The organism is Peribacillus sp. TH27 (assembly GCF_016650915.1).
Classification (GTDB): domain Bacteria; phylum Bacillota; class Bacilli; order Bacillales; family DSM-1321; genus Peribacillus; species Peribacillus butanolivorans.
This window is the reverse complement of sequence record NZ_JAEKEV010000002.1, coordinates 1845487-1903157: the sequence shown is the minus strand read 5'-3', so window position 1 is coordinate 1903157 and position 57671 is coordinate 1845487. Positions and strand designations below refer to the sequence as shown.

Below are 57671 nucleotides of genomic sequence, written 5' to 3'. Positions count from 1 at the left end.
TTCAATTGCTTTTGAATGGATTTCTCGATTCTTAATAAGATCTGAAAAAACTTCCTTTAAGTTGACTAAGCCGATAACATGGTCTTTATCACCTTCGACAACAGGGTACCTGGTGTATTTTTCTAGTTTAGCCACATCGACGAATTCTTGTACCGTTTCATCTTTTGAGATGGTAAGAATCTCCGTCCTTGGGACCATGATTTCTTTGGCAACACGGTCATCGAAATCAAAAATGTTACTTACATATTTAAATTCTGATTGGTTAATCTCTCCACTTTTATAGCTATCAGAGAGGATGAAACGCAATTCTTCCTCTGTATGGGCAATTTCACTTTCAGAAGCAGGCTTGAAGCCAAGCAATCCGACAACAAAACGAGAAGAATGATTTAATACCCAGATGAAAGGAAAGGCAATCTTATGGAAAAGAATCAATGGTTTGGCGATAGCCAAAGTCACTTGCTCAGCCTTTTGGATAGCAACGGTCTTTGGAGCCAATTCACCCACAACGACATTCAAAAATGTTATCAGTGAAAAGGAAATGACAAAAGCTAGAATGCTTGTGACTTCGCCTGGGAAATTCAAGGCCCCGAATAAAGGTCCTATCAATTTAAGGATGGTGTCCTGTCCAAGCCACCCTAACCCTAGAGCAGTCACGGTAATTCCAAGCTGTGTGGCTGATAGGTATTCATCAAGATCAGATGTAACCTTTTTGGCCGCAATGGCTTTTCTGTTGCCTTCTTCTATCAATTGATCAATTCTTGAGCTTCGCACCCTGATAATTGAAAATTCTGAAGCCACAAAAAAAGCAGTTACAGCGATTAAGATAATTACTATTATAAAACCTAAAATGTCCAAATAGTGTGGGACTTAATTGAATCGTTTGTTATGTCGAACGATTTAATTTTCCCAGTCACCTCCCAAAACCAATAATGAATGAAATGTTGTTATCTTATCAAATGTTAGATGAAAAATAAATATCGTTTTGTCTAGTATGAAAATTTATGATGTTTTTTATTTTCAATCTATAGGGTCATTCACCTCGATTAGTAGTGGAACCTAACTATTAGTATAAGTAACTATACTCGAATCAGTCAAAATTTTTACACTAATGGATCCATGGATATAACGGATATTATACTTTATTTTGTTTTTATTTGTATTGAGAAAGTCGTTAAGAAATCTGTTGAATGGCATGTTAAGGTTCCTTGATGTTTTAAAACAATCTCTTTACAAACGAATAGTCCTAATCCTGTACCCCTTTTTTTAGTTGTAATAAACGGTTCGAAAATATTTGGTTGAACCTCTTCAGGTATCTTAGGGCCATTGTTTGAAATATTTAAGGATAAAATACCGGATGGTGATTCTGAACCGGAAATGTATATGGATGGTGAAGGCATTCCCGCAACCACATCAAGAGCATTTAAAATGATATTTAGTAAAACCTGACGAAATTCCTCTTTAGAACCAGAAATCACGGTATCATCAGCGATATTACAAGTTATGGAAGCATTTACTTCCAAAATGCTAGGATATAAAAATTCAATCACTTCATTTACTAGCTGGGCAATAGAAAATAGATCCGGTTGTGATTCAAAAGTTTCTTTCTTAGAGATATTAAGAAACTGAGTAATCCGATAATTGAGCTGATCTAATTCTTTTGAAATAATATCTAGGTATTTTATCTCAGGCTGTTCTGCTTGTAATAATTGAATAAATCCCATGATGGAAGTAAGTGGATTTCTGAATTCGTGAACAAAGCTTGAGGTCATTTGGCCTAGGAGTGTCAAACGGTCCTTATGGTTAGGGCTTATAAACTGATAACGTGCTTCAAGCTCCTTCGTTTTCAATTCGGTAAAATAGGATAATGCATATTGAATGAGTTTATCGAAGTAAGCGTTAATTTGATGAATTAGATCGGATACTTCTTCTTTAGTTGCCTCAGAATTTAGAACGTGATCAATGATGATGGATCTACCGATAGCCGCAGTGGCACAGAAAATTTCCATATTTAGCTGCTTCTTAACTCGATCAGATGCAATTTTTTCTCCTACGACCTTCAGTACATCTCCTATGTCAGTATCTGATTTTCCAATCTGATCAATTAGCAGGTTAAAAATATTTTCTACTTCTCCTTTAAAATACCCTATATATCCATCCGGTAAATGCAACAGCTCATCATTCCATTTGGAAATGATACTGCCTTTTTGAGAAGATAAAAAGTGAATGGTCATTTCTCGATTAGATACCATTTTGCCCTCCATACTGTAGGAAAATGAATTTTCTTTGAGCTTAAGATTTATGGTTTAGAATAAAATTACAAAATATCAAAATAATTACATTGTGCTTTTATGATAACAGATTACCGTTCTTTAAACATGCATCAATTGGATAAATATTCGGCAATTAAGTAGGAAATCCCTTTTTTTGACACAGTTTTATTACTGTGAGTAGTGGATTATAAAGATAAAAAAGGCATCCGTAAAATTAATGACGGTTACCTTTTTTTGGGGAATGTATATGGTTCGATATGAACAATCACATGTTGAATATTATATTCTTTTAAAAGGTTTTCCTCGATTTTCACCGTAATATCGTGGCTTTGGATGACGGTCAAAAGTGGGTTTACATGAACGGTAGCTTCGAGTAGAATTTCACTACCATGCATACGAGCTTTAATTTCACTCATGTTTTTAACACCTTCTGTTAATAAAATGGTTTGTCCGATTTGTTGTAGTAGCTGCTCGTCAAAACCATCGGTTAAAGAGATAGAAGCATCACGGAAAATATCCCAAGCTGTTTTACAGATGATGATTCCAACTACTAATGCAGCTATTGCATCTAGCCAGAAAATCCCTATCTTAGTACCTAAAATTCCTATAGAAGCACCAATACTGACCAGAGCATCAGACCGATTATCCTGTGCAACTGCATAAATGGAGGCGCTGTTAATTTTTTTGCTTAATGCTAAGTTGTAACGATAAATCCCGTACATAAAAATTGCGGAGAATATAGCAACATAAGCAGTCAGCATATTGGGAACCGTCGTTGAATCTTGATAGAAGAAAGATTTTACAGCACTAAAAATAACCTGCAGGCCAACTGTAATCATAATGAAGGCAGCTACTAACGAGGCTACAGTTTCCGCTCGCAAATGACCATATGAATGATTATCATCAGGTGGTCGCTTAGATATTTTTAATCCAATCAATACGGCTATGGAAGCGATGATGTCGGTTGTGTTATTTAAACCATCTGCCCATAGTCCCTTAGAGTCTCCAAAATAACCAAATGACAATTTAAGAGCAGACAAGAATATGTAAGCGGCAATACTGATATAGGCGCCTTTTTCAGCTGAAATTGAATGTTTATCCATGTCTATTCTCTCCCCAGTGTAAATTAGCCTTAATAAAGATATCAAAACAAACCTTAGTGAGTCTATAGAAAAATTGTCGTATTAATCCATCTAACTTGGTTAATAGCAGATGTATTGAACAAATGTAAAGAAGTTGGTTTAAAGAAAGAATATAGCCATTGTTAGGGATGGAAAGTTATAATAGTATTTGCATTTTCTTGTCTGCTCATTAGATAGAAACTAGTAGTATATTTTAACCGAGGATTAAAAATTAAATACTTCCAGAAGGGGAGCCAAAAAGGCTGAGAGTGAACCTGTAGAGTTCGGACGTTTTTCGGTTCCACTGCGACAAACAGCCAGTGCCATTTATACTGGGACTTATATGCAATTAGTTTTATTTTATCGGTAGTTGTCGCGCTGATGCTTTATTCGGCAGCTTCGAAGGTATTATTGAAAAAAAGCCGGATTCTATATCGAATCCGGCTTTTTTTGACGAATATCCAAACAAAGCCGGCACAAGAATGAGCCGGCTCCTTTTTACTTTGCAATAAATACCGAACAGGGGGCGTTTTTGGCGATGGAACTACTTGTACTGCCAAGAAAGAATTTTTCCAGCCCGCTTTTTGCGCTATTACCGACAACGATGAGGTCAGCCGCAGTTCTTGCTGCATAGTCACATACGCTATCAGGCGCATGTCCTTCCAATATTTCGAATTTTCCCTCAACTCGACATTCACTTAGCAATCTAAGTGTATTACTTTCTGCGTTTTGAACACTATTTTGGACAACAGAATGGGTATCATTTGTCTCTTGATGATCCGTTTGTTCAACCTCCACAACGGGATGTGTTTGGACAGGGTCTACATAAAATCCTGCAGCTGGCACAAATCCCGGGGCGGATGCGTTTCCTATGATCCGCTGTTCAACTTTTTCATTTAGGACATGAACAACGGTCAGCTTAGCTTCAGGAAAGGCCTTTTTCAATGTTGCACCATATTCTACTGCCCGTTTACTGTCTTCATTTCCATTAAAAGCGACGACAATATGTTTCAAATCTTTCATTAATATCATCTCTCCCCATTTTTAATGTATTTAAAAGTGTTATACCCACTTTTAAATGGCTTCACGCCTATTGATTGTGTATATTGATCACAAACACATGTAAAGAAGAGTTAGTAAGCATACGCGTACAGGCTAGGGTGAATCTCCAGGCCCTTTCAGTTGAGTAGTCTGTTTTTTATAACTTTATAAATAAAAGGAGTAAGGAAGTGAATTTCAGGAGTAACCCGTTATAAGAAAAAAGAGAAGAGACCATTATGTCTCTGCCTTTTAGTCAAACGACGAGTTTTCTTTTATAAAAAGGGTAAAATATTTTTAATGAAGCATGTCTTAGATGGGAAAATGGGGGTTCAAATGAGAGGGTTAGTGAAAATAGGTCTGATTATTATATTGGCAATGGTAGTTTTTGGTGCCGGTTTACTATTTTATTTCAAGCAAGGTGCAGATATAAGTCTTCTACAAAATCATCTTCAGCAACCGACAGAGATCTATGATCTCGACGGAAATCTTGCCAGTACTATTACGGGCAATAAATCTGAAGGTGTTGCAATAGAGGAAATACCAGATCATATGAAACAAGCGGTTGTATCCATTGAGGATCATCGTTTTTATGAACATCATGGCATTGATTATCAAGGAATTTTGCGTGCCTTAGTTAAAAATGCGAAGGCAGGAAGTATTGTCGAAGGAGGGAGTACGCTTACCCAGCAGCTTGTGAAGATTACGATGCTGGAATCGGAACGAACTCTGAAACGGAAGGTAGAAGAGTTTTTTCTTGCTCAGGAAGTCGAAGATAAGTATACAAAAGATGAAATTCTAGAAATGTATTTGAATCAAGTCTATTTCGGGCATGGGGCATGGGGAATCAAAAAGGCCGCGAATATTTACTTTTCCAAGGAGGTCTCTGAATTGACCGTTGCCGAGGGGGCATTGCTTGCGGGTGTCATTAACCTTCCATCCAAACTTGATCCATACAAAAATTTAGACGGTGCAATGAAACGACGTGATTTAGTTCTTTCAAGAATGGCCGAACATGGGTATTTGACGGATGATGAAGAGGCTGCGGCGAAAAAAGATGAAGTGACTCTTCTTCAGGGTGAGCAAATGGCTGATCCATTAAAAGGAAAGTATCCTTATTTTGTCGACCATGTTCTGTCGGAGGCATCCAGTAGGTATGGAATAGAGCTCGAGGAGTTGCTTACAAAGGGCTACAAAATATACACAACACTAGATCAATCCATGCAGCAGGCCACAGAAACCGTTTATGCCAACGATGCCAATTTTCCAGTTGGGACTAGTACAGATGAATTGGTTCAAAGCGGGGCAATCCTCCTTGATCCGAAAACAGGAGGGATCAAGGCTTTAGTCGGCGGCAGAGGTAAACATCAATTCATGGGATATAACCGGGCAACCCAATTGACGAGATCTCCTGGCTCGGCCATTAAACCGCTTGTTGTTTACACGCCAGCAGTTGAGGAGGGTTATGATATCACCACTCCTTTAAAGGATGAAAAAATGAGTTTTGGGGAATATGAGCCAACAAATCTAAGTGGCATTTATAAAGGAGAAGTACCGATGTACGAAGCGATGATGAATTCATTAAACGTACCTACTGTATGGCTATTAAATGAGATTGGTATCGATAAGGGATTGGATTCACTTAAGCGGTTTGGGATTCCATATAAAAAAGGTGACCGAAATCTAACAATTGCTTTAGGGGGCATGGACAAAGGGGTCTCCCCGCTGCAAATGGCAGGAGCCTTTTCCACTTTCGCCAACGATGGAAAACGATTGGAGTCGCATGCCATTATAAAAATAGAAAATATCGAGGGAAAAGAGGTAGGGGCTTGGGAAGAAAAAGCCATCAATGTAACCTCTAAGGGCGTCGTCGACAAAATGAATACAATGCTGCTTGGTACAGTAGAATATGGCACAGCAAAAAATGCAGCTGTTTCCGGTTATGAAGTTGCAGGTAAAACAGGATCCACACAAGTTCCAATCGAAGGAATATCAGGGGTTAAAGATCAATGGTTTATCGGTTATACACCTTCGTTAGTCGGTGCTGTCTGGGCCGGGTATGATAAGACTGATGAAAAACATTATCTGACGACACATAGTAGTGAGGGGAGTGCGATTATTTTTCAAAAAATAATGTCGCAGGCTTTACGAAATCAGGCGTCACAATCTTTTAATACACAAGACATCGGGCCGCTTATAGCGGAACAACAGGCACTTATAGCGGAACAACAAGCAAAAAAAGAAGAGGTGCAAAGAAAGCAATATTGGATTGACAAAGGTAATCAGATTCGGGAAGGATTGAATAAATGGAAAGACTGGAAGGTCCCATGGTGAAAGTCCAAAGGGAGCATGGATTACATGCTCTTTTCTCGTTCATTCAGTCACAATAAAAGACTGTCAGATGTTTGACAGCCTTTCATCATTCTTTAAAAAATAAGATTAGCTATAAAGCCTATAACGACAATTGCGCCGATTACCATTAAAATGGTTCTCATTATATACACCCTCTTCTATACGTAGTTAGAATTTATTAAATGTTAACTGTTTGGTTCGATTGAAAACCGAGTTTATTTGAATCATTCTTTTTGCATATAGTCTGTACTTTTTCGAGCATAGCTTGTACATTCTCGCCTTCAAGTATGACTTTCATAGTTGCACACTCCTGAAGAATGAGTACAAAAGAGACAAATGTAGAGAGTTTCTTGGCTTCGACTAATTTATGGTTGCAGATAAAATAGATATTACCTTTAAATTCTTTTGTAACTTGATATAAGTTCATAATTTGACGCATGGATAATCGTTTATTTGTTTTAATGTCCGAGGAAATTACTTTATTCATGTTGTCTACTCCTTTTGTGTTTTTATACTTTTAGCAAGCATAATCAAAATGTCAGTTTAGCTACAATTTTTTTAAAAAAGAACAACTATCTTTGTCCTTTTATGTAATTGTTAGCGGGTTATGCTGTATATTTACCCGTGTCAATGAATTTAAAACCTATTAGAAAATTTCAACTTATGAAAGGGAGAAGGAACAATGCTTAAACTTATCAAAAATGGAGAGATTTATGGACCGGATTTTATGGGTCAAAAAGATATCCTATTGGTTGGAAAGCAAATTGGTTACATGGAGGATCAGATTGATGTACCTGTTGATTTTGTTGAAATGGAAGTGATTGATGCGGCTGGTAAAATTATTGTTCCAGGTTTTATTGATGCACATGTCCATATCATCGGTGGAGGAGGAGAAGGTGGCTTTAAAACAAGGACTCCTGAAATTCAGTTAACCGATGCAACATTAGCTGGTATAACGACATTAATTGGAGTCATCGGAACTGATGGAACGACAAGAACGATGCCAGGGTTGCTTGCTAAAGCGAGAGCTCTTGAAGAAGAAGGAATTAGCTGTTATGTTCAGACTGGTTCGTATCAAGTACCAGTCAAGACTCTTACAGGGAAAATTGAAGATGATTTAATTTTAGTGGATAAAATTATCGGGGTAGGCGAAATCGCTATTGCCGATCATCGTTCCTCGCAGCCGACTGCAGCGGAATTGGCGAAACTAGCATCACAGGCCCGTAATGGAGGACTTTTGTCCGGGAAAAGCGGTATCGTCAACATTCATGTAGGTGACAGCAAGAATCATGTACGGGTAATCGAAGAAGTCGTGGAGACAACTGAAATACCGATCACACAGTTTTACCCGACGCATATTAACCGCAATCAGCATTTATTCAATGCGGGGATAGAATTTGCAAAAAAAGGCGGCTATATTGATTTTACGACAAGTACCATCAAGAAGTTCCTAGAAGAAGGAGAAGTAAAGGCAAGTACAGCAATAAAACGAGCACTCGATGAAGGCGTTGATATTCGGCAGATCACCCTCACTTCAGATGGACAAGCGAGCCTGCCTGACTTTGATAGCAGCGGAAATCTGCGCGGTTTGAACATTGGTACGTGTATGTCCTTATATGATGCAGTAGTCGATGCGATTCTCGAGGACGGAGTCACAATAGCCGATGCAATCCGTGTTGTGACTGAAAATCCGGCAAATATTTTAAAGCTCGGTAATAAAGGGCGGCTCGAGGTAGCTAGAGACGCCGACTTAGTTATAGTTAAAAAAGAAACATTTGAAATTGATACAGTAATCGCAAGGGGACAAATTATGGTAAAAGAGGGAATAGCGGTCGTGAAAGGTACATTTGAAAAATAGGGATCACTCCCGTATCCTCGAAGCGGAAAAGGAAATAAAACTTTCTTTCTGTTCTGTTAGAAATGTTAAGGTAGGGCTCCTTAACATAATGAACTTTGATTTACGGTTGATATGTTCATCCACGGTCTTTAGCAAACTGGGCCACTCGATACTTCACTAAATGATGTTAGTTCTTACTTTGTTATCCCTCCTTATCTTAAAGTTGCCTTTGGCGGTGTGGCTGAACTGATTTATCAATCTCTTCGATCAATCAAGTTGAAAATAGTTTTATACAACTAAAGATATAAAAAATACCTCCAAAGTCCCGCAATTCTAACACGGTAAATTTCTTCATTATTGAAATCATTTGTTGCTTCGAGTTCAGATTCTCCTTCCCTAAAACTTACAGTATTGATTGGCCGGATTCTCAAATTAGATGCTCGCAAAAGGTAGGAAAGCGGTTAAGTAAAGAATGGAACAAGTTGTACTTGTTCCATTCTTTTTTTTTGTGCACCCGGTATGGATACAATTTATAGGGTACGCGCCCCCGAAACAATCGAAATTAATTCCATCAAGTTGAAGAAATTATAGTAGTTTGATTTGGATTTTTCCATTAATGTTACGAATTTTCAAAATGAAGGTGAAGTATACGATAACACATTCTAAATAAAGGTAATATACAAAAAATTCATTCTATTTAACATATTATTAAAACCCTTGATGTATTATCCTTTTATATAAGCAAATATAGTTTATGAAGAAGCATTTATTTAAAAACATAAAAGACCAAAGAAAATTTTTGGGCTGTTATTTCATGACTGTTCAAATCCTTGGTAAGTTTGCTAATCAAATCTATCTTAAGGGGAGAAATGAAATGGAAAAGACGGAAAACCCAATTTTGAAAGCGTATTCAAAAGAGAATTTACCGGAAATGTATCAGGTATTAGCTCCAAATGGAGAGATAATTGAATCAATTGATGGAAAAATTGATAAATCACTCATGCTTAAGATGTATGAAAGTATGCTATTGCTTAGGATGTTTGACCGTAAATCAGTTAATCTTCAGCGCCAAGGAAGAATGGGGACTTATGCACCCTTCGAGGGGCAGGAGGCATCCCAAATTGGCAGCGCTTTAGCATTATCGGCAGGGGATTGGATGTTTCCCACTTACCGTGATCATGCAGCGGCAATTATTCATGGACAGGAGATGTATCGTGTTTTTCTATACTGGATGGGGCACGTAGAGGGTTCAATCTGTCCGGAAGGAAAACGAACTATGCCTCCTTGTGTTCCTATTGCGACTCAAATGGTTCACGCGGTAGGTACGGCTTGGGCAAGTAAGCTTAAAGGAGAAGAGAATGTAAGCATTGCTTATTTTGGTGATGGTGCTACTTCTGAAGGGGATTTTCATGAGGCACTGAATTTTGCCGGTGTATATAAAACCCCAACAATCTTTTTCTGCCAAAATAATGGCTACGCTATCAGTGTGCCTTTTGAAAAGCAATCTGCTTCTAAGACTATATCTCAGCGTGCTGATGCGTATGATATCCATGGTGTTCGTGTAGATGGAAATGATATCTTTGCAGTTTGGCTGACTGTAAAGGAAGCAGTCGAAAGAGCGCTTAAAGGTGAAGGTCCTACTTTGATTGAAGCTATTACCTTTCGATATGGTGCCCATACTACTGCAGACAATCCAAACATATATCGTAATCAGGAGGATATTTCAACATTCTGGAGGGAAAATCGCGATCCGATTACACGTCTTAAAAAGTTGCTGATTAAAAAGGGATTCTGGAATGAGGAGCAGGAGGAAATGGTGTTAAAACAAATTAGCGAACAGATTGACACTCACCTCCAAAAAGCAGAAGAGTACCCTAAAGCCGATCCGCTCGATATGTTTAACCATGTTTATGCTGAAGAGTCATGGCACATAAATGAACAGCAGCAAGAATTGAAACAAGTCTTAAAGAGGGATGTGAAGAAGTAATGAGCCAACATTTAACTATGATTCAGGCTATTACAGAAGCAATGGACCAAAAGCTTGGTCAGGATGATCGCGTGATGATCTTAGGTCAGGATATTGGAGTAAACGGTGGAGTTTTCCGTTCAACGGAAGGCCTATTTGAGAAGTACGGAAAGGATCGAGTTGTAGATACACCATTAGCTGAGGCTGGAATCATTGGCTCTGCAATTGGTTTAGCTCTTAATGGAATGGTTCCCGTGGTAGAAATTCAATTTCTTGCATTTATTTATCCAGGATTCGAGCAGATTGTTTCCCATGCTGCCCGTATGAGGTACCGTACTCGGGGACAATTTGGGGTGCCCCTTGTTATCCGTACACCATATGGTGCTGGAATCAGAGGTCCTGAGCTTCACTCCGAAAGTGTCGAAACCTTCTTTGCCCACACTCCGGGTTTAAAGGTGGTTGCACCTAGTAATCCTTATGACGCAAAAGGACTACTCATTTCTGCCATCGAAGATCCTGATCCGGTAATCTTTTTGGAGCCGACTAAATTGTATCGAGCTTTTAAGGAAGAAGTTCCTAAAGAGATGTATCGAATACCAATTGGTCAAGCAAAAGTGGTTCAGGAGGGAAGCGACTTAACCATTTTTGCATGGGGAGCTATGTTAAGAGAAGCATTGAATGCCGCTAAAAAGATTGAAAATGAAAAAGGTTGGAAGTGTGAAGTAGTCGATCTTCGATCACTATACCCGTTAGATCGGGATACGATCGTAAAATCCATAAAAAAAACAGGTCGCGGATTAGTCGTTCATGAAGCTCATAAGTCATCCGGATTAGGTGCGGAGATTATCTCTATTATTAATGATGAAGCCCTTATTTACCTTAAAGCCCCTATTAAGCGTGTGACAGGATTTGATGTTCCAGTTCCGCAGTTTTCAGTAGAAGATCATTATCTACCTACTGTTGAACGTGTAAAACAAGGAATAATGGAAACGATTTCATTTTAATTAATGAATAAGGGAGAAGGAGGAACAAGCATGGTAGAATTTAAACTTCCTGATGTAGGTGAAGGGATGCATGAAGGAGAAATTATCAAGTGGCTCATTAAAGAAGGAGAATCAGTAACGCAGGACCAACCGATAGTAGAAGTACAAACGGATAAGGTCAATGCGGAATTGACTGCCCCAGCAACGGGCGTGGTCAAGAAAATACTCTTTACTGAAGGGGATATTGTAGAAGTAGGAACCACTATATTTACTATTCAAGAAGAGAACGATATTTCTGTTCCGGAAACATTTGTTATTGAAAAAGAGCCCCCGGTTATGCAACCTGCTGATGTAAAAGTAAATTCAGAGGATATAACAAGTAAACCACATCTTGAGGCAGCTCGTGTGTTGGCTACTCCATATGTACGTCAAATGGCTAGGGAAATGAAGGTTGATATCCAGCAGGTTAAAGGTTCTGGGCCTGCTGGACGAATAATAGAAAGTGATTTGCAACAGTTTATAGAAAATAATCAATTTAAACAGGCCAATGACAATAATAACAACGATAATAATATACTTCAAGATGCAGCTCCTATTGAAACTGTTCAGGAAAAAGTAATGGAAAAAGGGTTAGAAGAGCGGATTCTGCTTAAGGGTATTCGAAAAAAAATCGCTGAACATATGGTAAAGTCAGTTTCGACTATTCCACATGTAACCCATGTAGATGAATTAGAAATGGATAGAATAAAGGAATTAAAAGATCAATTAAAGACGTATTCAGACAACAAGGATATTAAATTGACTTTTTTACCATTCTTCGTTAAGGCTATTGTTATCGCACTAAAGGAGTTTAAAACATTAAATGCTTCAATTGATGAAAAGACAAATGAAATGGTATTGAAAAATTATTATCATATTGGGATTGCCACGAATACGAACGATGGTCTCATTGTTCCTGTTATTAAAAATGCAGATCAGAAAACAATTTTCCAGCTAGCTGATGAAATTAGACAAATGGCAATCCAAGCTCGAGAAGGGAAGTTGAGCTTAGAGCAGATTACTGGTAGTACATTTACCATTAGCAATGTTGGACCAATCGGTGGGTTGCATGCGACTCCAATCATTAACTATCCCGAAGCGGCAATTTTAGCGTTGCATAAAATGGAACCTCGCATGGTTGTTCGCGATTTGGAAGGTGTTATCCGCTTGATGATGAATATGTCGTTATCTTTCGATCATCGTTTAATTGATGGCGTAACAGCGGTACGTTTTACAAATCGGATTAAGGAACTACTGGAAAACCCAATTCTTTTAGTTGTGGAGATGAGATAAATGGTAGTAGGGGAAGTTGCTATAGAAACAGATGTTATCATTATAGGAGGAGGTCCGGGAGGATATGCTGCAGCTATTCGTCTCGGACAGTTAGGGAAATCAGTTGTTCTAATTGAAAAGGATAAGCTGGGTGGTGTTTGCCTCAATCGGGGATGCATACCTTCGAAGGCTCTAATACATACAGCTGATCAATTTCATAGGCTTAACGATTTTGAAAAAATGGGAATTCAACTACCTCAAGAGAAAACAGCAGTTGACTTAAATGTATGGCAGGATTGGAAAAAGGGCATCATTTCTCAGTTGAACCAAGGTATATCCCATTTATGTAAAGAAAATGGAGTAACGATGGTGAAAGGTCGAGCAACCTTTTTATCTGATGACCGCATCGGAGTAGAAACCGATGGTGATTTTGAAACCTATAAGTTTGAACATGCAATTATTGCGACAGGGTCTAGACCGTTTATTCCTTCGTTCCTTAATGTAGATGGAAGATATATTTTGGATTCGACAACATCGTTACAGCTAAAAGAAGTTCCACCTAGCTTGTCGATTATCGGCGGAGGCTATATCGGTATCGAAATGGGTATGGCTTTTGCAAAGTTAGGTACTCAAGTAACAATTATTGAGATGGCTAATCGTATTCTCCCTCAGGTTGCTGACAACTTGGTCAAGGAAGTAATCCGTAATGCTAAGAAGCTTGGGATAAATCTTAAAACATCTACAAGGGTAGAAAAAGCCATTGTGGAAGATGGACAAGTTCACCTTCATGTTTTTTCGGCAAAGCATGGGACAGAAGTGATTGTGAGCGAGAAGACCCTAGTAACAATTGGCAGGATTCCTAACACTCAAGAGATTGGCCTAAATCAGGCTGGCATTGCAGTAGACGAAAAAGACTATATAGCAGTAGACACGGAATGTCGTACTAATGTTCCACATATCTTTGCTATTGGTGACATCACACCTGGTCCAGCTCTTGCTCACCGAGCGTCTAAACAGGGAATAGTGGCAGCAGAAGTAATAGGAGGTTTGCCAAGTGCCATTGATTCCACTTTTGTTCCCTATGTAATCTTCTCAGATCCACAAATTGCAGGGGTGGGCTTCAGCCGTGAAGAAGCGGAACAACAGGGATATAGCGTTAAAACTGGAAAATTCCCATTCAGTGCCAACGGACGGGCGCTTGCAACGAATGAAACAGAGGGATTTGCAGAAGTGATCGTGGATGCTAAAAGCCACATTTTACTTGGAATGCATATGGTTGGCGCTGATGCATCTAACCTTATAGGTGAAGGAGTACTGGCCCTTGAATTGTCAGCTCGTGTAGAAGATATAGCTCTGAGCATGCATCCACATCCAACTTTGACTGAAGGTTGGATGGAAGCGGCGGAAGCAGTTTTGGGGCATGCAATCCACATTGTAAATAAGTAAGATAAATGGAGGAAATTAATTAATTAGGGGTTACTTATAACAATGTAATCCCTAATTAATAGTGTTCTAGTTAATAGATAAAAGATAGAGATAGAGATAGAGATAGAGTGAGTTTAATGAGCCCATCTTAACGTTAAAAGTAAATCTAGATCCGTATTAAGTTATTAGTTCAATGACCCTATTTCCATAATCAAACTGAAATACAGCATTTATCCAAGTGAAAATTATCAGCCTGAAGCTATCCTTCTTGTAATATTTACGGTAAACTTTAGCTTGCCGTCTTTTCATGTTTCCACTCCTTTGTCATAACGGTTGATAAGTATTAAACTTATCAAGTCGCCTTTCAATAGATGAAACAGAGTGATTAATTTTTTATTCAGAAAATTAACAGAATAAAGGAGGAATAAGTAATGGAATCAAATAATGGGTCTCTACAAAAGAAGTTGTTGCCGCGACATATTAGCATGATGGCAATGGGAGGAGCAATAGGTACTGGGATTTTTAAAGGAAGTTCTGAAACTATATCGTTAGCAGGACCAGGAGTTATCCTTACTTATATTTTTGCAGGATTATTACTTCTTGTGGTCATGGGAGCTATAGCAGAAATGGCAATCGTCTATCCAAATACAAATATGAAGGGTTTTGTTCAGAAAGCGTTTGGTAAACGTAGTTCCTTCATTATAGGCTGGATGTATTGTTTCATGTGGCTGTCCGTATGTGTTATTGAGGTAGTAGTGGCAGGAAGTTTCTTGCAATACTGGCTTCCATCTATTCCACTTTGGATATTAAGTTTAGGCTGTGCTGCCCTAATCATTGGAATTAACATGATGAATGTTAAAAATTATGGAGAATTTGAATTTTGGTTTGCTGGAATTAAAATTACAATGATTATAGTATTTATTCTCTTAGGAGCTAGTATTTTATTTGGAATTATCCCAAGCGGCGGAACTAATTATCTACAAAACTTTACAGAGCACGGTGGTTTTTTTCCTAATGGCTGGATGTCAATATTTTCAGCTTTGCTAATTGTTATGTTTTCTTACGGCGGTTCAGAATTAATAGGAGTAACAGTAACAGAAACAAAGGATGCAGAACGTATTTTACCTAAGGTTATAAAAAGCTATATTTGGAGAGTTATATTATTTTTCACCTTACCGATACTTGTAATATGCGGTTTAATTCCTTGGAACGAAATTAGCGACCAGTCAAGTCCGTTTGTACAGGTATTGTCAATGTCAGGCTTTCAGGGATCTGCCCACATAATGAACTTTATTTTAATTACAGCTGTCTTATCTGCAGCTAACTCTGGAATATATGGTTGTACACGGATGTTGCATTCTTTAGCTGCAGAGGGGGAAGCTCCAAAGTCTTTCTCTTATGTATCGAAAAATGGTGTTCCATTATATAGTTTACTACTAAGTGCCGTTGTTTTAATCGCGGGCTCCATGATTACCTACGTTGCACAGGACAAAGCATTTACCTTATTAATGGCGTTTCCGGGTTTTGTGGTATCACTTGTATGGATCAGTATTTGTTTAGCGCAGCTAAAACTTCGCAATTCATATCCTAAAGCTCCGAGCTTTAAATTGTGGGGCTTCCCGTACGTAACATTGTTTACAGTAATTACATTAAGCATCATTTGTGTCATGTTTGTGTTTAGTGAACAGAATCGGGTCAGTATCATTGCTTGTCTTATTGTATTGGTAGGATTAATCGCGATTTCAATCGTTAAATTTAAAAGTGTGGATGAACAGGAAGCAATTATAAAGGAAAAGAGAATGGTTAAATAAATCCACGTAAAAGATACGACATGGGCAAAGGGCGTCTATGTCGTATCTTTTATGCTTATCAATCCTTGATTATTTTGCAACTATATTTCGATCTGTCATGTACTAAGCGTTTTATTGATTACATTTTGTAAGGATTTTATGAACCTCTCATTTTCAAGTGGAGTACCGATGGTCACGCGGATAGTATTTTCATAGCCAAGTAAATGACCAGATCGGATGATGACCCCTTGTTTTAATAGCTCCTCAAAGACGTACCTGCCAGGATGATTTAGTTTGACCATTATAAAGTTGGCATGAGAAGGAAAGAATGTTAAACCCATCTCGCTTAGTTCGTTTTCTAAATATCTTCTTCCTTCCTCATTCTTACGAGTACATTGTGCTACAAATGCAGGGTCGTCCAGAGAAGCGAAGGCTGCTGCCTGTGCTAAGCGATTGGTATTAAATGGTTCTTTCACTTTAATTAGCTCTTGTACGATGGAAACGTCCATTAAACCGTATCCGATCCTTAATGCAGCCAATCCATATATCTTTGAAAAAGTACGTAAAATGACTAGATTTGAATGGGTATTTAGAAGTGGCAAGGTTTCTAAAAAGTCTTCATCCTCAACATATTCATAGTATGCTTCATCAACGATTAGTATAATATGTTTCGGCACCTTCTCGATAAAAGATCTTAACTTTTCTTTTTGAACGATCGTTCCTGTTGGATTATTGGGATTACAAACAAAAATCATTCTTGTTTTTTCAGTAATGGCCTCATACATACCCTGTAGGTCATGTACGCCATTAATAAGAGGTATCTTTACAGGTGTGCCACCGTCAATCAATACATTCGTTTCATATCGTGGAAATGTAACGTCAGCCATAATGACTTCATCATTATGTTGAATGTAGGTTCGTGTTAACAAACGTATAACTTCATCAGATCCATTACCTAAGATAATATTATCTTGTTTGATATTTAATTTCCTTGCTAACTTTTCAGCTAATGACGGTGCCATTCCTTCAGGATAAAATGAGGTTTGCTCCATTTCGATAAGCATGGACTCTTTTGCTAGAGGTGAGCAACCATATGGATTCTCATTGGATGCCAATTTAACGATACTTTCAAGTCCTAGTTCGCGTTGTACTTCTTCAATTGGTTTACCGGAAACATATGCGCTTAGGTTTTCAATGTTTTTTCGAACAGGAATTTTTGTGAAAGTCAATGCAAGTTCCTCCCTTTGATAAATTCTGAATTTTCTTTTTCTATTAATGATTTTAATGATAGAATAATAACTGTTAAATTTACATACAAAAAAGAATGTATTTTCTGCTTTCCATACACCATTTTAAAGAAATATAAGCTTATATTCCTTCATTATGAAAGGCGGTTGCTTCATGGATGAAATAGATGTCAGTTTACTAGAACTTTTACAATTAAATGGTCGTATCACGATTAGTGAATTATCAAAGAAATTGGCTCTTAGTCGACCTAGTATTTCTGAACGTATGTATCGCTTACAAGAAAAGGGGATTATAGAAGGGTTTAGTGCCAGAGTTTCACCACCGGCAATAGGAAGAGGAGTACTTGTGTTTATTCAAGTAAGTGAACTTAAAGTTTCTGTTCCTGATTTTGAGCAATTAGTCAAAGATGATTTAGACATTATTGAGTGTCATCGCGTAACAGGAACAGTAGGATATTTTTTAAAAGCCGCTTTAGCTGATATGGACAGCATGAGAATTCTTATAGATCGATTAATACCCTATGGACATTTAAATACTTCTATAGTTTTAACATCCCCAGTACCTTCTCGCTCCATTCTTCCAAAGATTAATCAGTTAGAAGATCAAGGTGCAAAATTCTAGATTGAATATAATCTTCAAAGCTATTAGATACTAAAACTATTTCAGGTCAAACAGTACTTATATTAAATGGTCCAGTTGAACAGTTGAACATACTGATGGTTGAGAACAATAACGTTTTGGAATTCAACTGTTTAGTATGAATCTTTTACAGAAAGGAACAAGGCAAATGCCTGTTCCTTTTTAACATTATTTTAAATCCATCAAAGCCCCGAAATATTGCTGTGCAGTTGTAAAACAAATGAAAGCTAATAGTTCCGATATCTCTTCATCGCTTAATGTTTCCTTTAACACATCAATGAATGTTTGCTCCGTTTTCTCGCGTTTTAGGAGAAATACCTCTGCAAAAGCTACTGCATAGCTTTCTTTAATATCGTCTGGTTTCAATGGACGACCTTTTGCTTGACAGTATGCACATCCGTTACCATATGCAAGAACCCTTCTGACATTTTCCTTTAATTCCTTTGAAAGTTTCCCGTCTGTAGATATACACTCTGAAAGGTCCGACCATTTAAGTAAAATATCCTCCGAATGAAATAGTCGTTGAAACGGACTGGACCCAATAGCTGAATGTTTAATTCTTGTCATGAACATCTCCCCTTTGAGATAATCTTATAATAAAAATCCAGGTAAATTAATTGCATTTGTAAAGTATTTAAGAGTAATAATATATAGATGAAAGAAAAAGAAAGGGAATACTAATTATATGAAAATTGATAAAAAAGACCGTAGCATTCTTGATGAATTAACGATAAATAGTCGGGTTTCTATGAGGGAACTGGCAAAGAAAGTGAATTTATCTGCCCCTACTGTTACAGAACGGGTTCGGCAGATGGAGTCTTACGGAATTATAAAAGGGTATGTTGCCGAGATTGAACATAAAAAGATTGGTTTTCCGATTGAATGTATCGTAGAAGCTACAGTGAAAAATGGGGAGTATGACCGATTCAAGAGCTATATTGCCAAACTTCCGAATGTTGATTTTTGTTTTCGAATTGCCGGACAGGCTTGTTATATGTTGAAAATACATAGTGAAAGTCTCCCAAAAGTGGAAGAGTTCATCAATCAGATAATCCCTTATGCTACAACAGTGACACATGTGATTCTTTCCGAGGTAGAGCGGACTCAGTAATAAGAATATTTTTATCGTTAACGAATTCATTCACTTAAACGACATATAAGTATAAATGTTATGGCTAAGAGAGTGGAGTGAGTCCGTACCACAGTTTAAGTGAGAGACACATAACAATAATCAAGCCAATTAATTTGAAGCATTATACGGTTTTTCTTATGCAACTATAGGGGCAGGATAGTTTAAGAAGGAATCCAATTAAGTTTCGTTGAATTAAATACCAATCATATTAACATACCGAGGTGTAACTGGTGGGCAGGAACAAATATGAAGGCAGTTGGATAGAATCAAATTTTATTGAAATTGATTGGATGTTAAGTAAGGAAAACTTAGTTAAACTGTTAAAGAGTGTCGTAAATCGAACAGGTCAATTTACTCATCAACAAATTTGTAATTGGTGTGATAAACATTATACAGATGAGACTGAACTAGATGACGAAAAGTTATACGACGTATTAGAGGATATTTCTGCACAGTGGGATTTATATTTAACAAACACTTACTCACTAAAAGAACTACAACATATGGATTTTTCTAAAGTAAAACTTCCCATCGAATGGTTTGAGAGGTGGTTAGGGGAATTATCTTAACAGATTTTTAATTGGAAGTTTGTGAAGAGTTGTACTTAAAGTAACGGGTGCTTTACTTCAATAAGGAAGGTTGCTTCGGCAGCCTTTTTCTTATTGAACTAAAGGGGCAGAATAGTTGAACAATAATTAATATAAAAGAAATTCTGTCTAGAGGAATACTCTTTAACTGATGCGAATCTATTGTAAGGTAAGCAATAATAAATTCAATCTAGGATTAAATTGGAGGGAATAGAAAATGGATGTAAAGACACTTTTGTTACAACAATGGGCAAGCTGCTTAGATGAAGAAGACTGGTTTCCACCACTTGAAAAAGTGCTAGAGGACATCACTTTTGAACAGGCAATTTGGAAACCAGCTGATGGGGCAATGAATTCCATTTGGGAATTAGTTTGTCATTTACTTTTCTTTGAAAAGAGATATCTGATGCGATTTCTTGGTGAAACAGCGAATGAACCACAGGCAGAAAATAATGACTCTACATTTCGATTACCAACTGAGACGTTAGAAAATTGGAAGGAAACAAAACAAGAATACTTTTATGTTCATCGTGAACTTGGAAAAATACTAGCAAAATCAGAACATGAAGATTTGTATAGACAGATTCCAGGAGATAATTCATTAGTGCTTGAACTGAAGAGTTTAGCAATGCACGACGCATATCATATTGGGCAAATTGTATTCCTTAGTAAAATGCAAGGTGCTTGGGCAGCGAAACGCAGCTTTTAAAAAAGCCTCATTAGCTTTACAGTTATTCCATTATGGGGGCTTTAATGGAATAAGAACGGGAACGTCCAAATCGGACGTTCCCATATTTTATACCTGAAAAACAACAATACTATTTAACAAAGCCTAAGATAAAAAAAGTTTGTGAAGATTTTCACTTAAACTAACAGGTGCGTTAGTTCTATAAGGGGTCCCGCCAACATTTTAACGAAAATATACGCTAAGCCTCCAACGATTACCGGCTTGGCGTTTTTTATTACTCTAAGGGGTCTGCCACATGCCCATCAAGCTAAGGGCAAATCATTACCCCAAAAGAGAAAAAAACGCTATCCTTTCTGTAATATCATCTTACATATGAATTATTTTTAATTAAATTTAAGAAACTTTCATTTTATTTATAAATGGTTTAATCCTATAATTAGGAATAAGAATATAAGTTTATTTTCAAAAATTACAGTCGTAAGTTGGAGGAGATTTCATGACGGATTTCGCTATACGCCTTGCCACCCCCGAGAACCGCAAAGAGATTTTCAACGTTCACCGTCATTCAGTCCGCAACCTCTGCTCAGAGCAATACACGGAAGAGCAGATCAACATGTGGCTGGATGGGAGGGACCCGGACATGTACCTCCCTGCGATAGAACGCGGGGAGCTTTGGGTCGCAGTGTCGGACAGGACAATCCTTGGTTTCGTCGAAGTGGAGGGTAACGAGGTAACCAAACTCTTTGTCTCCGGAGCGGCAGCGGGTTCAGGAGTCGGTAAAGCCTTGATGGTGAAGGTCATCGGGCACATTCGAAAGAATGGGAAGACACGGATCTACTTAGAAGCCACAACCACGGCACGGGATTTCTATCGCAAATTGGGCTTTGTTGAGACGGGAACAGGCACTTTCTCGCAAGGCGGAGCGGCGGTTTCGTTGGAAATCGTCAAGATGGAACTGGTCTGAATCCGGTGCCGGGCCGACGGTGCAACGAGAATTGCACTCACCAATGACAGTATAAGTAGAAAACCACCAATAGGGTCGCTCTTTAGTAGAATAGCCTCTCGGCATTCGCCGAGGCAGGTGGGGCAAGGATTTCCCTGCACCACCAAAATTGTAATCCTCCCACTTTCGTAGGGGGATTTTTTATTCTACCGCCACCCGAACTGGAAAAAGATTGACTTAGGGCTAGTGATAGCAATAATAGGGGTCCAGACAGCATTTTGGCAAAATTGTACTTTAAGGATATAAATGTTGATATAAAAGGGGTGTTCCATTAACGTTCGTTTATGGTACTGATGCATTTAAACTCAATCCAGGCTAAATATTAGTACCAAAAGGTGTTCCAAAATCAAAGTATCAGTTACACCCTTTATGAAACTATCTTAACGTACGTAAATCACCTATTTTCCACTTTGAAAATTTCTTAGCGTACAAAATTTCCAAAATGTTGGCGGTACCCCTAATAGGGGGTAGCATCAGGAAAATGCGTATTTACAACGATAAGCATTCTGATACAAGTCATATGGACATTATGAACTCTATTTTGTAGGTTTAAGGCAACTTTTTCTTATTGAACTATCGGGGCAGGTTAGCTCAAGAAGGACAAGATAAAGAAGAATAACTTTTGCTATACAGAAAATGAAAAATAGAATACATTTATTCGTATGGTAAATTTCTTGATGAATAATTAATAGGAGGAGATTAATTGGAAATTAGCTTTCCCCATGCTAAATTAAATTCTTTGCCGAATATAAACTTATCTCTGAATGAAATTACGGAAATCAACCTTTTCGATAATAATTTTAGAGGGATTCCAGAAGAAATATATATAATGAACAATTTAAAAGTGTTAAATATCTCTGCTAATGAGCTTGAAAAAATCTCTGCTAATATAAAAAATTTGAATGAACTTAGAATGATGGACTTAGGACATAATCAGATTGAAATAATTCCATCAGATATAGAATACCTTGTGAATTTGGAGGATTATTTATATCTTCACAATAATAAACTCCAAACAGTCCCCCCGAAATTAAAAGCCTTAAAAAATTAAAATATTTAAATCTAAGCGATAATAAATTGAGTGAATTACCAAGAGAAATTGGTGAATTAACCAACCTGATAGAGTTACGCTTAATGAATAACAAACTTAATAAGATACCTAAGAGCTTTAGCATGTTAAACAATATTAGAGAGCTGCATTTTAAAAATAATCAACTCACTACTCTCCCAGAAATATTTGAAAATTTGACGTTATTACGGGTTTTGGATTTGGAAGAAAATCAATTAAAACAAGTCCCGAATTCACTCAATCAATGTGAAAAGTTAAGACGATTGAATTTGAGAAATAATCAATTGACAACGTTACCCTATGGAATCGGAAAGCTAGTAAATTTATTAGAATTAGATTTAAGGGGTAATCAATTGATTGAATTGCCGGATTCTTTAATGGAAATTGAGGGATTAGAACGTTTAGATTTAAGATGGAATCCTAACTTGAAAATACCGAAATGGTTAGAAAAAGTAGAAGAAAAAGGTTGTATAGTTTATTTATAAGCTAGCTTTCAATAACATATTCAACTCATTGATAATAAATTATGAGGAGTCGGATTGTGGTTGTTACTAACGGGTGCTTTACTTCAATAAGGGAGTTGCTTTGGCAGCTCTTTTTCTTATGGGGCTAAAAGGGCAGGTTAGCTGAAGAAGGTATTAACTGTTTCGATATATAATAATGTATTTAAGTATCTAAATGATAAGGAGAGTTTTACATGGAATTTTTACCGATTGAAGTAGAAAAGCATCGTAAATATGTCATTCCTTTTCGCAGAGATTCCTTTATTGTTAGTTTTGGAACAGATAAAGACTTCGGAACCGAGGAGGATTACCTTACCTGGCTCGAAAATCAAATTGCAAAATATTCAGAAGGTTTTGTAATAGTAGTAGAAAACGGCATACCAATTGGTCAACTGGAGCTTACAATACGGCAGTACGAAGGGAAGGAGATTGGTTATGTAAATCTATATTACCTAATTCCTGAAAAACGTGGGGCTAGTTTAGGTAGGAATTTACATGAGTATGCTTTAAAGTTTTTTCAAAACAAGGGAGTAACTGAGTATCATCTTCGTGTTTCACCAAATAATCTTCAAGCAGTATCGTTTTATCATAAAAATGGATTAAATGTGCTGAAATCCGAATTAGATGGAAAAGTAGTTAGAATGAAAGGGATAGTAGCATTATTAAGTTAACGTGTTTTTACTTAACCCAAGAGCTGATGAACAGCTCCTTTTCTTATTATTGAACTATCGGGGCAGGTTAGTTGAATAAGATATTTATGGACTTAAAACAAATTGAAATAACTGTATTAAGTTTAAAGAAAGTATATAATGTAACAATATTGTATAGAAAGTGAGTGATTTAATATGATAGTCAGCTCTTTACCTACATCTAATAAACTTGAGGTGCGGAAGTTTTAATACTTCAATTAAAATTCTTCCGCATATAATATCGGAGGAAATGAAATGTTTAGTTATTATGGTGCATTAAGTACGGAAGTGTATGATTTTACCAAACCAGTGGGGTATTCAATCGACGGTGATATTGAATATTATCTTGAAAGATTAAAAGGGACTAAAGGGAAGATACTTGAAGCTGCTGTCGGATCAGGCCGATTCTTAATTCCCTTACTTGAAAATGGATTTATTGTTGATGGCATTGACTATTCAACTGAAATGTTAGATTCTTGTCGAAAACGATGCAGAGAAAGAGACTTAAATCCGAAGCTATATGAAGGTAACTTATGTAGTTTTTCTTTGGAATCAAAATATGAAGCTGTCGTTATACCTACAGGCTCCTTTTGCTTGATTGAAAATTTAATGGATGCAAAAGATGCTCTGAAATGCTTTTATAATCATCTAATGCCAGGAGGACGTGTAATAGTTGATTTGGAATTACCAAGCAATTGGCGTACAGGAGAAATTACTACTGCAACCTTTCCTCTTTCTAACGAAGAAGGCATTTCATTAGAAAGCAAGTCAATTGAAATCAACTGGGTTGACCAATATACTTTATCTTATTTAAAATACGAGAAATGGAGAAAAGGTAAGCTGGTAGACACAGAATTACAGAAGTTTGCAATGAGATGGTACGGAATCGAAGAATTCAAACTTATATTAGAAAGCGTTGGTTTTTCTGATATTACTTGTTCTGCTGATTATACTTACAAAAAGCAACCATCAAAAGATAGCCAACTCATTACATTTGAAGCTGTACGAAAATAATATAATCGCACATTTATGAAACTGGATGTTTGCAAAATAACTGAGCGTTATTTTTCGCTCAGTTCTTTTATTTTATATAAAAAACATTTTTAACTAAACCTGCTAATAGTTTGTGAATAATTACACTTAAACTAACGGGTGCGTTAGCTGAAGATCGGAGCTGTCTTTAAGGCTGACTTTTTCTTTATTCGAAGAAGGATTTCCACTTGCTCACGAACAAATATTAGAAAAAGCATTTAAAGGTGATACTGAAGAATTAATATAAGGATCTTACATATAGTAAAATGTGGCATTGCATAAAGTGCAACGTTTATAAGATATCCCTAAGAAAATATTTATGATGTTGAATTGAACCATCAGGTGATACTGGAATTTTAGAGGACATTAAAAGTTAACATCAAATTCCTAGAGAAAACAAATTAATGCTATTGTATATCTGCTTTTTGTCGCTTGGTGCACGTATTTCGTAGTGGCACCGCCCAACTTTTCTCGAATTTTTAATTCTTTAGGTTCTTACTGTGGCGTAATAAATGAGCTACCATTCTTTGCACTTTTCTGGTTGACTGGTTCAACTTCGTTAGCCTTTATTGAAGGCGACGTTCATTCTCCGGTTGGGTGGATGGCTTTTGGAATAACAATTTTGGCAGTGGGAGCACTCTTAGTGATTATCCATCGGGGATTACAAACTTCTCCTGTAGTCAGTCAAGCCATGGATGATAGTCTGGAGAAAAAGTGGCGTACTACTATTAATCCTAAGATTGAGCGCCGATTACACAAGAAATTTAGTTCCACAGCTTTACTCGGTCCATTCTTTAAAAGACGATACGATATAGAGAGGATTGCAAACATCAACTACGGTAATGCAGGTATGAGAAATAAACTAGATGTTTATCGCCATCGTTCTCATCCGACGGACTGCCCCACGTTGGTGCATTTGCACGGTGGAGGATTTGTAGGCGGTAAAAAGAACAGCCAATCTCTCCCTCTTATTTACCAGCTCGCGAGCAAGGGGTGGGTGTGCATCAGTGCGAACTACCGCTTAAGTCCTGACGTAAAATTTCCCGACCACTTGATTGACATTAAGAAAGTGATTGCTTGGGTACGCGAGCACGGGTCCGAGTACGGAGCTGACCCTACGACGATATTTTTAGCTGGTAATTCGGCTGGGGCTCATTTGACTGCTATGGCTGCACTAACTCCAAATTCCCCTACATTCCAGCCGGGTTTTGAGTGTGTGGACACGTCGGTAATTGCCGCCATTTGTCTATACGGCTATTACGGTTATATCGATACAAAACCTGGATTATTCTCATCTCCTATGGCTTACAGTGGAAAAGAAGCACCGCCATTCTTCGTGGCGCATGGTGATCAGGACAGGTTAGTGCCCGTGGAAAATGCCCGACGCTTCGCGGAGCACCTGCGTGATTCCTCATCTAATCCGGTTGTTTATGTCGAACTTCCTGGTGCTGAGCACAATTTTGATTTGTATCACTCCATACGTACCGAAGCAGTCGTGCATGGCATTGAAGCCTTTACCGCTTGGGTTCGGGCCGATAACAAACATAATTCAAATAAAATCTTTTAGGAGTCTGATCACCTATTAGAGACAAGACCAGACTAATAGTGGTTGTTGCAGGGAACGCCTAAGTGTTTTGTTTTCACAACTTAGGAGAATTGTAAAATTAGAGCTGAATACTAATCTTCAGAGGCCATGAATTATCTGTTATTATCAGACAGTTTTTTGATATTTTCCCTTTTATGTCGTAGTTTGGTCAACTCTATAAGAAAGCCACTAATTTGGTGGCTTTTTGTTGCAAAAAAACAGGATGGTAAAGTTAAAAATTACAAAAAAAGTATGATGATGTAAGAATAAAAGGGGGAATTATTTTGTTGGGGAATAAAGTTAAAAAATCAAATGAGAATTTAATCATTGAATGTGGTGTGAGGTTGGAGGTGATTACTTGAGGAAATGGTTTCTTTTTATTAGCCTATTTTTTGTTTTATTCTTTTTATCAGCTTGTTCATCAAATCCTTCTCTGGAACTAGTAGATGCGAATGTTGATATTGTTAAAGATAAAAGTTTAGTTGGTTCAATTGGGATAACTGAAGGAGAAAGAAAGGGGGATGAGCTGATACCAACAGCTTTATTTTATGAATTTACCATTAAAAATACAGGTAATAAAACAGTAGGTAGTATTGGAGAAGCTGATAAAGGAATTGAACTTAAGATTGAGCCCAAAGACAAATTAAAATCGGTGTCAGAAGATGTAATAGGCTTCAATATTTATAATCCTGAAGATTATAACGAGAGTGGTGTAGGGTTCGGTCAATCTTTTCTATCAGTTCTTAAGTCTGACGAAAAGGGTAAGTATACTTTTAACTACGATTTAGGTGTAAGCGAAGAAAATTCCCAGGTTCCACTACTTGTACCTTCAAAAGAAAAATTAGATGAACTTAAAGAGTGTGCATTTAATGCTTTTTTAGTTGTAACAATAGGAAATCAAGAAATAGCAAGATTTGACTTGAATAAACTTAAAAACTAACTTTCATTTTAAATTTATTTGTTGAACTAACAGGTGCGTTAGCTGAAGATCGGGAGCTGTCTTTAAGGCAGCTTTTTCTTTATGCAACTAAAGGGGCAGGTTAATTGAATAAACAGGAATTGTTTTACGGGTTATAGAAAGTCATATCAGGGAGGAATATATAGATGTCAAACCATGAAAACGAAGAAATGCTAACAGGAGGGAATGTTTCTAATGTTTATCGTTCGGGAAATACTGTGCGACGAGAATTAAAGACAGATAGTCCCAAAATTCATAAGCTATTAAAGCATTTGGAGAACAAAGGTTTCAGTTATGCACCAAAGTTGTTAGGTATTGATGAAAAAGGAAGAGAGATATTATCATATATTGAAGGAGAAGCTGGTAATTATCCTTTAAAAGAATACATGTGGTCTGAGGATGTATTAATAGAAATAGCGAAAATGCTCCGTCTTTATCATGATTCTGTCAGTGATTTTTCATTTGATGATAGCTGGCAATCGATAGATAACACCCCCCAACAATTTGAGGTACTATGCCATAATGATTTTGCAATATACAACATTATTTTTAATCATAAAAGACCAATAGGTATTATTGATTTTGATGTTGCTGGACCTGGTCCAAGACTTTGGGACATAGCTTATACTCTTTATAATTGCGTCCCCTTAAGTAGATTTTATCTTTCTGAAACAGGTGAGAAAGTTTATTATAATTTATTACAGCATGCTAACCGTATAAAACAAAGAGTTAGAATGTTTTTTGAATCTTACGGTGAGGGAATAGAAGAAGATTATTTGGAAATGGTATTGCTACGATTAGAAGGGTTATGTAAAACAATTACAAGAAAAGCCAGTGAAGGTGACATTGCTTTTCAAAAGATGATAGATGAAGGGCATCTTGAACATTATCAAAACGATATTAAATTCATTCGAGAGCATGGAAAAGAGTGGATTTAAGGGCAGGCCTTTGTTGAACTACCATGAAAATTAAACACTAATAATAAGAAAAAAGACCATATTAAATAAAACGCAAGCTTCAATTTTTTTGAAAAAAGCAGCGCCCTATTAGATCTCCTAATAAATCGGTGGTTAGGATGCCTCTGATATATTTACGGTATATCCTAAGTTTTCTAACCTTCGGACCGAATTTCGTACAATGGAAGCTTGCTTTTGCTTATCAAAATAATCTTCGCCTAAGTCTACATACATTTCTTTCCTTGTTAAAAGATAATAAGAAATTCTTAACATGGCGTGGGCAACGACAATTCCAGCTCGTTTTCTTCCTTTTCGCGCAGCTGTCCGTCTGTATAGAGCGCCAAGATAGTTTTTGGAGGCTCCAACTGAGTGAGCAGCCTCAGTTAAAGCAGATTTTAAATATTTATTTCCCTTTTTGCCTCTGGTTGATTTCCTTTTTCCTGCACTTTCATTGTGTCCTGGTACGAGGGCGGCCCATGAACATAATCTGGCTGCACTTTCGAACTGTTTTTCAACGTCCGTTCCGATTTCAGCTAGAATTTGTTCTGCCATTCGAGTGGCAATCCCAGGTATTGAATCCAGTCGTTCTATGTTTTCTTGATACACACTAACTCTTTGGGCAACCTCTTGATCGAGGTTTTTAATCTGTTCAGTCAGAAAATCAATATGAGTTAGAATCGTTTTAAGCATCATGCGTTGATGAGGATTCACATACCCATTCAGGGCAAGGATTAAATCATCTTTTTTCTTCTTCATCGAACGTCGCGCAAGGTTTGCTAGTTTCTCAGGATCATCCTCACCAAATGCGATCGCATGAAGCATGTCCTTTGATGAAACACCCATAATATCCGATACGACAGAGCCTAATTTGATATTTGCACCTTCAAGCACCTTTTGAATTCGATTATGCTGTCTGGCTCGTTCTTCAATAATACTTCTACGATACCGAACAAGCTCACGCAATTCTCGTTGATTTCGATCAGGGATAAAGCTTGCCTTCAATAAACCATGACGAAGAAGTTGAGCGATCCACTCAGCATCCTTGACATCTGTTTTTCGACCAGGGACTGCTTTCATATGTTGTGCGTTAACAACTAAAAACTCCATTTCTTCAGCCTCAATTAAGTTCACGATAGGCTTCCAAAACACACCTGTGCTCTCCATAGCGACATGAGTGCAACCATGTGATTTAATCCAATCCATCAGTTGAATTAAAAACACCGTTTTTGTAGAAAATGTTTGAATCTCCTTTCCTTCGGGGGTCATAATGCAGGCGGTAATGTTATCTTTATGTACATCCATTCCGCATACTCGTTCAATGATTACTTCCATTGAAACCATCCTTTCTATGGCAAAAAATTAGAGGCTGGTGCAAAAACCAGAATAGGATTAATCTACCATGAGTGCTTCCCGTAAGGGAGCGACAGTCTGTGATGCACCGAGGTCGTTGGAGTCAGACTAACGGATGGGCTCTAATGGCACCATAGTTCATCGACCTTCCTCACCCAGCCATAGAATCAGTATGGACGGTTTTCCACCATTTTCATTCTCTGTGGTGCAGCGCTGGTTGTGCGCTGCATGGTTGGCTAACGGGTGCGTTAGCTGAAGATCGGAGCTGTCTTAAGGCAGCTTTTTCTTTATGCAACTAACAGGGCAGGATAGTTCAAGAAGGTATTAGTAAATCTTTTGACGAAAATATAAAGAGCTTAGTAAGAAGTGCTTAAATACTATCTGATATTTAATAAAAAACAGGAAAAAACTAACTGCTAATAACTTTAGGGGGAAAAATATTGAAACAAACATTACTGATAATCGATGCTCAACAGGAATTAATAGAAGGTAATAAAGAAGAACAAGGAGTCTTTGAGAAAGAAAAAATCGTTAATAACATTAATACTGTAATTGAAAAAGCGATAAATGAAAGTATCTCCGTTGTTTTTATAAGAGATTTAGATGTTTCAAATGGAGAAGGACCTGGATTCCAGATACACAGGGATATTAGAGTACCATCAACTGCTATTATATTTGATAAAGCTGCCACAAATTCGTTTTATGGCACTCCATTACACGAACATTTAAGTAAAAACAATGTAGACCATATTGTAATAATGGGATGTAAGACGGAACATTGTATTGATACAGCTGTCAGAACAGCAACAATCAATCATTTTGATGTAACATTAGTTGGTGATGGACATTCTACTTCTGATTCCAAAAACTTATCTGCAAAACAAATAATCCTTCATCATAATGAAACCCTTCACGGTCACTATAATGTAGACAATTTTTCACTTGTTAGAAATACTAATGAAGAATTGTTTAAACCTGTTCACAATAATTACCGATAATAATCATCTTCAACTAAAGGGTGCTTTACTTCATTATCAGGAGCTGATCAGCGGCTCCTTTTCTTATGCAACTATAGGGGCAGGTTAGTCGAATTATATGTTATGATGGAAAAAATGGCTTTTTTTAGGGGGGTTAAAATGGTTACATGCTATTTGAAATATGTTATTGACCCATATAAATTAAATGAGTTCGAGGAATACGGTAAGATGTGGATTCGATTAGTTAATAAATTTGGCGGTACACATCAGGGTTATTTTCTTCCACATGAGGGTGCTAATAATATTGCTTATGCATTATTCACTTTCCCAAGTTTAGCAGCATATGAAGAGTACCGAGTAAAAATGGCATTGGATGCAGAATGTCAAGAAGCATATAATTTTGCAGAAGAGACTAAATGTATTTTAAGTTATGAGAGAAGCTTTATGCGTCCTATATTCGAATGAACATACATTAAAGTTGAAAAATAATCTATACATACCTTGTTAAGCTAACAGGTGCTTTACTTCAATAAGGGAGGTTGCTGCGGCAACCTTTTTCTTACGGAACTAACGGGGCAGGTTTAATTAATAAGAAAGATATTTTACTATGTCTATTAAATTTATATAAAATTTTTAGTATATTTCAAATGGAAGGGGAATATTTATGAAAACTATTGGTCTTATTGGTGGAATGAGTTGGGAGTCATCGTTAGAATATTATCGTATTATTAACGAAGAAGTGAAAACCAAATTGGGAGGATTGCATTCAGCCAAGTGCATTTTATATAGCGTAGATTTTGAAGAGATCGAACGCTATCAAGCTGAAGGCGATTGGGAAAATTCTGGTAAACTATTAGGGGATGTTGCTCAGTCTTTGGAAAAGGCTGGTGCAGAAATTATTGTAATTTGTACAAATACGATGCATAAAGTGATTAGATATATTGAAGAAAAAGTTAGCATACCTATTTTACACATTGCTGATTCAACAGCAAATCAAATTCAAAAGTCCGAAATAAGTACGGTTGGTTTACTTGGTACTAAATATACGATGGAGCAAGACTTTTATAAAACACGAATAGAGTTTAATGGTATTAAGGTTTTGATACCAAATGATGAGGATAGAAAAGTTATAAATAAAGTAATTTATGAAGAGTTATGTTTAGGGAAAATTCAACAATCATCAAGGGATTATTACAAAAAGGTTATCAAGAGTTTAGTTGATGATGGAGCTGAAGGAATAATATTAGGTTGCACAGAAATTGGATTATTAGTAAAACCTGAGGATTCAGAAGTGCCATTATTTGATACAACAGAAATACATGCTATTGAATCTGTTAATATGGCATTAGAAAAATAATTTGATTAGACACTGTACTTCAATTCTAGGTAAATCTCTTTTTCCTTATTCATCTAACAGGTGCTTTACTTCAATACCAGGAGCTGAAAAGCAGCTCCTTTTCTTATGGAACAAACGGGTCAGGTTAGTTGAAGAAGAAAAGTGTTAATAATTTATTTTTCTATAATGGTTCAAACTACTATCATGCAACCATACAGTTGCTTATACTCGATATATGAATTGGGACAAAGACTCTATATTCAAAGCACTTGGAGACTCGACTCGACGGCTAATATTAGACGAACTTTCTGAACGTAACGAGCAGACGTTGTATGAACTTACGGTACGTCTTATTACGAAGCACGACCTTTCCATTACGCGACAGGCGATAGCTAAACATCTTTCTGTACTGGAAGATGCAGGGCTCGTAAAATCAAAAAGAGAGGGAAAATATCGAGTAGTTATATTTAACAACGAACCACTTAAAAATTTGCTAAAAGGATGGATAGAGTAAGTTATTTTAAAAACTTCTGACGAATGTAGGGGTTTTTCTGCTTGGAGCCATTGTTTGCAGAGCACTAACGTGGTAAATATCAAAGGAGGCAAAACATTATGAAAATCATTGTTACCAGTATATTCGTACAAGACCAAGACAGGGCACTGGAATTTTATTCAGAAAAGCTGGGATTTGTAAAAAAGCATGACGTTCCCATGGGGAAATTCAGGTGGATTACGCTTGTTTCTCCCGATGATCATGACGGTACCGAGCTTTTACTCGAACCGGATGAGCATCCTGCCGCAAAGGAGTATCAAAAGAAGATATTTGCCGAAGGCATCCCAGCAACAATGTTTGGCGTTGCAGATATTCATAAAGAGTACAAACGATTATTGGAAAACGGCGTGAAGTTTACTATGGAGCCGACAAAAATGGGCGAAGTCACAATAGCTGTCTTCGACGATACATGCGGCAACCTTATTCAGATATTACAGAAGTAACTTTATGTAGAAATAGATGTAACCTAGTTCTAAACGGCTTTATTGTTATGTTTTAAGTTGGGTGAAGTGTTTTTATCAATAATTAAACAACTTTATGTTAACCCTGTCCTAATTTTAGGACGGGGTTATACATGTTTAAGGTTTAATGATAAATGACATTGTTGTAATTCTCCAATAGATATGTAATATTGTGAATAAGTTCAATTAAACTAACGAAGAGCGATTCTTTAATAAGGATCGCTTTTCTTATTGAACAAACGGGGCAGGATAGTTCAAGAGTGCATATTGATTTGTTCAACAATTGGTCCATATTCTTGAATAACTAATTGTGGAAATAATGGCAATTTGAGATGATTGTTATTAAGTTAAGGCAGTTTAATAACATCAGTAACTTTATTCAGAAATAAATGCTGTAAATAATGAAAATATAAAAAAACTTGGCGGGAGAAACAATATCTAAATGATTAAAGGGAGGAAGAAATTATGTCCAATAACGTAAGACCAAGAAGAATAATTTTAGATTTAGCAATTACTTTAGATGGTTTTATTGAAGGGGAAAATGGGGAAGTTGATTGGTGCATCATGGACTCTGAGATGGGGTTTATTAATTTCTTAAATCAAATTGATACTATTTTATATGGAAGAAAAAGCTACGATTTATGGGGACAATTTACTCCAGAAATTGAAGATATTGATACTGAAAAAGAAATTTGGGAATTAGTTCATAGTAAGGAAAAATATGTGTTTTCCAGAACGCAAAAAGGGACTGATAATAAAGCAATATTCATAAATGATAATATTCTTAAAGAAGTAAATAAATTAAAGAATAAGCCTGGTAAAGACATCTGGTTATATGGTGGAGCAAGTCTTATTACAACTTTTATCAATTTAGGGCTTGTTGATGAATTTAGATTATCTGTTCACCCTGTTATTTTGGGAGAAGGAAAACCGTTGTTTATTGATATAAAACAGAGGTTGAATTTAAAAATGGTTAATACAAGAACGTTCTCCTCTGGCGTTGTGCAACTAATCTATCATTTGAATGGGAATTAATAATATTGCACATTCCAAAGATAAAATACAATATAGGTAATACTCGATAGTAATTGTCACTACTTCAACAATCGGGCGCGATTCTTGAATAAGGTTCGCTTTTCTTATAGAACTAACAGGTGCTTTATTTCAATAAGGAAGGTTGCTGAGGCAGCCTTTTTCTTATGGCACTAACGGGGCAGGATAATTCATTAAGGAATGGTATAATGAAGGAAATTAACGAGGTGCAAAAATGCTTTTAAACGACTTTGTGAATGAGAATTTCCCAAACTTAGAACTTAGACCACCCTTGTTTTATAGTTGGAAAATCGGTATCCGTTTTGAGTTAGGTGTGGACTATGATAGTGAATATGCTTATGAAAATAGCCCATATCTACATCGAGTATATAAAAGGGCTATCACTTTATTTAAGTTCTTGCATTCTCATAACGATGATATTTATATCGTAGTTGACGTAAACGATTATGCAGATGGTTTTAAACATAAATCAAAAACTTTTTCGCGTTATATTAAAGAGAAATCGGTCCTATATGGGTTAAACCAAAAAACAATTCCTTATATTTTTCCTGACGATGATGAAGAAGGAAAATATAAAACTCATAGATTTACTTTAAAATGTAAAACTTCTGACTTCAAATACATTCCAATGTTAAAAGCAATCTGCAATCAGGATATGGGTATAAGACCAAGTATTTATAATAGCGTCTATTTTATAAACATCAACAGGAAAACTATATTTCACGTTTATGATGACAGGGGTTGTGATTTATTGGCAACCACGTCTGAAACAATAAGAGAGGTTTATGACAAATACAACGATTGGATATTAGATTACGACAGAAATGAAATAGACGAGATATTCAAATAAAGGATGTCTTCTTGTTGAACTTACGGGTGCTTTAGCTGAAAATCGGTGCTATTGGTAATTATATATGCTTACGATGCTGTTTAAGGAGTGAGATAAAATATTAAATTTACCAAACTTTTCAGAAGTGAAGATATTAAAACTATCTGTACATGCATTGTTACTAGGTGTTTTATTAACTTTAGTTAGTTTAATTGTTAATGATGTTATTTCAATTGTTTTTCATGAAAGAATTACATTGAATTTATTTTTTATTAATTTAATTATGTTTTTTTGGGTTTTGTGGGCAATGCAAAATACAAAATATCAAAAATAATGAACTTGAGTTTAGTTAAATAAAGTGTTTTTTATTCAGCTAACGGGTGCTTTAGCTTAGGATCGGAGCTGTCTTTAAAAGGCAGCTTTTTCTTTATGCAACTATCGGGGCAGGTTTGTTCAATAAAGCAGTGTATTGAAGCAAAGTGTTAAAATATATATTAGAAAATTAAGAGGTGGTATGGTGTGAAGAGAGTAGATGTTGTATATGCGTTAATTTATGACGAAATAACAGAAAAAGTATTAATGGTTAATAATCAGCATTCAACTTGGTCACTACCGGGTGGGGCAGTTGAAATAGGAGAAACCTTAGAACAAGCTGTTATTCGGGAAACAAGAGAAGAAACAGGTTTAGTAATTGAAGTAGGAAGTATTATTGCGGTTAATGAGGTATTTTTTTCAAAGCAGGGACATCACGGTTTAATGATTACATTTGGAACAAAAGTTATTGACGGAGAAATTACAATTGAAGACAAGAATGAAATTGCTGAGATTAAATGGGTGGACATAAATACTGCTAATAACTTAATGCCATACCATAGAGAAGGAGTAGAAAGATTACTAAAATCCTCGTCACCTTACACTTTTCAGGGTGAATGTTAATAAACAAATTTATAACATAGAATCTTATTCAACTAAAGGTGCGTTAGCTGAAGATCAGAGCTGTCTTTAAGGCAGCTTTTCTTTATGCAACTATCAGGGCAGATTAATTGAAGAAACCGACCAATAAAGGTCGGCTTTTTTCATACTATTTTAGCAGCAACCTCCGTAACCGCCCCCGTAACCATAGCCACCGCCGCCGTATCCACCAACAAAGCTAGCTCCAACAATGATTAAAAGTATAAACAAAACGACTATAAAGGCGAAACCTCCACCAAATCCAAAACCGTCGTCACACCTTGATTCACAACCTGACATACAGACATCTCCTTATTTGTTTTTAAGGAGGAAATTAATTAAATGGGTTATATCACCTTATGCTCTAATCAGGAAAATGACACAAGTTTATTGGATAAAATGTTGGGGGTACCTCTTATTGAATGTAAGCCGCACGGCATATAAACTGTGAGTCACTTTTTCTTGAAAGACAAAACTTAGGTTTTTTTTATCGAAGTGGTTTTATTGCAAATGTGCTTAGCTATTGCTTGTGCTATGGTGGTAACGTCAATAAAGGTAATTGGTATCCTAACTTTTTACGGAGTAATGATATACCTATTAATTAGGACGGGAAAACAAGAAGAATACCCTTTTATAGGGTCTTTTTTAGTTCTTTTCTTTATGGGCTATAGGACAAGATAGAAGGACCATATATAGGACGTAAATAAAATACCCTTTTTCCGTACCTCCTAATACTCGCACCTTCATATGACCCACCCTAGGGCCTGCACAACTGCACTACGCGTAACGGCATACGGCATACAGCAAGACTACTTATCATAGGAGGTATGGACAAGGGTTAAGATATGATATGGTCACATACTCCAATCAGTGCACCTATCTCCACAAAGATATTGACCATCACATACCATCGCACTCAATCCACGTACAATGTAGGAGACGACTTTACGTATAATGAGAAAAAATGAAAAAATTCAATGAAATCAAGGGTTTAAATGTACGATAATATCTAAAATCATACTTTCAATAATATCCTCAAAAACGCCCTTGTTCCACTAACATGGCAGGAGAGAAGTTGATCCGGCATTATCAAAGCTGTTTCAGCGTGGTTTTATTGCCGTTGCGGAGTTTATTTCTGGATCTAGTTAAATACCCAAGAATTCACACGAAGCCTAACATATTATTTATTATTGTGTTTATAAAATAGAGGAGGAATTATGTTGTACACAGAATTACAATACCAATGGAATCAACCTCAACAAATAGAAAATGATGAAAGAATTATATTTGGAGGATTTGGCCCCGGCATGGGAATGGGAATGGGCCCTGGAATGGGAATGGGCCCTGGAATGGGAATGGGCCCTGGAATGGGAATGGGCCCTGGAATGGGATTTGGCCCTGGGATGGGATTCGGCCCTGGGATGGGATTCGGCCCTGGAATGGGATTCGGCCCTGGAATGGGATTCGGCCCTGGAATGGGATTCGGCCCTGGAATGGGATTCGGCCCTGGAATGGGATTCGGCCCTGGAACGGGATTTGGCCCTGGAATGGGAATGGGCCCCGGCATGGGATTTGGTCCTGGAATGGGATTTTGAGGATTTGGTTTCCCGGCATGGGTATGGGTATTGAGAAAGTCAGTTAACCTTAAATTAACGAATTATATCTAGATGATGTTGTCCAAAAGAAAACTTTTGGGTAGCGTTTATGCTTTAATTTTTTTATCTAGCTTATTAAGCTAACGAGTGGCGTTGGTTCAAGAAGAAGACCAACTCAAAGAGAAATATGGTTTAGCGTTTCTTTTTATGATTGTAATTCGAGTGGAAAATAACGAAAAACCCGCAATGTATTTACAGAAAAACATTATAGATTTTGCTAGTTTAATTCAAGCAGAAATCCATTTTGATTTATATATATTTAGTTAAAAGTGAGCATTTATGATTTTTCAGCAAAAGCGTATTAATGGTTAGGAAGTTTCTTTAGGGCAATTTAAAGGTGAGGGACCTTATTATCAATGATATTGAGAAACTTCTATACCTGTAAATTGAAAATAATATTTAACGCTTGGATTTTATTCCAGGCGTTTTATTGTTCATTAAATAGCTGTGTAGTGAAAGAAGGATTTAAGCGGAATGTCCTATAGCCAGTTTAAATAGTATAAGCAAATAGAATAATGGGTAGAGGTAATACAAATGAACAATTATTTGTATTACAAAAGATGGGGTGTCGTTATGGAGGAAAATAAAAAACTGAAATCCGAGCTAGGCAGTAGGGCAGTAGATGTTATTGAAAATGTAGCAGGAACATTTCCTGGGTATCGGCGCGCGCATGCAAAGGGGAATGGCTATGAGGGGGTTTTTACCCCTAACGGAAAAGCGGCTCCAATAACGGTGGCAGCGCACCTTCAGAATGAAGCAGTGCCGGTAACTATTCGTTTTTCAAACAGCTCCCCAATCCCCAGTCATCCTGATGCACTTTCACCTGTAAAGGGAATGGCTGTCAAGTTTCAATTGCCGGACGGAGAGGTAACAGATCTTATCACTGTGACCATTCCGCTATTTTTTGCGAAAACACCGGAAGCGTTTGTTGATATTGTCAACTTTTTCAAATCTGCAAAAGATGGTTTTCCAAACCTAAAAGAGCTTGCAACAATATTTATAAAATACCCAGAATGCAAAGCGAGTCTTCAAATGCTAAAAGAAATGCGGTCACCTGCCAGTTTTTCAACGTGTCAGTACTATTCTATTCATGCATTCTATTTCATTAACGCGGATGGAAGACGTCAGGCCATCAAGTATCAGTGGGAACCAGATGCCGGTCTGAGTATGCTGGCAAAAAAGGAAGTAGCCATGCTTTCGTCAGATTATTTGAATGGAGATATGGAAGAGAGGCTCCAACAAGGTCCAATAGGCTTTAAATTGAACATCCAATTAGGAGGAGAAAATGATCCAACTGATGATCCAACCGTAGTTTGGTCGGAAGATAAACAGGTAATCACGGTCGGGCATTTATCCATTACAAAAAAATTGGATTCTCTTGCAGATAATTTACTGTTTGATCCAACTAATATCACCGCTGGAATTGAGTGCTCGGAAGATCCGATCTTACATTTTCGCCATAGAGTATATGCCGTTTCATATGATCGTCGCAAACATAACCAATGAATGAATTCATGAAAAAGAGAAAATCCTTACTAATGGGATTTTCTCTTTTTTCGTGAGTCTACATTTTCCCTGATCTAAAAATAGTATAGAGCATTAGTAAGAACATCAGGGTTGCAACGACAAACCCGATTTCAATAACTGGTATTTTCCAAAGAAGAAGAGTTTCCCCTCCTATTGCTGAGCCGATAATGAGGCCGACCATGATTATGCTAAAGGCGAGCAAGATAATACTGAAAGACAACCGGTTCGAGATTTGATCAAGTTTATGTAAAAATACCTGAAGCTCGGGGATATTGATATCTAATCGCAATTTTCCTTTTTTAATAATACCGGTTACTTCTCTAATATCCTTCGGAAGTTCGGCCATGGCTTCTGCAGTCTCGACAAATTGATTCCAAGTGTTCTTGGCGATGTTCTTTGGATTATAGCGTTCTTTTAACAACCTCTCTCCAAAAGGTTCAGCAGCCTTCATAATACTGAAATGAGGATCTAATTCCTCGATAATGGCTTCCATGGTAAGCAGAGCCTTACCTAGCATCGTGAATTCGGGAGGGATTTGGACATGGTGCTGATTAGCAACTGTAAACAGGTCATTGACCGCTCCGCCTAAGCTAATCTGACTCAATGGGATGTCATAATATTTAATTCGCAATTCATCAATATCATATCTTAACGCAATCATATCGGTTTCGTCTGTAAGAAGGCCCATATCGGAGAGTGTCTTAATCAGTCCATTGGTACTTCCCCGTTTTAGATTGATGACAAGTGATGCGAACTGAAATTTCATCTCATCCTCCAAACGCCCTACCATACCGAAATCCATGAGTGCGACGATATTCCCCGGCAATATGACGATATTGCCAGGATGAGGATCGCCGTGATAAAAACCATCAATTAAAATTTGTTGAAGCATGGAATTCGCTAATCTTTCCGCTATTTTTCGACGATCATAGCCTTCATCATCAAGCTGCTTATAATGATTGATCTTAATGCCTTGAATAAAGTCCATGGTTAAGACTCTTTTTGTTGAAAATTCCCAATGAATCCTTGGTATCTTAATCCCTTGATTATTCATGAATTGTTTGGCTATTTTTTCCCCGTTTCGCCCCTCGGAGTTATAATCGAGTTCTGCCCGCAGTGATTTAGCGAATTCATCAATCATTTTTCTGATTTGGTATCGTCTCCCCCAAGAAATGCGTGCTTCCATCAGTCTTGCTAAATCATCGAGAATTTCCAAATCCGTTTCCACTGTCGGCAGAATATCAGGCCGCTGAACTTTGATTGCTACCACTTCCTGTGATGGAAGCTGTGCAACATGAACCTGCCCAATCGAAGCAGTTGCAAGAGGGAGTTCATGAAATTCGAGAAAAAGGTTCTCTAAAGAATCACCCAATTCATCTTCAACAATCTTTCTTACCTTATCAAATGGAAAAGGTGTGACTTGGTCCTGCAATTTTTCAAGTTCACGGACAATTTCTTCCGGAACGAAATCACGCCTTGTACTTGCAATCTGACCAAGCTTTATGAATGTAGGACCCAAGCTTTGTAAAATCGTATGCAACCGCTCCCCAATTGAACGAAGGTTCAGGTTTTCATCGGGTTGTAGCTTCGAAGCGGATTTACTTTCAGATAATCCCAAACGGTATATGAAATAACCAAAGCCATTTTTCAAAAAGGCATTAATGATCTCCTGGTAACGTTGTGCGTGTTTCAGTCGCTTGCCAAACATTCAAGTTCCTCCAGATCACGGTTGTATGTTTTGGTTTTTTTGCTCTAAAATTACTATCCGACGTTCTAATTCCCGAACTTCTTCTTTGGTTGCCAGATTCAAACCATTAAGTGCTTGATTGACCTTAGCTTTGACGGACTCATCCAGTTGTTTTTGGGCTTGTTCACCTTTTTCAACCCATTGTTTCATAAGAACTTTAGAGTCTTCTTTACTGATATCCCCTTTTTTCACAAGAGAGTCAACTGCTTTTTCAATTTGTTCTTTTGTAGCAGCGGCAGCACCTAAGCCTAAGGAAAACACATTTTTTAATAAGTCCATTTTTACATTCCTCCAATATAAGATTTTTTACACTGTAAGAAAGATAATAGTGGGTGCTCTTCACCCTAGTTAAACCATGATGTTTCTATTATCATACATCATTAAGGACTACTACTAAAATATAATGGGTCTTATTGATTGTTGATTGTTGATAATAAAGTAAAAAATATGACAAATATTTTAGCGATGTGTTTGAAGAGAAGCTGTTTGGATATTATGATAGGAAAAAAGTTTGTAGCGAAAGAGAGGGAAATATAATGAGTTTTACCAAAAAAACAGTGATTATAACAGGTGCTTCTAATGGAATAGGGAAAGGCGTCGCAAAAGAATACGCAGAAAATGGTGCTTCGGTCGTTCTGGCAGATTTGGACGAGCAGGAGGGTGTACGGTTTGTAGAGGAACTCAAAAAGAAAGGGCATGAAGCGTTATTCGTAAAAACGGATGTTCGGAAGGAGGCTGACATCCTTCATTTGATGGACGTTACTCGAAAAACATACGAGACAGTTGATATATTAATTAATAATGCAGGGAAAGTTTTATTCAAATCTCTATATGATCTGACGATTGAGGAATGGGACGATATGATGAATACGAATTTGCGAAGCGCTTTTCTTTGTTCCCGGGCGGCAGCAACATATATGCGAGATAATGAAATGGGAGGGGCAATCATCAATTTGGCATCAACAAGAGCAATTATGTCAGAGCCGGATTCGGAATCCTATGCCGCAACAAAAGGTGGAATCGTTGCTCTGACTCATGCACTCGCCGCTTCGTTCAGCAAAGAGAATATTACGGTTAATTCGATTTCACCGGGGTGGATTGAAACGGGGGATTATGAAGCGCTAAGTGATAAGGATCATAAACAGCATTTTTCCAATCGTGTTGGCAAACCAGAAGATATTGGAAGGGCCTGTCTCTATTTGACAGCATCAGAAAATGATTTCGTTACCGGTGTTAACCTTATTGTCGATGGCGGGATGACAAGAAAAATGATATACGAGGAATAACCCTATTTTCTTCGATAGAGATATTGCAGTTCAGTTCCGAGCTCCCGGTTGAGAAGCTGTTTCATTTCTTCAAGCTCTTTAGTGCCAATAAGGTAATCTGCAGCTGTCCATTGAATGGTATAAAGAAAATAGTAATCTCTTATTTTTCGGAAAATAACAGGAGAGTTCGGAAATTAATCGAAAATCGCTTTGATATTATAGCGTCTCATGTAGACCCACTTAACAAGTTACATCTAGCTATCCATCCTTTTCAAAGACCGACCTATGACTGTCAAAGTGGCAGCCATAGGTCCAGTTCTTATTTATCGTTGAATAAATTGAATAAACCTTTCGCTATACTGCCTTCGTCAGAAGATCCGCCATTTTGCGGCATAGCAGCAAATACACGGCTGGCAAGACGGCTGAACGGCAATGATTGTACCCAGACGGTCCCTGGTCCTTTTAGAGTTGCGAAAAATAAACCTTCGCCTCCAAATAAAGCCGTTTTTACTCCTTTTACGAACTCGATATTATAATCCACGCCGCTAGTCATAGCCACTAAACAGCCTGTATCAACACGTAAAACCTCACCTGCAGCCAATTCCTTTTTATGGATCGTGCCACCAGCATGAACGAAGGTCATTCCGTCGCCTTCAAGTTTTTGCATGATGAAGCCTTCACCGCCAAAAAAGCCTGTTCCTATTTTTCTTTGAAACTCAATTCCGACAGATACACCTTTGGCTGCTGCTAAGAAAGCATCCTTTTGACAAATGATTTTTCCGCCGAGCTCACTCAAATCCATGGGAATGATTTTACCTGGATACGGTGAAGCAAAGGAAACGCGTTTTTTATCATACCCTTCGTTTGTAAAAGCGGTCATGAAAAGACTTTCTCCGGTAAGAAGTCTTTTACCAGCACCAAAAAGCTTCCCCATCATTCCGCTATCACTACTTGATGACCCATCACCAAAGATAGTTTCCATCTTGATTTGATCTTCCATCATCATCAAACTTCCTGCTTCGGCGATTACTGTTTCTTGAGGATCTAATTCCACTTCTACAAACTGCATATCATCACCATGTAATTTGAAGTCTATTTCATGATTGTTCATTTACTATTCCTCCAATCTTAACTATTTTTATTGTAAAAGATATTCTATAAATCTGCCAATATTTTTCAATCTATAGCTGGGACTTTTCTATATCTTTTATTTTCAGGGATATATCGAGTAAAATGAAAATATTAAAACAGCATGACACTGAAGATGAAATAGATCTTTTTGTGTAGGAGGAGACAACGATGGAGACGTATATATTATCATTGGACCAAGGAACAACAAGCTCTCGGGCCATTTTATTTAATAAAAAAGGTGAAGTTTTGCATATTGCCCAAAAGGAATTCACCCAATATTTCCCGAATCCTGGATGGGTAGAGCATAATGCCAATGAAATTTGGGGTTCTATTTTATCAGTCATCGCTTCCTGTCTATCGGAAATGAATGTAAAGCCGGAACAGATTGCGGGAATCGGTATAACGAATCAACGGGAAACGACGGTGGTTTGGGATAAGGAAACAGGACAGCCTGTTTATCATGCAATCGTTTGGCAATCCCGACAGACCAACGAAATCTGCGAGCAATTGAAGAAGGATGGTCACAGTGATTTATTTTTACAGAAAACGGGTTTGTTGATTGATGCTTATTTTTCCGGGACAAAGGTGAAATGGATTCTCGATCATGTAGACGGTGCTCGGGAAAAGGCAGAAGCCGGGGACTTATTGTTTGGCACGATTGATACGTGGCTGATATGGAAGCTTTCAGGTGGCAAAGCCCATGTAACCGATTATTCGAATGCTTCGAGAACGCTGATGTATAACATTCATGATTTGAAGTGGGACGAAGAGATTCTCGAAATTTTACAGGTGCCTCATTCAATGCTGCCGGAAGTTCGGCCTTCTTCAGAGGTCTATGCGAAAACTGTCACACATCATTTCTTTGGACATGAAATTCCGATTGCTGGAGCAGCAGGAGATCAGCAGGCCGCATTGTTCGGCCAAGAATGCTTTGAAAAAGGAATGGCTAAGAATACATACGGCACCGGGTGCTTTATGCTGATGAATACAGGAGAACAGGCAGTGAAATCTGAACATGGTCTGTTGACTACGATTGCATGGGGCCTTAACGGGAAAGTCGAGTATGCATTAGAAGGCAGTATTTTTGTCGCAGGTTCAGCAATACAGTGGCTTAGGGACGGATTGGAGATCTTGCAAGAATCGAAAGATAGTGAAATGTATGCAAAGCGGGTTACCTCAGCGGATGGGGTCTATGTAGTCCCTGCGTTTGTTGGACTTGGTACTCCTTATTGGGATAGTGATGTCCGAGGAGCGGTTTTCGGGTTAACAAGGGGGACTTCGAAGGAGCATTTCGTCCGGGCAACATTGGAAGCATTAGCCTACCAGACAAAAGATGTCCTTAGCGCCATGGAGGTCGATTCAGGGATTAACTTAAAGGCATTGAGGGTTGATGGCGGTGTTGTCAAAAACGACTTCTTGATGGGATTTCAAAGCGGACTCTTAAATGTACCTGTCGAAAGACCGGTCATTAGTGAGACAACAGCGTTAGGGGCAGCGTACTTAGCTGGACTCGCAGTCGGTTATTGGGGCAGTCAAGAGGAGATTTCTAAGCAATGGGCCGTCGATAAAACATTTGAGCCTGACATGGAAGAAGCGGTACGAAAGGATTTATATAATGGCTGGAAAAAGGCAGTTCAGGCCGCAAGGGTTTTTAAATAGAATATATAAGGGTATTAATAGATAGAGATAAGATATAGAAAGTCAAACCTATGAAAAGGGGTGGTTTTGTGATAGTTCAAGATTTCATGATCAGAGAAGTATATGTGGCCCGTCCGGATTTTACATTAAAGGAAATTTTGCGAATTTTAATAGAAAATAAAGTTGGCGGGGTCCCGGTTGTTGATGAACAGGATAAGCTTTTAGGGATGGTAACAGATGGGGATATCTTACGTTATTTGGCACCTGCAGAGGATGCGATAATGGGATATTTTACGTACATTACGATTCTTCCAGGTGAAAAACTGGATGAAAAGGTCACATCTAAGATGAATGACAAAGTATCGCAGATCATTAAAAATAAGAAAATCACAAAGCTATCCCCAAAAGATCCGTTGGATGAATTAATAAAGGTCCTTTCTAAGCATCATTTCAAGAAAATACCCGTTGTAGACGAAAATAATAAGGTTATCGGCATTATCAGTAGAGGAGATGCACTGCGGGCTCTTTATAAGGAATTCGTTCAAAATTTAGAGTAATAGATTGATGCATATAGGAGAGGCCTGCTCTAAATGGAGCAGGCCTCTTTGTGTACTGTATCTCTAATTAATAAATAAGGAAAATATCACGGAGTATTCTCAATTTCCTTGTCTTTATCAGATTCACCTTTTAATCTTTTTTCCTTTAACTTAAAATAGGCGTCCATTACGTCTCGGCCGATTCGTTTGTTAATATCGTCAGAAGGTTTGCCTTGATATACCCATGGCACGACGACAGAGAATGCCACTTCTGGATTATTGTGAGGTGCATACCCTGCAAGTGTTAGATTGATAGTATCGACTGGTTTACTATATTGATTTCTTCGCGGTCCATCATAAAAGGCTTGAGCAGTACCCGTTTTGGCAGCCGCACGGTAGGATTTACCGCCGAAATATTTATATGCCGTCCCGCCTGGCTCCTGGGCAACCTGCCTGAAACCTTCCTGGACACGCTGAATCCAAACATCCTTACCGCCTAATTCGTTCAGCACTTTGGGGCTCATCGATTTAAAGACGCTGCCCAACTGATTGTGTTCTTCGGAAGGGTTCCGGATTTCCTTGACCATCCGCGGCTCCAGCCTTTTTCCGCCATTTGCAATCGTTGATGCGTATTGTGCCAACTGCATCGGTGTATATGTATCATACTGCCCGATCGATAAATCCAGGAGCAACCCATCTTTTGACATGTCAACGCCTTTAAACCCGACCGATTCATTCGGCAGATCGATGCCGGTACGGACACCCAATCCAAATTGGGCATAATGGTTGCGCATGATCGCATAAGCTTCCCGGTTGATTCCGAGCGGTCGATTGGGAATATAATGCCCGCCGGCAATTTTGATTGCTGTCATGAACATAAATACATTCGACGATTTTTTTAACGCGGTGACATCCGTTACATAACCCAAATCGCTATAAGACCCTTTTGGTTTAGCCCTTGCTAACTGTAGTTTTCGGTCAAAAAAAGCTGACCCCGGTGAAATGGCTCCCGTTTGAAAACCTGTGTAGACCGTAGCCCCTTTAACAGATGATCCCATCGTATAGGAGGTCGTAATGTTTCCAAGGGCAAAATCGTTCATTTCAATTAAACCGGTTTTACTATTACGTCCGTATTGTTTACCGGCCATCGTAAGTACTTCGCCTGTGTTCGGGTCCATTAAAACAACGAAGGCACGGTCTAATAGGTAGGTATTTCCTCTAGCTTTCGTTCGGCGTAATTCTCTTTCAATGATATCTTCAACCGTTTGCTGCAGCTCCATATCAATTGACAGTACTAAGTCTTTTCCACTTTGACCTTCCGTGAGAGTTTCCGTTTTGATGACTTCCCCTTTACTCAGGACATTTTCAACCCGAGTTTTTTGACCGCGCAGGACATCTTCATATTGTTTTTCGATATAACTTTTTCCAACACGGTCATTCCTGGTATAGTCACGGGCTAGATAATAATCAATATTTTCACTTGGAAGACCTTCTTCAGAAGAAGAAACTTTGCCTAGTACCGAACGTAAAGTTTCGTCATACTTGTAGGTTCTTTCCCAATCGGTTGTCACATCCACGCCGGGCAATTCATCCAAATGTTCACTTACCCGGGCAAATTCATTTGTGGAAACCCCTTTATTCTTAACAATGGATGGGGTAAGGGCATAACCGCTATTGAATTCACGGAAGATGGCTATAACTTCCAATTCATCCTTGGTAAATTCCTTGAGATTATCTTCAGTGACTCGCTCTAATTGAAGTTTGTATAGATCTTTTTGTTCTAATTTCTTTTCGACTACTTTCTTCCTTTCGGCCTTGGTAATCAATGCTTCCGCTTTTTCTGGATTTTTTAAAATCCAAAAATCTTTTATATCTGGGTCTCTAACTTTTTTCGTATCCATTTTTATCAATGTAGCAAGAATCTCAGCTGTCTTCACCATATCAGCTGTTTTTGTATTCGGGTATTTCGTGTAAGTAATAGCATTGAGAGGATCATTATCAACAACTGGATTCAAGTTGCGGTCATACATCTTGCCACGGGGAACGGGGGTATTAGCCACATCATTTTCCGTTCGATCAACTTCACGGAGATAATCATCTCCATACACAATTTGGACGATCCCAAGTCTTATTATTAAGCTTGAAAATAAAATGAATATTAAAAAGAACATAAAGTTCAGGCGGAAAGGAATTGGGGTTTTTTTCTTTTTTTCTTTAGCCATTTTAATCATTCCTTTCTAGTAAAAGTAAAATAAAAGAAAATTCCTATCTCTAATGATATATAAAATTAACTATTTTTTCTATGCTTTATCCGTAAAATTATCTATATTACCAAAATATTGTTAAAGATATTAAAAATTCCTTGTATTCTAACAATTAGAAACGTTTAAATATATTAAATGATCTATTAATAATAGGTATAAAGGGTAGTAGAAAGGCTGTCGGGCGAACAGCCTAAAAAATCTGCAGGATGCAGATTTAAACCATTTATGCGGTGAAGAGAAAGATTGGAAAAAGACGTATGCTCTATAGAAAAAGTATGGTTTTTCATGTAATACGGAAGTTCAAATGGGAGGCGGAGAAAAAAAGATAAAGAAGAGGAGAAAATATATACTGTCTCTGGAACCGGTTTGTTCATCAGGGTATTTAAACCTGGTAGATTGCTGCTGTAAATAGACTATGAACAACCAGGATGTTGACTGCGCTTTCAGCGCTTACCACCATCGTGATGTTCGTTCTTTGGAATCAAGCGCATTCATAGAATATGGAACTCGTGATAGAGAATCATTTTATTTGTTGCTGATTCACACCGCCTTAAGTACGTTGATTTTTGTGACTTATAAATATGGCGATACCTAATTTACTTCATTTTTCCTTACAGGAGTTTGGTCTACTACACAGATTATCTCTTTGAAATATCCGCAAAGATCGAGCCACTTTTCAGGGTAGATATAGATAAACCGTTCCATCGTTTCAATAGAATGTAGCACAAGGCAATCAATCGTATCTGCCTTTTTATTTTGTAAATTAGAGAGAAGCACATGTGGGATGGTGTAATAAGGATAGAGCTGATAAGGATTTAGTATGACCGGGGAAATATTTTTTTCTTCTATATATTTGTCAGTCACAATCTTTTGGATTGCAAAGCTTTCATTCGTATGTAAATCACCGATCATGTAGTTTGGATTCATTAGTACAATGCCTCTCATTTCGCTTCACCCATTCTTTTTGCTAACCATTCTTGCCAAATGGAGGATGGGGTATTCAAAGTAAGAGGCGTGAAACTAGATAATTGACTTCAATTTATTGATGTTTTTGAGTTGCTGGATATTTTCGAGCACCTTGTTGGTCAAGTCCACCTTTTTTATAATTGGGAAGGTTTGTAAATCTTCGATGAAGCTTTCCATTGTAAACCAATCGATTGAAGGTAAAGGAAAGAAGGTGTGGTCGTCCCAGGCATCAAGTAGAGTGGGACTGTAAACTTTACATTCTATTGCAGAAGGTGTTTCAGAGGTGAAAATGGACTTCCAATAATCCTCCCGAGAACCGGTATGGTGAACTGCTTTTGCAAATTGCCCCACACCTTGAAAAACAGTTGGATTCTGAAAGAGAAGTTGATATAAGATTTTTCCAGTTTCAATACGCTGCTTCGGATCAGTAAAGCGCTCAACGGTTAGTCCAGTTAAGGAATAGAGTCTGTCTTGCTTTTTTGCATAAGGAAAGATAACCGTCGTAAACCCTAAAAGTTCCTGCAGCTGAAAATCGAGCCTTCTTAGGATTTCACCATGTCGGGTACGGTTAATTACCCTTTCCTGAAGCATTCTTTGTTCATTGATGATAAGAGCGGATGTTAATAGAGGTGAATGAGGTTCAGTTAAAAACGATTCCCATATCGGTGCCATGAATCTTGAAATATGAAAGATTTGTAGAAACTTTCTTAAAGAAAACTTTCTTCGTTTGGAATGTTCATATAAAAGGAGCTGTGGAAAGGAATCTGCAAAGACTGCTGAATTTGCGCGTTCGAGGAAAAGGAAAAATTTTTGCCGATCCTCTTTGCTGAAGAGATGGGTCATGGATGAACTCTTTAAATCAGTCATATGGTATCCACCGTTTCTGGAAACCATATGAGCTAAAAAAGACCAATGAACCTCGGGATTCCGCCTGTAATAGGAAAGATAGGCTTGAGTCCTTGTTACATTATTCCGGTTCATGGCAGCTGTCTCTGTACGTACGCTCTTTACTAGAGCCGTTTCCTCAGGCAAAAATGCTTTGGATTCATCTAAAGGGTGAAAAAGCTCTTTTTGTAATTGGGATTTTAGAGTGCCAAACCTTTCTGCATCAATAATCGGATTAGTTTTGACAGGTGGTTTGCCTAACAACTTCTGCACATATTGCGAGAACATACAATCACCACGAATGTTTTTTAATTATTATATGCAGCGCACCAAGAAAGGGCTTTGCCTTTGCATCGCCCTCAAATTGTTGACTGATGAAGAAATTTTATCGTCATCGATTACTTTTCTTCTTCTTTTCCCGGTTCAATAAAATATAATAAACTATCCAGAAAAGTAACACGGGAATGAATGATAGCGGTCTATACTGGACCGGAACGGCAAATAAGATGAATATGGATGAAAATAAAAGGGTACCGCTAGGAGTATATATTTTCTCCAATGCATATGCTGAACCTCCTTAAGGTTGAGTCGTTCTTATAAGAATAAAGGATTATTCATTAATAATCTAGAAAAGTCACAATTGACAAAAATATACACCCATAGTAATCTTTAATCACAAGGTAAAAATATCCAATAATTTATAATAAATGGAGGCGAACGTCATGACTAAATTAGATAAGCACATTGATGTGATAATCGTATATTTTCATACATCCGCCTGCCTTGAAACTTTGTCTTTATAGACAAAGGGTCGAACGTGCTCATTAATCATTTTTAAGCGCAGGTTGTGGAAGTTTCGCGGCCTGCGCCTTTTATATGTGTTTCTTACGCATCTAAAAAAGCTTCCGCTTAATTAACGGGGGCTTTTTGTTATTTAGGGAATCCGATGCAATAGCATCCTTTCAATATAAAAGATAGGAGGAATTATTAATGAGACAAATAACAATGGTGGTTCTACTCCAACCAGGAGATCCAGAAAGCGGCTAGTAAATTAATGGTGAGAACATAAGGGAGGGGAATTCATGTTTGCGATATTTAAAAAGCTGTCCTGGTACTTTAAAGAGCAATGGCAGCGTTATACCTGGGCCATTTTATTTTTATGCCTAGTGAATATTATGGAGGTTATTCCACCAAAGCTTGTCGGGAATGCCATTGATGACATGAACAACGGCAACATGACGCAAGAAGGAATCATGAAATACGTTATCTATTTGCTCATTGTCCTGTGTGTCAGCTATCTATTTGGGTACTTATGGAGTTATCTTTTATTCGGCGGCGGAAACTTGGTCGAACGAAAACTTAGATCCGGGTTTATGGGGCACTTGTTGAAAATGACGCCGGCTTTTTATGAAAAAAACCGGACAGGAGATTTAATGGCAAGGGCCACCAATGATTTAAAGGCAATCTCGCTCACTGCTGGGTTTGGGATATTAACGCTCGTTGACTCAGTTCTATTTACTATCACGGTTGTGATTATGATGGGTGCAACTATCAGCTGGCAATTGACGATTGCGGCGGTGTTGCCACTTCCAATCATGGCCCTAATGATGCAAATTTACGTGAAAAAAATTTATAAACGTTTTACGGATGCACAGGCAGCCTTTGGTAACTTAAATGACAAAGTGCTGGAATCCATTTCTGGTGTACGGGTCATCCGGGCCTATGTTCAGGAACGGGAGGATGAAAAGCGATTTGATGAAATGACTGAGGATGTATATCGTAAAAACCTCGAGGTAGCGAAAATTGATGCACTCTTTGACCCGACGATTAGCATTATCATCGGTATCAGTTATTTAATCAGTTTGGGTTACGGTGCCTATCTTGTTTTTCAACAAACCATTACACTTGGAGGTCTTGTTTCATTCAATGTGTATCTTGGAATGTTAATCTGGCCGATGATTGCGGTTGGTGAACTAATTAACGTCATGCAAAGGGGAAATGCTTCGCTTGACCGTGTTCAAGATACTCTTTCTTATGAAGCGGATGTGAAAAATTCATTGAAGCCGGAGAGGATTTCTAATCCGGAAGATATTAAGTTTGATCAAGTTTCTTTTACGTATCCATCTTCAACAGTTGTTAATCTCTCCAATATTTCCGTTCAACTTGAGCGTGGGCAGACCCTGGGAATCGTAGGAAAAACTGGAAGTGGAAAAACGACATTCGTGAAGCAGTTACTACGGGAATATCCATTAGGAAACGGGGAGATTGCTTTTTCAGGTATGCCGTTAGAGAAACTGGAGCTTGAAGATATTCGTAAATGGATCGGGTACGTTCCGCAGGATCATTTTTTATTCTCAAAGTCTGTGAGAGACAATATCTTATTCGGTAAATTGGATGCAACGGAAGATGAACTGGCTGAAGCTATCCGGCTTGCGGATTTTGAGAAGGATTTAACGATGCTGCCTAAGCGTCTTGAGACACTTGTCGGTGAAAAGGGGGTCGCTCTTTCAGGTGGGCAGAAGCAACGGATTTCGATTGCAAGGGCCCTGATTAAAAATCCGGAAATCCTTATATTGGATGATTCCTTATCAGCCGTCGATGCAAAGACAGAAACGACAATCATTGAAAATATCCAAAATGAACGGTCGGGGAAAACGACCATCATCACAACACATCGCTTATCAGCCGTTCAGCATGCCGATCGAATTATCGTGTTGGACAGCGGAGAGATTATCCAAGAAGGAACTCACGAAGATTTACTGAAGCAAAATGGCTGGTATAGGGAGCAATATGAGCGACAACAAATTGACGCAGAAACGGAGGTGAGAGCATGAAGGTGGTAAAGAAACTCTATCAATACGCTGCTCTTTATAAAAAATTGATTATTGGTGCCCTAATCATGCTAGCGCTTTCCGTTGCCGCTGACTTAACGGGTCCATTCATCGCTAAAAAAATCATTGATTCTCACATACTTGGTATCGAATCTTCTTGGTATGAAACGGAAAAAGGGAAAGATACTGTCGAGTACGGTGATAATTGGTATAAACGGGCAGATTATTTTACTGAAGATGAGAAGAAAGGAAAAGAAGTCCATGTATTGCAGGTTAGCAATCAATTCGTCTTCGTCAATGAAGCTGTTGCCATCGATGGCGATAGAACCTTAGAAAACCAAACATTAATAATTGAGAAAAACGGAAAAGAGCAAATGGTATCAGTAGAGAAATTAACAAGTCAGGAATTAATGGAGTTTTACCAACCAGAAATTCCGCGAATTATAAAGCTTGTAGCTTTTTACTTTGGTCTTGTTATCATTTCTTCTGTTTTTCAATATGGGCAGAGTTTTTATTTACAGAAAGCTGCGAATCGAATTATTCAGAAGATGCGAAATGATATTTTTACTCATATTTCCCGATTGCCCATTCGTTATTTCGATAATATGCCCGCTGGGAAAGTTGTTGCTAGGGTTACTAATGACACTGAGGCGATTCGAGAGTTATATGTGACGGTGCTCGCCAACTTCTTTTCAAGCACGATTAATATTATCGGCGTTCTCATTGCTTTGTATATTTTGGATGCGCGTGCAGGGCTCATGGGCCTTTTACTTATTCCCATTATCGTTATCTGGACGAAGGTATATCGCAAATTCGCCTCGAAATATAATCACATCATTCGGGAACGAGTCAGTGATATTAACGGGATGATCAATGAATCCATTCAAGGAATGAACATCATTCAGGCATTCGGACGTGAAAAGGAGACAAAACATTCTTTCGAAAAATTGAACCGGGAGCATTACTCGTATCAAAATAAAATGCTCAATTTAAATTCATTAACGGGAGGAAACTTGATTGGTGTCATTAAGGTCATGGCGCTAATAGCATTTGTCTGGTATTTCGGCGGGATGTCGCTTACAGCAAGTTCAGCTATTTCTTTAGGGTTAATGTATGCAATTGTTGATTTGATCAGTCGTCTGCTTCATCCGCTTCACGGGATTGTCAATCAGTTTGCTAACCTAGAACAAGCGCTTGTTGCAGGGGAGAGGGCATTCAGTTTATTGGATGAGCAGGGATTAGAAGTCAGTGATGAAAACATTTCCCGATATAAAGGAAACGTGCAATTCGAAAATGTCTCATTCGGCTATAAAGAAAATGAATATGTGTTAAAAAACATTTCATTTTCTGCGCAACAAGGTGAGACAGTAGCTTTAGTTGGTCATACTGGTTCGGGAAAGAGTTCAATAATGAATTTGTTGTTCCGTTTCTATGATAGTAGTGAAGGACAAATCAAGATTGATGGAAGGGATATTTTAGATATTCCTCACCAAACACTTAGAGAGCATATGGGAATTGTCCTTCAGGATCCATATTTATTTACTGGAACCATAGCTTCCAATATCAGCCTTAATAATAAAGATATCACAAGGGAAATGGTTGAAAAGTCATTAAAAGATGTAGGCGGGGACAAAGTGCTGAAGCATCTGCCTCTAGGGCTAGATGAGCCGGTTATTGAAAAAGGCGGGACATTGTCTTCAGGACAGCGGCAGCTAATTTCTTTTGCACGCGCGCTCGCATTTAATCCGGCGATTTTGATTTTGGATGAAGCCACTGCAAGCATCGATACAGAAACAGAGGCCATTATCCAGGAAGGAATGGAAGTACTAAAGAAAGGAAGAACGACCTTTATCATTGCACATAGGCTTTCCACGATTAAAAATGCCGATCAAATTCTTGTACTGGATAAAGGACAGATTTCTGAGCAGGGGACACATGAAGAATTAATGGAGTTGAAAGGAAAGTACTATCAAATGTATGAACTGCAGGCTGGGTCGCATAAGGGAATGGCTGGATAAAAACCTAGTGGAATAATGAAGGGAGAAATTAAGAATAATTTTTCAGAAAATGAGGGATACTTACGAAGAGGTGATAATAATGAAACAAGGAATTCATCCTGATTATCAGCAAGTAGTATTTATGGATACTAACAGTGGTTATAAATTTATTACAGGCTCTACGAAAAAATCTAACGAAACAATTAAGTGGGAAGACGGTCAAACTTATCCTTTATTAAAAGTAGAGATTAGTTCAGATACGCATCCTTTTTATACCGGCAAGCAGAAATTTGCTGAAAAAGGCGGACGTGTGGATCGCTTCTTAGAAAAATATAATATGAAGAAATGATGTTAAGGCTATCGAGAAATCGATGGCCTTTATTTTTATTTTGGGAGATGGAAGAACTCGTGGGTAAATTAAGGTTTATAATTTTTTTAGTAATAACGTAGTGAATGCCTCATTTAAAATCCTAATAATAGAAAAAAGGGTTGCTCTAGGCACCCTTTTTTTCTATATATTTTATTTAACTGGAATAGCATGCGCTTTTGCACTTTTTACAAGAGCGAGCGTCAAAGTCTTTAATTAAATCATCTGGATTCTCAAGGCCGACAGAGAGGCGAAGCAGGCTGTTGGTGATGCCTCGTTTTTCCCTTTCATCAGCAGGCATGGCAGCATGGGACATTTTTGCCGGGTAGGATAATATCGATTCCACTGCTCCAAGACTAACCGCAAAAACAGGAAGTTCGACAGTATTCACAAATGAGCGGAAAATTTCCTCGCTTTCTAGTTCAAATGATAAAACTGCACCTGCACCAAGGGCCTGTCCTTCCTGGATTGCATGCTGTGGATGATCAGTAAGCCCAGGGTAATACACCTTTTTCACTAATGGCTGCTGTTTTAAGTAGTCTGCAATTTTTTCTGCTCCTTTTTGAGAGTGTTCCATTCGTACAGACAAGGTTTTCAGACCTCTCATAACAAGCCAGGCATCCTGGACACCAAGTACCGCACCAAAGGAGTTTTGAAGGGAACCGAGTCTTTCAGCCAATTCAGGATCTTTTACGACAGCAAGCCCAGCTACGACATCACTGTGTCCGGATAAAAACTTCGTCGCACTATGAAGGACAACATCCGCCCCTAAGTTCAGCGGTTTTTGCAGAGCTGGTGTCAAGAATGTATTGTCGACAAAACTCAATGCGCCGACTTTTTTTGCGATATCACAAACGGCTTTAATATCAGTCACCTTAAGCAATGGATTTGAAGGTGTTTCAATGTATATCGCTCTCGTATTAGGTTGAACGGCCGCTTTAACGCTTTCGAGGTCCGTCATATCAACGAAAGTATGCTCGATGTTGAAGCGGGTCAACACGCTTGTAACCATCCGGAACGTACCGCCATACACATCTTCTGAGATGACGATATGGTCGCCAGCAGAAAGCAGAAGGAATGCTGTTGAAATGGCTGCCATACCTGAAGAAAAGGCAAAGCCGCGAGTACCATCTTCAAGCTCGGCAATGATATCTTCAAGTGCTTCCCGTGTTGGATTTCCGCTCCTGCTGTAATCGTACTTGCCGAATGTATCGATATCAGTTTGATGGAAAGTGGAAGCGTGCTGAATAGGGACGCTCACACCGCCTGTTGTCGGATCGAATTTATGCTGGTTATGAAGTAATTTGGTTTCAAAACTGAAATCATGATTTGTCATCGTAGTGCCTCCCTTTTTACATGTGCAAATGCTTGCTGGAGGTCTTGAATTAAATCGTCGCTGTCTTCGATGCCAACCGAGAAGCGTAGAAGTCGATTACAAACCCCATTAGCAGTTCTAACTTCAAGAGGGATATCGGCATGTGTTTGTGTAGCAGGATAGGTGATGAAGCTTTCAACGCCTCCAAGACTTTCTGCAAATGAAATTAATGAAAGTGATTGTAAAAATGGATTGACCGCTGCTTCGTCAATTATCCGGAAAGAAATCATACCACCTCTGCCGGGATACAGGACGTCCGTTACACATTCATGTTCTGATAAATAATCTACAAGGATTTTGGCGTTCTTTTCATGACGTTCCATCCGCAGTGCCAGGGTTTTCATTCCGCGCATTAACAGCCATGAATCAAATGGACTCAACACCGCTCCTGTTCCATTATGATGGAAGGCAATCGAATCACATAATTCTGCACCTTTAGCCACGATTAGTCCAGCAAGAACATCATTATGACCACCGAGATACTTCGTTGCGCTATGGATTACAATATCGGCTCCAAGCAGGATAGGCTGCTGCAGAAGCGGCGTATAAAAAGTGTTGTCAACAATCAACAGTAAATTAAATTGTTTGGCAAGTGCGGCAACAGCGCTAATATCTGTTTGCTGCATAAGAGGGTTAGTGGGAGTTTCGATAAAGATGGCTTTTGTTTGAGGAGTAATAGCTTTTTCGATATCCTCTAAACAACAAGTGTTTACATAGTCACACTGTAAGCCCCATTTTTTAAAACCTTGTTCTAGCAAACGATATGTACCACCATATAGATCTTCGCTGACTATCCATGCATCACCTGATTTAAATAAGGCTAGTATGGTAGAAATGGCCGCCATTCCTGAACTGCAAGCATATCCTTGGTCACCTCTTTCAAGGTTGGCGATGGATTGTTCCAAAAGTTGACGTGTTGGATTACCTGTCCTTGTGTAATCGAATCCAGTTGATTGGCCAATTCCTTCGTGGCGGAAAGCTGTCGAAAAGTAAACCGGCGGATTGACTGTTCCTGTCGCCGTTTCACTGCGATTACCTAGTTGAGCAAGATATGTTTCTGTTTTATACATAGTTTTCACTGCTCCTTTGTGTTTTATAAAATAAAAAAAAGTCTTCTTTAAGAAGAAGACTTGGTTAAGTATGGACGAGTCATTCTTCTTATCTTCCAAGTTCACAAACTTGTGGAATTAGCACCTTTTCATTGGTTTGAAACAAATGAAGGTTGCTGAGGTGTCATCGGGCCATTCCCTATACCTCTCTCGATAAGAGTTTAGATTATTCAATTTCTTTTGAATTTACTATATATATAAAGTGCTGTCAAGAACATTCTGGGAAAATATTGCTCGATAATTCTTTATTGGTTAATTAGGACTAGCGTTGTCAAAACATGATTGGTCCAATGAAAAACCCCTAAATATTGTGGAAAACGCGATGGTATAAGGTGTTGAGATACTTTAAAAGACTTTGTTTAATTAAATGGATTTTCTGAAATATAGGGAAGGTTTTGTTCTGTTTCTTTGCTTTAAAATAATAAAGTTTGTACAATGTATAGAGAGAAGAATTAATAATATGTCATTATTCATTTCATATACATAAGGTTTTCGGTGGATAGTGCAAACATAGGAGGAGAACACATGGAATACAGAATCGAACGAGATACGATGGGTGAAGTGAAAGTTCCTGCTGATAAGTATTGGGGAGCACAAACCGAGAGAAGCCGTAACAACTTCAAAATTGGTAATGAAAAAATGCCGATTGAATTAGTCCGTGCTTTTGCATATGTAAAGCAAGCGGC

General features: G+C 37.9%; 52 protein-coding genes, 2 pseudogenes and 1 riboswitch (2 of these 55 only partly in view). Of the genes and pseudogenes, 37 read left to right on the top strand and 17 right to left on the bottom strand.

What is annotated here, in order from left to right; genetic code table 11:
- The 4 genes from JFU24_RS10565 to JFU24_RS10550 all read right to left on the bottom strand — a co-directional run.
- Positions 1–855: the 5' portion of a hemolysin family protein gene (locus JFU24_RS10565; protein ID WP_201182147.1), read on the bottom strand. It extends 477 nt beyond the left edge of the window; 855 of the gene's 1332 nt are visible here — the first part of the coding sequence; the start codon lies at positions 853–855; its stop codon lies beyond the left edge, outside the window.
- Between the two features lie 284 nt (positions 856–1139).
- Entirely contained in the window at positions 1140–2249 is a 1110-nt protein-coding gene (locus JFU24_RS10560) for a histidine kinase N-terminal domain-containing protein (protein WP_201249933.1), read from the bottom strand.
- Positions 2250–2494: 245 nt separating this feature from the next.
- A complete protein-coding gene (locus JFU24_RS10555; protein ID WP_201182143.1) occupies positions 2495–3373 on the bottom strand; it encodes a cation diffusion facilitator family transporter in 879 nt (292 codons plus the stop codon).
- A gap of 516 nt (positions 3374–3889) precedes the next feature.
- Positions 3890–4414: a universal stress protein gene (locus JFU24_RS10550; protein WP_201221820.1), complete on the bottom strand. Its 525-nt coding sequence runs from the start codon at positions 4412–4414 to the stop codon at positions 3890–3892.
- Between the two features lie 351 nt (positions 4415–4765).
- Between JFU24_RS10550 and JFU24_RS10545 the strand changes: the two genes are divergently transcribed.
- On the top strand, positions 4766–6763 hold the full coding sequence (locus JFU24_RS10545) for a transglycosylase domain-containing protein (protein ID WP_242485319.1): 1998 nt from the start codon (positions 4766–4768) through the stop codon (positions 6761–6763).
- A 196-nt stretch (positions 6764–6959) separates the two neighbouring features.
- Here the strand turns inward: JFU24_RS10545 and JFU24_RS10540 are convergent, their stop codons facing one another.
- Positions 6960–7268 carry a hypothetical protein gene (locus JFU24_RS10540; protein WP_056520436.1) on the bottom strand — a complete coding sequence of 103 codons (309 nt, stop codon included), beginning with the start codon at positions 7266–7268 and terminating at the stop codon, positions 6960–6962.
- Between the two features lie 195 nt (positions 7269–7463).
- On the opposite strand from JFU24_RS10540, the gene iadA reads away from it, so the two are divergent.
- The 6 genes from iadA (at position 7464) to JFU24_RS10510 (ending at position 16114) form a co-directional block, all read left to right on the top strand.
- Positions 7464–8639 (top strand): beta-aspartyl-peptidase, encoded by a 1176-nt coding sequence (gene iadA / locus JFU24_RS10535; RefSeq protein WP_201249931.1) that lies wholly within the window; start codon positions 7464–7466, stop codon positions 8637–8639.
- Between the two features lie 853 nt (positions 8640–9492).
- Positions 9493–10605: a pyruvate dehydrogenase (acetyl-transferring) E1 component subunit alpha gene (gene pdhA, locus JFU24_RS10530; RefSeq protein ID WP_201221816.1), complete on the top strand. Its 1113-nt coding sequence runs from the start codon at positions 9493–9495 to the stop codon at positions 10603–10605.
- On the top strand, positions 10605–11588 hold the full coding sequence (locus JFU24_RS10525) for an alpha-ketoacid dehydrogenase subunit beta (RefSeq protein ID WP_201249930.1): 984 nt from the start codon (positions 10605–10607) through the stop codon (positions 11586–11588). Before pdhA ends, JFU24_RS10525 begins: the two co-directional genes overlap by 1 nt.
- A 30-nt stretch (positions 11589–11618) precedes the next feature.
- Positions 11619–12899: a dihydrolipoamide acetyltransferase family protein gene (locus tag JFU24_RS10520; protein WP_201221814.1), complete on the top strand. Its 1281-nt coding sequence runs from the start codon at positions 11619–11621 to the stop codon at positions 12897–12899.
- Positions 12900–14324 (top strand): dihydrolipoyl dehydrogenase, encoded by a 1425-nt coding sequence (gene lpdA, locus JFU24_RS10515; RefSeq protein WP_201249929.1) that lies wholly within the window; start codon positions 12900–12902, stop codon positions 14322–14324. It abuts the gene before it with no gap.
- Positions 14325–14734: 410 nt separating this feature from the next.
- Complete coding sequence (locus JFU24_RS10510) at positions 14735–16114, top strand: amino acid permease (protein ID WP_201249928.1); 1380 nt, start codon at positions 14735–14737, stop codon at positions 16112–16114.
- Positions 16115–16209: 95 nt separating this feature from the next.
- On the opposite strand, the gene hisC is transcribed toward JFU24_RS10510, so the two are convergent.
- Positions 16210–17322: a histidinol-phosphate transaminase gene (gene hisC / locus JFU24_RS10505; RefSeq protein WP_201249927.1), complete on the bottom strand. Its 1113-nt coding sequence runs from the start codon at positions 17320–17322 to the stop codon at positions 16210–16212.
- A 172-nt stretch (positions 17323–17494) separates the two neighbouring features.
- Here hisC and JFU24_RS10500 point away from each other — a divergent pair, with 172 nt between their 5' ends.
- A complete protein-coding gene (locus JFU24_RS10500; RefSeq protein ID WP_053344840.1) occupies positions 17495–17962 on the top strand; it encodes an Lrp/AsnC family transcriptional regulator in 468 nt (155 codons plus the stop codon).
- A 186-nt stretch (positions 17963–18148) separates the two neighbouring features.
- On the opposite strand, the gene JFU24_RS10495 is transcribed toward JFU24_RS10500, so the two are convergent.
- Positions 18149–18547 carry a carboxymuconolactone decarboxylase family protein gene (locus tag JFU24_RS10495; RefSeq protein WP_201249926.1) on the bottom strand — a complete coding sequence of 133 codons (399 nt, stop codon included), beginning with the start codon at positions 18545–18547 and terminating at the stop codon, positions 18149–18151.
- Between the two features lie 118 nt (positions 18548–18665).
- Between JFU24_RS10495 and JFU24_RS10490 the strand changes: the two genes are divergently transcribed.
- The 11 genes from JFU24_RS10490 to JFU24_RS10445 all read left to right on the top strand — a co-directional run bounded on the left by JFU24_RS10490 (position 18666) and on the right by JFU24_RS10445 (position 28164).
- Positions 18666–19091 (top strand): Lrp/AsnC family transcriptional regulator, encoded by a 426-nt coding sequence (locus JFU24_RS10490; protein WP_201249925.1) that lies wholly within the window; start codon positions 18666–18668, stop codon positions 19089–19091.
- 251 nt (positions 19092–19342) lie between these two features.
- Complete coding sequence (locus tag JFU24_RS29790; RefSeq protein ID WP_207196277.1) at positions 19343–19681, top strand: hypothetical protein; 339 nt, start codon at positions 19343–19345, stop codon at positions 19679–19681.
- A 235-nt stretch (positions 19682–19916) separates the two neighbouring features.
- Positions 19917–20408: a DinB family protein gene (locus JFU24_RS10480; RefSeq protein WP_098372726.1), complete on the top strand. Its 492-nt coding sequence runs from the start codon at positions 19917–19919 to the stop codon at positions 20406–20408.
- A 475-nt stretch (positions 20409–20883) separates the two neighbouring features.
- Positions 20884–21351 carry a GNAT family N-acetyltransferase gene (locus tag JFU24_RS10475; protein ID WP_201182107.1) on the top strand — a complete coding sequence of 156 codons (468 nt, stop codon included), beginning with the start codon at positions 20884–20886 and terminating at the stop codon, positions 21349–21351.
- Positions 21352–22093: 742 nt separating this feature from the next.
- Positions 22094–22441, top strand: a complete 348-nt coding sequence (locus JFU24_RS30220) for a hypothetical protein (protein ID WP_242485318.1) — start codon at positions 22094–22096, stop codon at positions 22439–22441.
- Positions 22420–22944, top strand: coding sequence for a leucine-rich repeat domain-containing protein (locus JFU24_RS10470; RefSeq protein ID WP_342214742.1), 525 nt, complete (start codon positions 22420–22422; stop codon positions 22942–22944). The genes JFU24_RS30220 and JFU24_RS10470 overlap by 22 nt, the downstream gene beginning before the upstream one ends.
- A gap of 212 nt (positions 22945–23156) precedes the next feature.
- The gene (locus tag JFU24_RS10465; RefSeq protein WP_201182103.1) at positions 23157–23633 is read left to right on the top strand and encodes a GNAT family N-acetyltransferase; all 477 of its coding nucleotides are present in this window, start codon (positions 23157–23159) and stop codon (positions 23631–23633) included.
- Positions 23634–23906: 273 nt separating this feature from the next.
- On the top strand, positions 23907–24665 hold the full coding sequence (locus tag JFU24_RS10460; RefSeq protein ID WP_201221801.1) for a class I SAM-dependent methyltransferase: 759 nt from the start codon (positions 23907–23909) through the stop codon (positions 24663–24665).
- Between the two features lie 619 nt (positions 24666–25284).
- Positions 25285–26250, top strand: coding sequence for an alpha/beta hydrolase (locus tag JFU24_RS10455; protein WP_201221799.1), 966 nt, complete (start codon positions 25285–25287; stop codon positions 26248–26250).
- A 376-nt stretch (positions 26251–26626) separates the two neighbouring features.
- On the top strand, positions 26627–27208 hold the full coding sequence (locus JFU24_RS10450) for a hypothetical protein (protein ID WP_201182096.1): 582 nt from the start codon (positions 26627–26629) through the stop codon (positions 27206–27208).
- 164 nt (positions 27209–27372) lie between these two features.
- The gene (locus tag JFU24_RS10445) at positions 27373–28164 is read left to right on the top strand and encodes a phosphotransferase (protein ID WP_201182093.1); all 792 of its coding nucleotides are present in this window, start codon (positions 27373–27375) and stop codon (positions 28162–28164) included.
- Between the two features lie 132 nt (positions 28165–28296).
- Here JFU24_RS10445 and JFU24_RS10440 read toward each other — a convergent pair whose 3' ends face one another.
- On the bottom strand, positions 28297–29514 hold the full coding sequence (locus tag JFU24_RS10440; protein ID WP_201249217.1) for an IS110 family transposase: 1218 nt from the start codon (positions 29512–29514) through the stop codon (positions 28297–28299).
- A 458-nt stretch (positions 29515–29972) separates the two neighbouring features.
- Here JFU24_RS10440 and JFU24_RS10435 point away from each other — a divergent pair, with 458 nt between their 5' ends.
- The 8 genes from JFU24_RS10435 (at position 29973) to JFU24_RS10400 (ending at position 35677) form a co-directional block, all read left to right on the top strand.
- A complete protein-coding gene (locus JFU24_RS10435) occupies positions 29973–30530 on the top strand; it encodes a cysteine hydrolase family protein (protein ID WP_201182092.1) in 558 nt (185 codons plus the stop codon).
- A 138-nt stretch (positions 30531–30668) separates the two neighbouring features.
- Positions 30669–30974 (top strand): NIPSNAP family protein, encoded by a 306-nt coding sequence (locus tag JFU24_RS10430; RefSeq protein WP_201182090.1) that lies wholly within the window; start codon positions 30669–30671, stop codon positions 30972–30974.
- 199 nt (positions 30975–31173) lie between these two features.
- Positions 31174–31866, top strand: coding sequence for an aspartate/glutamate racemase family protein (locus JFU24_RS10425; protein ID WP_201221797.1), 693 nt, complete (start codon positions 31174–31176; stop codon positions 31864–31866).
- Between the two features lie 214 nt (positions 31867–32080).
- Entirely contained in the window at positions 32081–32359 is a 279-nt protein-coding gene (locus JFU24_RS10420) for an ArsR/SmtB family transcription factor (RefSeq protein ID WP_201221795.1), read from the top strand.
- 98 nt (positions 32360–32457) lie between these two features.
- The gene (locus tag JFU24_RS10415) at positions 32458–32841 is read left to right on the top strand and encodes a VOC family protein (RefSeq protein ID WP_201221793.1); all 384 of its coding nucleotides are present in this window, start codon (positions 32458–32460) and stop codon (positions 32839–32841) included.
- 483 nt (positions 32842–33324) lie between these two features.
- Entirely contained in the window at positions 33325–33894 is a 570-nt protein-coding gene (locus JFU24_RS10410) for a dihydrofolate reductase family protein (RefSeq protein WP_201221791.1), read from the top strand.
- Positions 33895–34126: 232 nt separating this feature from the next.
- Positions 34127–34762 carry a DUF3885 domain-containing protein gene (locus JFU24_RS10405; protein ID WP_201221789.1) on the top strand — a complete coding sequence of 212 codons (636 nt, stop codon included), beginning with the start codon at positions 34127–34129 and terminating at the stop codon, positions 34760–34762.
- Between the two features lie 498 nt (positions 34763–35260).
- Positions 35261–35677 (top strand): NUDIX domain-containing protein, encoded by a 417-nt coding sequence (locus JFU24_RS10400; RefSeq protein ID WP_201182082.1) that lies wholly within the window; start codon positions 35261–35263, stop codon positions 35675–35677.
- Positions 35678–35875: 198 nt separating this feature from the next.
- On the opposite strand, the pseudogene JFU24_RS10395 reads toward JFU24_RS10400, so the two are convergent.
- Positions 35876–35992: pseudogene (locus JFU24_RS10395) on the bottom strand (YjcZ family sporulation protein); the annotation flags it as partial.
- Positions 35993–36912: 920 nt separating this feature from the next.
- Between JFU24_RS10395 and JFU24_RS10390 the strand changes: the two are divergent.
- The 3 genes and pseudogenes from JFU24_RS10390 (at position 36913) to JFU24_RS10380 (ending at position 38853) form a co-directional block, all read left to right on the top strand.
- Positions 36913–37287 carry a hypothetical protein gene (locus JFU24_RS10390; RefSeq protein ID WP_201249924.1) on the top strand — a complete coding sequence of 125 codons (375 nt, stop codon included), beginning with the start codon at positions 36913–36915 and terminating at the stop codon, positions 37285–37287.
- A gap of 174 nt (positions 37288–37461) precedes the next feature.
- A pseudogene (locus JFU24_RS10385) lies at positions 37462–37614 on the top strand (DUF4279 domain-containing protein); the annotation flags it as partial.
- A gap of 306 nt (positions 37615–37920) precedes the next feature.
- The gene (locus JFU24_RS10380; protein ID WP_201249923.1) at positions 37921–38853 is read left to right on the top strand and encodes a catalase family peroxidase; all 933 of its coding nucleotides are present in this window, start codon (positions 37921–37923) and stop codon (positions 38851–38853) included.
- Between the two features lie 58 nt (positions 38854–38911).
- On the opposite strand, the gene JFU24_RS10375 is transcribed toward JFU24_RS10380, so the two are convergent.
- Both JFU24_RS10375 and JFU24_RS10370 read right to left on the bottom strand, forming a co-directional pair.
- Complete coding sequence (locus JFU24_RS10375; protein ID WP_201182076.1) at positions 38912–40582, bottom strand: ABC1 kinase family protein; 1671 nt, start codon at positions 40580–40582, stop codon at positions 38912–38914.
- Between the two features lie 15 nt (positions 40583–40597).
- Positions 40598–40900: a phasin family protein gene (locus JFU24_RS10370; protein ID WP_201182073.1), complete on the bottom strand. Its 303-nt coding sequence runs from the start codon at positions 40898–40900 to the stop codon at positions 40598–40600.
- A gap of 257 nt (positions 40901–41157) precedes the next feature.
- Here JFU24_RS10370 and JFU24_RS10365 point away from each other — a divergent pair, with 257 nt between their 5' ends.
- Entirely contained in the window at positions 41158–41907 is a 750-nt protein-coding gene (locus JFU24_RS10365) for a glucose 1-dehydrogenase (protein WP_201221779.1), read from the top strand.
- Positions 41908–42205: 298 nt separating this feature from the next.
- On the opposite strand, the gene JFU24_RS10360 is transcribed toward JFU24_RS10365, so the two are convergent.
- Complete coding sequence (locus JFU24_RS10360; protein ID WP_053344859.1) at positions 42206–42997, bottom strand: TIGR00266 family protein; 792 nt, start codon at positions 42995–42997, stop codon at positions 42206–42208.
- Between the two features lie 188 nt (positions 42998–43185).
- On the opposite strand from JFU24_RS10360, the gene glpK reads away from it, so the two are divergent.
- Both glpK and JFU24_RS10350 read left to right on the top strand, forming a co-directional pair.
- Positions 43186–44676 (top strand): glycerol kinase GlpK, encoded by a 1491-nt coding sequence (gene glpK, locus JFU24_RS10355; protein ID WP_201221777.1) that lies wholly within the window; start codon positions 43186–43188, stop codon positions 44674–44676.
- Positions 44677–44744: 68 nt separating this feature from the next.
- Entirely contained in the window at positions 44745–45212 is a 468-nt protein-coding gene (locus JFU24_RS10350; protein ID WP_201182067.1) for a CBS domain-containing protein, read from the top strand.
- Between the two features lie 86 nt (positions 45213–45298).
- Here the strand turns inward: JFU24_RS10350 and JFU24_RS10345 are convergent, their stop codons facing one another.
- The 3 genes from JFU24_RS10345 to JFU24_RS10335 all read right to left on the bottom strand — a co-directional run bounded on the left by JFU24_RS10345 (position 45299) and on the right by JFU24_RS10335 (position 49594).
- Complete coding sequence (locus JFU24_RS10345) at positions 45299–47413, bottom strand: peptidoglycan D,D-transpeptidase FtsI family protein (protein WP_201182066.1); 2115 nt, start codon at positions 47411–47413, stop codon at positions 45299–45301.
- Between the two features lie 633 nt (positions 47414–48046).
- Positions 48047–48400 (bottom strand): hypothetical protein, encoded by a 354-nt coding sequence (locus JFU24_RS10340; protein ID WP_201249922.1) that lies wholly within the window; start codon positions 48398–48400, stop codon positions 48047–48049.
- Positions 48401–48475: 75 nt separating this feature from the next.
- Entirely contained in the window at positions 48476–49594 is a 1119-nt protein-coding gene (locus tag JFU24_RS10335; protein ID WP_201221773.1) for a DUF2515 family protein, read from the bottom strand.
- A gap of 794 nt (positions 49595–50388) precedes the next feature.
- Here JFU24_RS10335 and JFU24_RS10330 point away from each other — a divergent pair.
- The 3 genes from JFU24_RS10330 (at position 50389) to JFU24_RS10320 (ending at position 54483) form a co-directional block, all read left to right on the top strand.
- Positions 50389–52140 (top strand): ABC transporter ATP-binding protein, encoded by a 1752-nt coding sequence (locus JFU24_RS10330; RefSeq protein WP_201182061.1) that lies wholly within the window; start codon positions 50389–50391, stop codon positions 52138–52140.
- Entirely contained in the window at positions 52137–54155 is a 2019-nt protein-coding gene (locus JFU24_RS10325; protein ID WP_201221769.1) for an ABC transporter ATP-binding protein, read from the top strand. The genes JFU24_RS10330 and JFU24_RS10325 overlap by 4 nt, the downstream gene beginning before the upstream one ends.
- A 79-nt stretch (positions 54156–54234) precedes the next feature.
- Positions 54235–54483 carry a type B 50S ribosomal protein L31 gene (locus JFU24_RS10320; RefSeq protein WP_053344867.1) on the top strand — a complete coding sequence of 83 codons (249 nt, stop codon included), beginning with the start codon at positions 54235–54237 and terminating at the stop codon, positions 54481–54483.
- Between the two features lie 175 nt (positions 54484–54658).
- Here the strand turns inward: JFU24_RS10320 and metC are convergent, their stop codons facing one another.
- Together metC and JFU24_RS10310 are read right to left on the bottom strand one after the other, a co-directional pair.
- Positions 54659–55837, bottom strand: coding sequence for a cystathionine beta-lyase (gene metC / locus JFU24_RS10315; RefSeq protein WP_201249921.1), 1179 nt, complete (start codon positions 55835–55837; stop codon positions 54659–54661).
- Positions 55834–56946, bottom strand: coding sequence for a methionine biosynthesis PLP-dependent protein (locus JFU24_RS10310; protein WP_053344869.1), 1113 nt, complete (start codon positions 56944–56946; stop codon positions 55834–55836). Before JFU24_RS10310 ends, metC begins: the two co-directional genes overlap by 4 nt.
- 85 nt (positions 56947–57031) lie before the next feature.
- Positions 57032–57145: riboswitch (SAM riboswitch) on the bottom strand.
- Positions 57146–57510: 365 nt separating this feature from the next.
- Between JFU24_RS10310 and fumC the strand changes: the two genes are divergently transcribed.
- On the top strand, positions 57511–57671 hold the start of the coding sequence (fumC, locus tag JFU24_RS10305; protein ID WP_053344870.1) for a class II fumarate hydratase. The gene runs 1222 nt beyond the window's last position; 161 of the gene's 1383 nt are visible here — the first part of the coding sequence; the start codon lies at positions 57511–57513; the stop codon falls past the right edge of the window.

What these genes read in the sequence shown, in the direction of transcription:
- JFU24_RS10560 (WP_201249933.1), bottom strand. Translation starts at nt 2,249, where the DNA reads ATGGTATCTAATCGAGAAATGACCATTCACTTTTTATCTTCTCAAAAA.
- JFU24_RS10555 (WP_201182143.1), bottom strand. Translation starts at nt 3,373, where the DNA reads ATGGATAAACATTCAATTTCAGCTGAAAAAGGCGCCTATATCAGTATT.
- JFU24_RS10550 (WP_201221820.1), bottom strand. Translation starts at nt 4,414, where the DNA reads ATGAAAGATTTGAAACATATTGTCGTCGCTTTTAATGGAAATGAAGAC.
- JFU24_RS10545 (WP_242485319.1), top strand. Translation starts at nt 4,766, where the DNA reads ATGAGAGGGTTAGTGAAAATAGGTCTGATTATTATATTGGCAATGGTA.
- JFU24_RS10540 (WP_056520436.1), bottom strand. Translation starts at nt 7,268, where the DNA reads ATGAATAAAGTAATTTCCTCGGACATTAAAACAAATAAACGATTATCC.
- iadA (WP_201249931.1), top strand. Translation starts at nt 7,464, where the DNA reads ATGCTTAAACTTATCAAAAATGGAGAGATTTATGGACCGGATTTTATG.
- pdhA (WP_201221816.1), top strand. Translation starts at nt 9,493, where the DNA reads ATGGAAAAGACGGAAAACCCAATTTTGAAAGCGTATTCAAAAGAGAAT.
- JFU24_RS10525 (WP_201249930.1), top strand. Translation starts at nt 10,605, where the DNA reads ATGAGCCAACATTTAACTATGATTCAGGCTATTACAGAAGCAATGGAC.
- JFU24_RS10520 (WP_201221814.1), top strand. Translation starts at nt 11,619, where the DNA reads ATGGTAGAATTTAAACTTCCTGATGTAGGTGAAGGGATGCATGAAGGA.
- lpdA (WP_201249929.1), top strand. Translation starts at nt 12,900, where the DNA reads ATGGTAGTAGGGGAAGTTGCTATAGAAACAGATGTTATCATTATAGGA.
- JFU24_RS10510 (WP_201249928.1), top strand. Translation starts at nt 14,735, where the DNA reads ATGGAATCAAATAATGGGTCTCTACAAAAGAAGTTGTTGCCGCGACAT.
- JFU24_RS10500 (WP_053344840.1), top strand. Translation starts at nt 17,495, where the DNA reads ATGGATGAAATAGATGTCAGTTTACTAGAACTTTTACAATTAAATGGT.
- JFU24_RS10495 (WP_201249926.1), bottom strand. Translation starts at nt 18,547, where the DNA reads ATGACAAGAATTAAACATTCAGCTATTGGGTCCAGTCCGTTTCAACGA.
- JFU24_RS10490 (WP_201249925.1), top strand. Translation starts at nt 18,666, where the DNA reads ATGAAAATTGATAAAAAAGACCGTAGCATTCTTGATGAATTAACGATA.
- JFU24_RS10480 (WP_098372726.1), top strand. Translation starts at nt 19,917, where the DNA reads ATGGATGTAAAGACACTTTTGTTACAACAATGGGCAAGCTGCTTAGAT.
- JFU24_RS10475 (WP_201182107.1), top strand. Translation starts at nt 20,884, where the DNA reads ATGACGGATTTCGCTATACGCCTTGCCACCCCCGAGAACCGCAAAGAG.
- JFU24_RS10465 (WP_201182103.1), top strand. Translation starts at nt 23,157, where the DNA reads ATGGAATTTTTACCGATTGAAGTAGAAAAGCATCGTAAATATGTCATT.
- JFU24_RS10460 (WP_201221801.1), top strand. Translation starts at nt 23,907, where the DNA reads ATGTTTAGTTATTATGGTGCATTAAGTACGGAAGTGTATGATTTTACC.
- JFU24_RS10455 (WP_201221799.1), top strand. Translation starts at nt 25,285, where the DNA reads ATGGCTTTTGGAATAACAATTTTGGCAGTGGGAGCACTCTTAGTGATT.
- JFU24_RS10445 (WP_201182093.1), top strand. Translation starts at nt 27,373, where the DNA reads ATGTCAAACCATGAAAACGAAGAAATGCTAACAGGAGGGAATGTTTCT.
- JFU24_RS10440 (WP_201249217.1), bottom strand. Translation starts at nt 29,514, where the DNA reads ATGGAAGTAATCATTGAACGAGTATGCGGAATGGATGTACATAAAGAT.
- JFU24_RS10430 (WP_201182090.1), top strand. Translation starts at nt 30,669, where the DNA reads ATGGTTACATGCTATTTGAAATATGTTATTGACCCATATAAATTAAAT.
- JFU24_RS10425 (WP_201221797.1), top strand. Translation starts at nt 31,174, where the DNA reads ATGAAAACTATTGGTCTTATTGGTGGAATGAGTTGGGAGTCATCGTTA.
- JFU24_RS10420 (WP_201221795.1), top strand. Translation starts at nt 32,081, where the DNA reads ATGAATTGGGACAAAGACTCTATATTCAAAGCACTTGGAGACTCGACT.
- JFU24_RS10415 (WP_201221793.1), top strand. Translation starts at nt 32,458, where the DNA reads ATGAAAATCATTGTTACCAGTATATTCGTACAAGACCAAGACAGGGCA.
- JFU24_RS10410 (WP_201221791.1), top strand. Translation starts at nt 33,325, where the DNA reads ATGTCCAATAACGTAAGACCAAGAAGAATAATTTTAGATTTAGCAATT.
- JFU24_RS10405 (WP_201221789.1), top strand. Translation starts at nt 34,127, where the DNA reads ATGCTTTTAAACGACTTTGTGAATGAGAATTTCCCAAACTTAGAACTT.
- JFU24_RS10380 (WP_201249923.1), top strand. Translation starts at nt 37,921, where the DNA reads ATGGAGGAAAATAAAAAACTGAAATCCGAGCTAGGCAGTAGGGCAGTA.
- JFU24_RS10375 (WP_201182076.1), bottom strand. Translation starts at nt 40,582, where the DNA reads ATGTTTGGCAAGCGACTGAAACACGCACAACGTTACCAGGAGATCATT.
- JFU24_RS10370 (WP_201182073.1), bottom strand. Translation starts at nt 40,900, where the DNA reads ATGGACTTATTAAAAAATGTGTTTTCCTTAGGCTTAGGTGCTGCCGCT.
- JFU24_RS10365 (WP_201221779.1), top strand. Translation starts at nt 41,158, where the DNA reads ATGAGTTTTACCAAAAAAACAGTGATTATAACAGGTGCTTCTAATGGA.
- JFU24_RS10360 (WP_053344859.1), bottom strand. Translation starts at nt 42,997, where the DNA reads ATGAACAATCATGAAATAGACTTCAAATTACATGGTGATGATATGCAG.
- glpK (WP_201221777.1), top strand. Translation starts at nt 43,186, where the DNA reads ATGGAGACGTATATATTATCATTGGACCAAGGAACAACAAGCTCTCGG.
- JFU24_RS10345 (WP_201182066.1), bottom strand. Translation starts at nt 47,413, where the DNA reads ATGGCTAAAGAAAAAAAGAAAAAAACCCCAATTCCTTTCCGCCTGAAC.
- JFU24_RS10340 (WP_201249922.1), bottom strand. Translation starts at nt 48,400, where the DNA reads ATGAGAGGCATTGTACTAATGAATCCAAACTACATGATCGGTGATTTA.
- JFU24_RS10335 (WP_201221773.1), bottom strand. Translation starts at nt 49,594, where the DNA reads ATGTTCTCGCAATATGTGCAGAAGTTGTTAGGCAAACCACCTGTCAAA.
- JFU24_RS10330 (WP_201182061.1), top strand. Translation starts at nt 50,389, where the DNA reads ATGTTTGCGATATTTAAAAAGCTGTCCTGGTACTTTAAAGAGCAATGG.
- JFU24_RS10325 (WP_201221769.1), top strand. Translation starts at nt 52,137, where the DNA reads ATGAAGGTGGTAAAGAAACTCTATCAATACGCTGCTCTTTATAAAAAA.
- JFU24_RS10320 (WP_053344867.1), top strand. Translation starts at nt 54,235, where the DNA reads ATGAAACAAGGAATTCATCCTGATTATCAGCAAGTAGTATTTATGGAT.
- metC (WP_201249921.1), bottom strand. Translation starts at nt 55,837, where the DNA reads ATGACAAATCATGATTTCAGTTTTGAAACCAAATTACTTCATAACCAG.
- JFU24_RS10310 (WP_053344869.1), bottom strand. Translation starts at nt 56,946, where the DNA reads ATGTATAAAACAGAAACATATCTTGCTCAACTAGGTAATCGCAGTGAA.